We start from the raw sequence: 57,671 nt of genomic DNA, 5'->3' as shown, positions 1-57,671 counted from the left end.
CCGGACCCGCTCGGTGTCATCGCGTACGGCCTGCTGGTCGGCGCCCTCGTGCTGACCGTCGTGGCGCGTCCGTGGCGCATGGACTGGTCGGTGCTCACGGGCACCGCGCACATGAACGGCACGCCCGTCGCGGCCGGGCTGTTGCTGGGCTGGATCGTGCTGGTCGCCACGGTCGTCGCCTACGTCACCGGCATCCTCGCCGTGCGGCGGCTCTCGCCGCAGGTCGCCGGGGTCGTGGCGTGCCTGGAGGCGGTCATCGCGACCGTGCTGGCCTGGGTGCTGCTGGGCGAGCATCTTTCGGCTCCCCAGATCGCGGGGGGTGCGGTGGTGCTCGTGGGGGCGTTCATCGCACAGTCGTCGGCGCCCGCCAAGGGGTCGGCGAAGCCGGTCGCCCGAGGACCCGAAAAGGATGTGGCGGCCCGCCGTACCGCCGCCTAGGGTCGTGATCATGCACGCGCGCGCACTCGTCCTTCCGCCTCCGGCCGCCTGAGGCGGGCTCCCCGAAGAACATGCCCGACGTATCGCCGTCGGGCTGAACGGTGCTGCCCGCAGACGAAGCCAGAGGACCCCGTGGAGCCCTGAGAGTTCGGGTCCTTTCGTCAACTTCCGCGCGGCGGGCGGCCTTCGGCCGGTCTTCGCGCGTCTGCGGAGACTCTCGTGTCGAATGCCGTTTCCGGTCTGCCCATCGGGCGAGGCCTGCTGTTCCTGACCGTCGCCGGTGCCGCGTGGGGTACCGCGGGCGCCGTCGCCTCCCTTGTCTACCGGGTGAGCGACCTGGGCCCGGTCGCTCTCTCCTTCTGGCGCTGCGCGGGCGGCTTCGTGCTGCTGCTCCTCGCCGGGGCGCTGCGCCGCCGTCCGGACGTGAGGCCCGAACCGTGGCGACGAAAGGCCCTGCGGGCCGCTGTCACCGGGTTCCTGCTGGCCGTCTTCCAGACCGCGTACTTCGCGTCCGTCCAGGCCACCGGCCTCGCGGTCGCCACCGTCGTGACCCTCGGCGCGGGGCCCGTCCTCATCGCGCTGGGCGCCCGGTTTGCCCTGGGTGAACGGCTGGGGGCCGGCGGGACCGTCGCCGTCGCCGGGGCGCTCACCGGGCTCGCGGTGCTGGTGCTGGGCAGCGACGGTGCCCAGGTGCGGCCGTCGGGTGTCGCATGGGCGCTGGTGTCAGCCGCCGGCTACGCGGCGATGACCCTCCTCACCCGGTGGTGGGGGCGGGACGGCGGAACGGACGCGTTCGCCACGTCCGTCAGGGTCTTCGGCGTCACGACTCTCTGCCTGCTGCCGTTCGGGCTCGCCGAGGGGCTCCTGCCGCACACCGACGACGGCCTGCGGTTCGCCGGGCTTCTGGTGTACGTCGCCGCCGTGCCGACCGCGCTGGCGTACGGGCTGTACTTCGCCGGAGCGGCCGTCGTCCGGTCGGCGACCGTATCCGTGGTCATGCTCCTGGAGCCGGTGAGCGCGGCGGTTCTCGCCGTCACTCTGCTCGGTGAACAGCTGACGGCGGCGACGGTCGTGGGCACCCTGTTGATGCTGGGCGCGGTGGCCGGGCTCGCGGTGGCGGAGACGCGGAGCGCCGGTACGTCGGCGTGCTCGTCGACGTGATCGGGGAGGCCCGCTTCGCTACAGCCCCCGCCTGCGCCGCTGAACCCTCAGTGCGTCCGCGTCCCCTGGGCCGCCCCGCGCCGCGAGCCCGGCGGCGATACGGTCCTGGACCTCCGTCGGCTTCTTCTCGGCGTACTTGAACTTCGCCTGTACGTCCGTCACTTCGAGCCTGATGCCACGGATACCGGCGAGCATCCGCCCGAACGGGTCCTCGCCCACCGCCACTCGCGCCGAGCCGCCTTCCGGCTGGAAGTGGCCCAGCTGGCGGTTGAGCAGGGCGGCCTTCTCCGCCGGGTCGTCCACGACGTGGGCGGTGCAGCGGAGTTGCACCGCCGCGTAGAAGCTCGTCGGCGTCCCGTGCTCGGACGGACCGTCCGGCGCGGCCTGCCACGGTCCGGGGATGAACGTGTAGTCGTCGACCAAACTGAGCAGGACGACCGGGTTCCTCTCCAGCGCGGGCCAGAGAGGATTCGGGCGAGCCAGATGGGTGACGGCCTCGGCGCGCTCGGCGTCGTACGCGAAGTGCAGTGGCTGGACGTACGGCGCCTCGCCCGGAAGGCCGTTGACGGCGAGCTGGCCGAAGTCGTGCGCGGACAGCCACTGTTGCCATTCCGCGTCGTCGCGCGGTGCGTCCCAGGGGTGGACCAGCATCCGGATCAACCGGCCGTGAGGTAGGCCGGGAGCTGGATGCCGGGCGTCAACTCCGCGTCGTCGACCGGGGTTTCGTAGCCCTTGCGCAGGGGGACCACGCCGGCCCAGTGGGGGAGCGCGAGGTCCTCCGGCTCGTCGTTCACCCCGCCCGTGCGCACCTTCGCGGAGACCTCGTCGAGGTCGACGCGGATCACGGCGGTGGCGGCCAGTTCCTTGGTGTTGGCGGGGCGCGAGTCCGCGGAGCGGCCGGCCACGACGTGGTCGACCAGGGCGTCCAGGGCCATGCGCTTCTCGTCGGGGTCCGTCACCTGGTGGGCGATGCCATGGACCACCACCGAGCGGTAGTTGATCGAGTGGTGGAAGGCGGACCGGGCCAGGATCAGCGCGTCCACATGTGTGACCGTCAGGCACACCGGGAGGCCCGGGTCGGCCTGGCCCGTCATCCGCAACGGGCGCGAGCCCGTCGACCCGTGCACGTAGAGGCGCTCGCCCACCCGTCCGTACAGCGTCGGCAGGACGATCGGCGCGCCGTCCCGGACGAACCCGAGGTGGCAGACGTATCCCTCGTCGAGGATCGCGTGCACCGACTCCTTGTCGTACGAAGCCCGGCCGGGAGAGCGCGTGGGGACCGTGCGGTCGGTCGGGGCGTAGGTGTCGGCGGGTGGTTGGGGGGAGGGCTCGGCGACTCCCTGCGGTGCCGCTCCCTGTATGGCGTCCCGCGCGCCCTGCGTGTCCCGTGCGTCCTGTGTGGTCCCCGGCATCGTCGTCTCCTTGCGGGTTTGATTGCACTAGTGCATAATCTCTGTTGTGCTAGGAGAATATCCGATCAAAGGTCGAGGCGCAGCAGAGATTTCCGCGAGCGTCGAACGCGCGGTGGGTGCCGGCGAGCTGGAGCCCGGGCAACTGCTGCCACCCATGCGGGAGTTGGCGGAGCGGCTCGGCGTGAATCCGAACACCGTCGCCGCCGCCTATCGGACCCTGCGTGACCGGGGGGTCATCGAGACCCATGGGCGACGCGGCAGCCGGGTGCGCTCCAAGCCGGCCACCACCGGGCGCGAGTACATCCGGGTGGAGGTGCCGACGGGTGTGCGGGACGTGGCGCACGGGAACCCCGATCCCGCGCTGCTGCCGTCACTGGCGGCGGCGTTCGCGGCCGCGGGCGAGCAGGGCGACCGTGCGCCGGTGCTCTACGGAGACGCCATCGTCGAACCGGAGTTGGCCCGGATCGCCCGCGCCGACCTCGACGCCGACGGTGTGCCGGACGGGCCTCTCGCCGTCACCTCCAGCGCGCTGGACGGCATCGAACGCGTCATCGCCGTACACCTCAAACCCGGTGACACGGTGGCCGTCGAGGATCCCGGGTGGGGTGGGCTGCTGGACCTCGTGCCGGCACTCGGGCTGCGCATGGTCCCGGTGGGCGTCGACGACGAGGGTCCGATCGCCGAGGACGTACGGCAGGCGCTGGCGGCCGGGGCGCGGGCGCTGATCGTCACCGACCGGGCGCAGAATCCGACCGGGGCCGTGCTGAGTGCCACGCGCGCGCGTGCGCTGCGTTCCGTGCTCCGGGAGCACCCGGAGACGCTGCTCATCGAGGACGACCACGGCTACCGGATCGTCGAGCAGCCCCTCCACCCGCTGGCCGGGGCCACCCGGCACTGGGCGTTCGTCCGCTCGGTCGCGAAGGCCTACGGCCCTGATCTGCGCCTCGCCGTGCTCACCGGGGACGCCGTCACCGTGGACCGGGTCCTGGGGCGGCAGCGGCTCGGGCCGGGCTGGGTGAGCCGGCTGCTGCAACGGGCCGTCGTGCGACTGTGGGCCGACGGCGCGCTGGACGCGCGCGCGGTCGCCTCGGCCTACGGGCGGCGCCGGGACGCGCTGATCGACGCGCTGGCGCGGCGCGGGGTCGCGGCCCACGGGCGCAGTGGACTCAACGTGTGGATCCCCGTGCCGGACGAGACCGGCGCGGTCGCCCGGCTGCTGCATGCCGGCTGGGCCGTCGCCCCCGGCGCGCGCTTCCGGATGAACGCGCCTTCCGGGATCCGGGTGACGGTTGCGACACTGACCCCGCAGGAGACGGGTCCGCTGGCGGACGCCATCGCCGCCGCTGTGAGACCGGCGCAGGCACGGACCTACGCCTGATGCGGATCAGGCCAGGTCAGTGCTGTGCTGGGCGCGCCGACTCATGACTGAGGCTCGGCCCGGCGACGGCGGCGGCCGGGTGTGGCCTGGGTGAGCGCCGCTCCGGCCAGGACCACCACCGCGCCCACCGGTGTCGACCAGGCCAGGGTCTCGCCGAGCAAGGTGACGCCCGCGACCGTGGCGATGACCGGGATGAAGTACGTGACCATCTGGGCGGTCGTCGGCCCCGTCTCGGCGACCAGGCCGTACTGCAGCAGCATCGCGAACCCAGTGCCCAGCGAGCCGAGGGCGACGATCGCGAGCAGCGGCCCGACCGGGAGACGGTCGGGTATCTCGGTGAACAGCGGTGTCACCACGGCCAGCTGAAGGGTGGCCAGCAGCAGCTGGGCGCCGCTGAGCGACAGATGGGAGTGGGTCGACCCCGCCAGCGTGCGGCGGACGTAGATCCAGCCGACCGGATAGCTGAGCGAGGCGAGGAGCGCCAGTGCCGTGCCCGTCGCGTCCAGTCCGTGGAAGCCCTGCCAGGCGCCCAGCACGGTCAGTACGCCCAGGAAGCCCAGGCCGAGACCGGCCACCCGCACCCGCGTGGGCCGGTCCTCCGAGAGTGCGACCAGGGACAGGGCCATGCCCCACAGGGGCGAGGTCGCGTTGCAGATACCGGCCAGGGTGGACGGGATCGTCAGCTCCGCGTACGCGAACAGCGAGAACGGCAGCGCGTTCAGCAGGAACGCGGCCACCGCGAGATGCCCCCATGTGCGTGCGCCGCGCGGCAGCCGCTCCCGCTTCACCACCAACGCCGCCGCCAGGACCGCCGTACCGAACAGCAGCCGGCCGAAGGTGACCTGGAACGGCTCGAATCCCTGCGTACCGACCTTGATCAGCAGGAAGCTGAAGCCCCAGATCAGGGACAGCACGCCGAAGCGGACGCGCCAGTCGAGGGTGGAGCGGTGGTGGCCGCGGGTGGAGGCTGAGATGGAGGGGGCGGCGGAGGTGGACGTGTGCGTGGGTGAGGGGTCCGGCGGAGGTGCCGGTGTTGTGGGATCCGGAGTGGTGAGGCGGCTCATGCAGGACACGATCCCGGAGTCGATCTCGTAGCACAAGCGAGTATGTGTTCGCCTCATCTCGTAGAATCACTTACATGTTGAACCTGGAGCGCCTTCGTACCCTCGACGCCCTCGCCCGGCACGGCTCGGTCAGCGGGGCGGCCGAGGGGCTGCATGTGACGACGTCGGCCGTCTCGCAGCAGATGTCCAAGCTGGAGCGGGAAGTGGGGCAGCAGCTCCTCGCGAAGAACGGGCGAGGCGTGCGCCTCACCGACGCCGGACGCCTGCTCGCGGACCACGCCGCGCGCATCCTGTCCCAGGTCGAGCTGGCCCAGTCGGACCTGGAGGCACAGCGTGGGCAGGTGGTGGGTGAGTTGCGGCTCTCGGCGTTCCCGACCGCCGCGCGCGGACTGTTCCCGGCCGCGCTCGCGGCCCTGCGCGCGGAGCACCCCGGGTTGCGGCTGCGCTCGTGCGAGCTGGAACCGGAGGCCGGCGTCGCCGGGGTGGTGCGCGGGGACCTCGACCTGGCAATCGTGCTGGACTGGTACAACAAGCCGATGCCGCTGCCCGACGGTCTGGTGAAGGCGCCGATCCTCGACGACCCGGCGGACGTGGCGATGCCGGTGGGCCATCCGCTCGCCGGCCGCGGCGAGGTGGACCTGGAGGAGTTCGCCGAGGACGAGTGGATCACGTGGGGCGAGGGCGAGTTCTGCCACGAGTGGCTGATGTTCACGCTGCGGTCCAAGGGCGTCGAGCCGTGCGTCGGTCACCGGGCGGCGGAGACGCATACGCAGTTGGCGCTGGTCGCGGCGGGGCTCGGGGTGTGCATTGCGCCGTTGCTGGGCCGGCATCCCGTGCCGGCGGGAGTCGTCACCGTCCCGCTGCGGCAGCGTGTGCGTCGGCATGTGTATGTGGTGTGGCGTGCGGATGCGGATCGGCGGCCGTCGATCCGGGCGGCGGTGGGGGCGTTGCGGGTGGTCGGGCGGGCGGTGGAGTGTGCGTCGTAGCGGGGGCTTGCCCCCGCCGCTCTTGCCTGGCCCGGTCCTGGGGGCTGCGCCCCCAGACCCCCCTCCGGCCCTGAAGGGGCCTTGTCCTCAAGCGCCGGACGGGCTGGAAATGCGGGCCTGCGCTGGAGAAGTACCGCCAGCGCTGGAGAAGTGCCGCCGGTTCCGGAGGAGCACCGCCAATGTATGGAGAAGAGTTGCTACTGGCGAACATCCGTTACTGCGGGGGCAGTTTGCTGAAGTCCCAGGAGATTGTTTTTTCCGGGGTCAGGCGTATCCAGGCGTGTCGGCCGTCGTGGGGCATCTCGTCGAGGCGGAAGTTCTTGCGGGCGAACAGCGTTTCCGGGACGTCCAGTTCGGCGCGCAGTTCCCCGATGCGAGGCGACTCGCCGACGAACTCGACGGTGCCGGACAGTTCGACGCCGCGCAGTTCGTCGTACTCCTCGCCCGTGTCGACGACGATCGCGACCTTCGGATTCCGGGTCAGGTCGGTCCAGCGCTTGCTGCGGACCACCGAGTACAGCCACATCGAGACGCCGTCCCAGGCGAACCACAACGTGCTCACATGCGGTGCGCCGTCGGCCGACACGGTGGCGACCCGGCAGGTGCGCTGGGTCGTCAGGAACTCGTCCAGCTCGCCCGGCGTCATCATGATCTTCCGGCCTCGGCGCTGAGCCACGGTCATGTGATCCCCCTCTTGCTCTTGTTGTCTCGCGTCAGAAGAGTAAATCGGGCTGCCTTCCGCCCGCACGCGGTGGGCGTTACTCTCCCTCGGCCGTCCATATGGTCCGCGACCAGGGAGCGCCATGCCGTCGTACGAACAGCTCAGCGAACTCCTCGACCCCGCGACCACGGTCCTGCTCACCGTCGAGTGCCAGCAGGGCGTCGTCGGTCCGGACAGCGCCCTGCCCGAACTCGCCGCGGAGGCACGGTCGTCCGGGGCACTTGGCCAGGTTGCCAGACTGGTCGAGGCCGCCCACGACACCGGGGTCCAGGTCGTCCACGCCATCGCCGAACGGCGTCCGGACGGCCGAGGCGCCAACCGCAACGCCCGACTGTTCCGAGCCGCCGAACGGCTCCCCGTCCAGCAGCTCTCCGGCACCACCGCGGTACGCGTCGCACCGCCGATCGAGGTCGCCGACGAGGACTTCGTCGTACGGCGGCTGCACGGCCTGTCGCCGATCCAGGGCACCGACGTCGACGCCCTGCTGCGCAACCTGGGCTGCCGCACGCTGATCGTGACCGGTGTGTCGGCCAACGTCGCGATTCCCAACGCCGTGTTCGACGCCGTGAACCGTGGATACACCGTCGTCGTCCCCAGGGACGCCATCGCGGGGGTGCCCTCCGACTACACCCCCGCGATGATCCGCAACACCCTCGCGCTGGTCGCCACGGTCGCGACCACCGACGAGGTGCTGGCCTGTCTCAAGCGGCCTCGCCGCGCCCGGCGAGGGTGATGGTCAGGCGAGTGTGATGGAGTCCCCGGACACGGTGATCGACTCGGCGGCCAGTGCCTTGGTCGCCGGGCCCTTCTTCACGCTGCCGTCCGCGACCGAGAACTCGCTGTTGTGGCACGGGCAGGTGATGACGCCGTTGGTGATGCCCGTCACCGCGCAGCCCGCGTGCGTGCACTTCGACGAGAACGCCTTGTAGGTGCCCGCCGTCGGCTGGGTGACCACCACACCCTGGTCCTTGAAGATCTTGCCGCCGCCCTCCGGGATGTCGGAGGTCTTGGCGAGGGCGGTGCCGGCGGCAGCGCCCTGTTCGGTTGCCTTGTCGGACGAGTCGTCCTCCGAGCCGCACGCGGTGAGCGCGACGGCGAGCCCCGCCGCGCCGGCCGCCGCCATGACCGTACGACGACCCGGTCCCGATACGGGCTGAAGCGAGGCGCTGCTCATGCTGACATTCCTTTCGGAGGCGTTTGCTGATCCGTACGAAGATACGAACCCTGCGCGCGCGCCGTTCAGGCGGCCCCGGCATCAGGGCGTGAACGCGCCAGTACGTTCGTTGCCGACACAGCTCGTCGGCCATCACCCTTGGTTACTATGCTCCCTTCATGCCGGAGGTCGGAGGCCGGCCGCACGTCGGTCGAGACGCTCCGGAATTCAAGGTTGAAGAGTTGGGTGGCCTGGGAAAATGCTGAAAGAGGTCACCGCGACCCGCTTCATCACGCCTCTGCGTGAGGGCGGTTCGCTGCCGGGGCTCGTCGAGGGTGACGATCTCGGGACGTACGTCATGAAGTTCACCGGCGCGGGACAGGGCCGCAAGACACTCGTCGCCGAGGTCGTCTGTGGTGAACTGGCCCGCCGGCTGGGGCTGCGGGTGCCCGGGCTGGTGACGGTCGCCCTCGACCCGGTGCTGGGCCTCGGTGAACCCGACCAGGAGGTGCAGGGGCTGCTCAGGTCGAGCGGTGGCACCAACCTCGGCATGGACTTCCTGTCGGGGGCGCTCGGCTTTGACCCCCTCGCCTTCGAGGTGAGCGCCGAGGACGCCGGGCGGGTGGTGTGGTTCGACGCGCTCGTCAACAACGTCGACCGGTCCTGGCGCAACCCCAACCTGCTGATGTGGCATGGCGACCTGTGGCTCATCGACCACGGCGCCACGATGATCTGGCACCACAACTGGCCCGGCGTGCAGGCGTCCGCCGCCAAGCCGTACGACGTCTCCGAGCACGCGCTCGCCCGCTTCGGCCCTGACATCGCCTCGGCCGCCGCCGAACTTGCGCCGCTGGTCACCGCCGAACTGCTCGCCGAGGTGACCGCGGAGATCCCCGACGCGTGGCTCGCGGACGAACCCGGGTTCAACTCGCCGGACGCGCTCCGGCGGGCCTACGCGGAGCCGCTTCTCGCGCGCGCCGCCGTCATCCACGAGCGGCTCAAGGGCGTCAAGGGCGTCAAGGGCGTCACGGGCTTCGAGGGGGAGAAGTGAGCGAGCGGGACGTCTTCGAGTACGCGCTGCTGCGGGTCGTACCGCGGATCGAGCGCGGCGAGTGCTTCAACGCCGGCGTCCTGGTGTACTGCCGCGCCAGGTCCTTCGTCGCGGCGCGTACGCATCTGGACGAGGGCAAGCTGCGGGCGCTGGACCCCGCGGCCGACGTGGCCGGTGTGCGGGCCGCGCTGCATGCCGTGGAAGGGGTCTGTGCGGGCGGCGAAGCAGCAGGTCAGGCAGGGTTGGACGATGCCGGTCGGCGCTTTCGCTGGCTGATCGCGCCGCGCTCGACCGTGGTCCAGCCGGGGCCTGTGCACACGGGGCTCACGGCCGATCCGATGGCCGAGACGGAGCGACTGCTGGCTCTGCTGGTCAGGTAATGGCTCACACCGCAGTGACATGCCGTTGACACCGGGTGCCAGGACTTCTAGCGTCACGGGTACTGAAGGTACTAAGCGGTCGCTCACCTGAGGGCGTACCGTGGACCGCAGGCTTTTCAAGGGCGAGGAGAACCAGCAATGTCCACCACTGAGCAGCGGGTCGCCGTGGTCACCGGCGGTGCGCGAGGCATCGGCGCCGCGACCGCCGTACGACTGGCGGCGGAGGGCCGCGCCGTCGCGGTGATCGACCTCGACGAGGCCGCGTGCAAGGACACCGTCGAGAAGATCACCGCAGCCGGTGGCAAGGCGATCGCCGTCGGCTGTGACGTCTCCGACGAGGCGCAGGTCGCGGCCGCGGTCACGCGCATCGCCGAGGAACTGGGCGGACCGACGATCCTCGTCAACAACGCGGGTGTCCTGCGCGACAACCTGCTCTTCAAGATGAGCGTGTCCGACTGGGACACGGTCATGAACGTGCACCTGCGCGGCGCCTTCCTGATGTCGAGGGCCTGTCAGAAGTACATGGTGGACGCCAAGTTCGGCCGGATCGTCAACCTGTCCTCGTCCTCCGCCCAGGGCAACCGGGGCCAGGTCAACTACTCCGCCGCCAAGGCCGGTCTCCAGGGCTTCACCAAGACCCTCGCCCTCGAGCTCGGCAAGTTCGGCGTCACCGCGAACGCCGTCGCCCCCGGCTTCATCGCCACCGACATGACCGCCGCCACCGCCGAGCGCGTCGGTATGGGCTTCGAGGACTTCAAGGCCGCCGCCGCGACCCAGATCCCGGTGCAGCGCGTCGGCACCCCGGACGACATCTCCAACGCGATCGCCTTCTTCACCGACGATGCCGCCGGATTCGTCTCCGGCCAGGTGCTGTACGTCGCCGGCGGACCGCTCGACTAAAGGCCGGGGAACAGGAACATGACCACAGTGGAACTCTCGGGCAAGGTCGCCCTCATCACGGGCGCCAGCCGAGGCATCGGCTACGGCATCGCGGAAGCGCTCCTCGCGCGCGGTGACCGGGTCTGCATCACAGGACGCAACGAGGACGCGCTCAAGGAAGCCGTCGAGGCACTCGGTGCCGACCGGGTCATCGGCGTGGCCGGCAAGGCCCACGACGAGGCCCACCAGGCCGTCGCCGTCGAGCGCACCGTCGAGGCGTTCGGACGCGTCGACTTCCTCGTCAACAACGCCGGTACGAACCCGGTGTTCGGGCCGATCGCCGACCTCGACCTCAACGTGGCACGCAAGGTCTTCGAGACGAACGTCGTCTCGGCGCTGGGCTTCGCTCAGAGGACCTGGCACGCCTGGCAGAAGGACAACGGCGGGGCGATCGTCAACATCACGTCCGTCGCGGGCCTCTCAGCCTCGCCGTTCATCGGCGCGTACGGCATCAGCAAGGCCGCGATGGACAACCTGACCGTGCAACTGGCGTACGAGTACGCGCCCCGGGTGCGGGTCAACTCGATCGCGCCGGCCGTCGTGAAGACGAAGTTCGCGCAGTCGCTCTACGAGGGCCGCGAAGAGGAGGCGGCCGCCGCCTACCCGCTCGGCCGGCTCGGCGTACCCGCCGACATCGGGGGCGCCGCCGCGTTCCTGACCTCGTCCCAGGCCGACTGGATCACCGGTCAGACGCTCGTGGTCGACGGAGGCATCTTCCTCAAGGCCGGCAACAGCTGACGTAGCGGTACGGAGTGGGGCGGGCGCTCGTCGAAAGACGGGCGCTCGCCTTCGTAATCGGGGGGTGGTGGGGCAGCGGGTTTTGACGTCGGCTTTGCCATTTACCGGAAGATGCGTGGCGAAAAGCCTTTATGTCGACCACTGCAAACTTATGCGTGTCACCTGACAGAAAATGCTTCGGTGTCGACGCCCGAGGTCACGCGGCCCGAGGGCGGTGTCGTCCGATACCTGCTGATCAAGTGGCCTGCCGAGAAGCTGGACCACCCGGTGGGGCACTGCGGTATGGTCTGCCGACCGTTGGCTTGGTATGGCAGATCGAGGAGCGTGCACGTGTTCAACCGGAACCGGGGCCTGCGGCAGCTGGCGACAGCCGCGTCCATATCCATGGTCGCCGGATGCGGAGTCTTCTCCTCCGACTCCTCCAACGAGGGGAAGCCGATCGTCGTGGGGACGACCAGCGAGCCCAGCACACTGGATCCGGCCGCCTCCTGGGACAACTCGTGGGAGCTGTTCCGCAACGTGCACCAGACGCTGCTCAACTTCGACACCGGCGGGTCCGAGCCCAAGCCGGACGCCGCCAAGAGCTGCGAGTTCACCGACAGTTCGAGCACGGTGTACAGCTGTGAGCTGCGCGAGGGTCTGAAGTTCTCCGACGGACACGACCTGGACGCGCAGGCGGTCAAGTACTCCATCGACCGGATCAGGACGATCAACGTCAACGGCGGCCCCGCCGGACTGCTGACCAGCCTCGACCGGATCGAACTGAAGGGCGACCGTGGGATCGTCTTCCACCTGAACCAGGCCGACGCGACCTTCCCCTTCGTGCTCTCCACGCCCGCCATGTCGATCGTGGATCCCGAGGAGTACCCCGCGAAGGCCCTCCGCCAGGACGGCAAGGTCAGCGGCTCCGGGCCGTACACCCTGGAGTCCTACGACGAGGGCGACAAGGCCGTACTCGTCAAGAACGACCGCTACAAGGGCATCGCGTCCCCCAGAAACGACGCCGTCACCATCCGCTACTTCCAGAAGTCGTCCGCGTTGGCCGCCGCCCTCCGGGACAAGTCCATCGACGTCGTCTACCGAGGTCTCAGCGCCGACGACATCGTCGACATCGAGGACAACGAGAAGGAGGAGGGGCTCCAACTCGTCGAGAACGCCACCACCGAGATCAGTTACCTGGTGTTCAACCCCAAGGACCCCTGGTCCAACAAGCTCTCGGTCCGCAAGGCGATCGCCCAGATCGTCGACCGCCCGGCGCTCGCCCACAACATCTACAAGGACACCGTCGAGCCGCTGTACTCCATGATCCCCAAGGGTCTGGTCGGCCACACCACGGGCTTCTTCGACGACTTCGGCAATCCCAGTTCCTCCAAGGCGCGACAGATCCTCCTTGAGGACGGCATCACCGAACGGGTCCCGCTCACCCTCTGGTACACGAGCGACCGCTACGGTTCCCAGACCAAGCCGGCCTTCGAGGAGCTGAAGCGGCAGCTGGAGGCCTCCGGCCTGTTCACGGTCACGCTCGAGAGCCGCCCCTGGAAGACCTATGTGGACGGCTACCAGAAGGGCGAGTACCCGGTGTTCGGGCGCGGCTGGTTCCCCGACTTCCCCGACGCCGACAACTTCATCGCCCCCTTCGTGGGCGAGCAGAACGCGCTCGGTACGCCGTACAAGTCCCCGGAGATCACCGGCGTCCTGCTGCCCGAGTCACGCCGCGAGAGCGACCGCGGGGCCGTGGGCGACCAGTTCAAGGCGGCCCAGCAGATCCTCCTGGACGACGCCCGGCTGCTGCCGCTGTGGCAGGGCAAGCAGCATGTGGCGGCGAGCGAGGAGATCGGCGGCGCCGAGGTGTCCATCGACCCGGCGACGATGATGGTGATGTGGCAGCTGTACTGGAAGACCAGCTGGTAGCGGGGCCCGCGGCCGGAGCACGGCCGGCGCCCGCGTTCGTCGGCGGTGCCCCGTTGTCAGTGGGCGCCGGTAGGTTCTTCGATGAGTGGAACGCACCGCACATCGGAGGAAGTTCACGTGACCGACATCGCCATGCTGCCCGAGTCCTGGCGCGGCGTCCTGGGTGACGAGCTGCAGCAGCCCTACTTCAAGGAGCTGACCGAGTTCGTCGAGGAGGAGAGGGCGAAGGGCCCTGTCTATCCTCCGCGCGACGAGGTGTTCGCCGCGCTCGCCGCGACGCCGTACGACAAGGTGAAGGTCCTGATCCTCGGCCAGGACCCCTACCACGGCGAGGGGCAGGGCCACGGCCTGTGCTTCTCGGTCCGCCCCGGGGTGAAGACCCCGCCCTCTCTCCGCAACATCTACAAGGAGATGAAGGAGGAGCTGGGCACGCCCGTTCCCGACAACGGCTATCTGATGCCGTGGGCCGAGCAGGGCGTGCTGCTGCTCAACGCGGTGCTCACGGTCCGTTCCGGCGAGGCCAACTCGCACAAGGGGAAGGGCTGGGAGAGGTTCACGGACGCGGTGATCCGGGCCGTGGCCGACCGTCCCGACCCGGCGGTGTTCGTCCTGTGGGGCAACTACGCGCAGAAGAAGCTCCCGCTGATCGACGAGGAGCGGCACGTGGTGGTGAAGGGGGCGCACCCGTCGCCGCTGTCGGCGAAGAAGTTCTTCGGTTCGCGCCCGTTCACCCAGATCAACGAGGCGGTGGCCGGGCAGGGACACGAGCCGGTCGACTGGACGATTCCCGACCTGGGCTGAACCCGGAGCGGTGAGCCGTGTCGCCGGGCCGGTGCCGCACCGGCCCGCCTGACCGTGATTGTCAGCGCCTGGAGCTAGCGTCGGGAAGGACAACGGGCACAGCCGACGAGGGTGGAGGGTGCGGTGACGGAGCGGCGGGAACAGGTGGCACCGGATGCCATGATGACCAGGATCGGACAGGCCGTCATGTTGCATCACGGCGGTGACCGCGAGGAGGCCCGGGGGCGTCTCCTGGGGCTGTGGGCGGAGATCGGCGCGGCCGGCGACCCGTTGCACCGCTGCACACTGGCGCACTACATGGCCGACACGCAGGACGACGCCTCGGACGAACTGGCGTGGGATCTCCGGGCGTTGTCGGCGGCGCAGGAGCTGTCGGACGAACGGATCGCGGAGGTCGTCCAGCACGACGTCGTCCAGCACGAGGGCGCCCTCGCGGTGCGCGCCCTGTACCCGTCGCTGCATCTGAACCTCGCCGCCGACTACGTGAAGCTGGACCGCCCCGACGCCGCCCGGACCCACATCCGCCGCGCCCGGGGCGCGGCCGACGCCCTGGGCGACGACAGCTACGGCGACGGGGTCAGGGCGGCCATCGGTCGGCTGGAGTTGCGGCTGGGGGAGGGGGACTCCGCCGGGGGACCGGAAGGGGATTCCTGGGGGCCGCCGCGACAGCGGCCCTGAGGGAGGGGGCCCGGACGGCTCCGGGAAGTGTCTTCCCGTGAGCGGTCCTGCCCGGGCCAGCGGTCCTGCCCGGACCAGCAGTTCCGCCCGGGCCGCTCGACTGAGCTCCGGGCAGGCCCCTGCGCGCTCAACGCCCGTACGCCTCCCTGCAGATGACCGTCTGGGGGCTGTCCTTGCCCCAGCCGCCGTACTTCCTGCCGAGGGCGCACACGTCCGTGTTCTCGCGTACCGGGCGGGACAACTCGGGGAGTTCGACACGGGGCTGGGTGTGGCGGCGCTGCGGCTTCGGCGGGCGCTTCTTCGGCTTGGTCCGGCGGGGCGGCGGCGCCGGAGCGGCAGCCGGTGGCGGCGCGGGCGCCGCTCCGGCCGGGCGGTATGGCTCGTCCACGGCCCGCGGTGTCCGCGGGGCCTGAGGCGGCTTGCGGTCGGGGCCGATGAGCTCCAGTGCCTCCCGCGCGGGGGCCTGCACGATCTGGGGTTCGGCCCGGCCGTCCGGACGGGGCACCGACGGCTGGGACGGCGCCGGGAACGGGCCGGGAGCGGTCGGGTGCTGGATCGTGACGCAGCCGGAGAGGGCCGTGACAGCCACAGTTACCAGGAGCGTTGCGGTGGTCGTCGTTCGATGCACCCGCGCAACTCTGCTGTGTCCGGCCCGATTCGGAACCGTGGACGACCGGAGGATGCCCCACACGGGTGATCTCCGGCCCCTTACGGAGGGGGCGAGGGGGTCCCGGCTGACGGCCGTGGGCACCAGCTGACGCGCGCCTCTCCGCCGGACGGCCTCAGTCGCCGGTCGTTCCGTCGACCCGCTCGCGGAGCAGGTCGGCGTGGCCGTTGTGGCGGGCGTACTCCTCGATCATGTGCGTGTAGATCCAACGCAGGTTGAACGGTTCGTCACCGCGCCGGTTCCTGCCTTTCGAGAAGTCGTCGAGACCGAATCCGGCGGCGTTCTTCCGGGCGATCCCGATCTCGGCCTGCCAGGTGGCGTACGCCTCCTCCCAGGTGTCCGCCTCGGTCAGGTGGAACTCGCCGTCCGGGTCCTCCTCGCTGTAGTAGATCGGGCCTGCGGCCTCGGCCACGAGGACCTTGCGGAACCAGCCGCGCTCGACCTCCGCCATGTGTCGTACCAGGCCCATCAGGGAGAGCTCGGAGGGTTCGACCGATGCCGTCCTGAGCTGGGCGTCGGTCAGCCCTTCGCACTTCCACGCCAGGGTCTGCCGGTGGTAGTCCAGCCAGCCCTCCAGCATGGTGCGTTCGTCGGCGTTCAGGGCGGGCTCGCTGCGCGGGACCTGTGTCGTCATGCAGGCATGATCGCTCACCGAGACCGCCTCCACCATGTGTTTTCCGCCGGGATCGGCCTGCCTGCGAAGCCTCCGGCGGCCGTATGCTTCCGGGATGACCCCGGCAGGGCAACCACTGAAGGAGACCCCCGTGAAGGTCGGCTGCATCGGACTCGGTGACATCGCGCGGAAAGCCTATCTGCCGGTGCTGGGCGCGCTGCCCGAGGTCGAACTGCATCTGCACACACGGACACCCACGACACTCGCCCGCGTCGCCGACGGCCTGCGTCTGCCGGCCGGGCAGCGGCACACCGGCCTCGACGAGCTGATCGCCCAGGGCCTCGACGCGGCCTTCGTGCACGCGCCCACCGTCGTGCACGCGGAGATCGTGACCAGGCTGCTGGAGGCTGGCGTGCCGACCTATGTCGACAAGCCGCTCGCGTACGAACTCGCCGAGTCGGAGCGGCTGGTGAGGCTGGCGGAGGAGCGCGGCGTCTCGCTCGCCGTCGGGTTCAACCGGCGCTTCGCACCCGGGTACACCCAGTGCGCCGACCACCCGCGTGAGCTGATCCTGATGCAGAAGAACCGCATCGGACTGCCCGAGGAACCCCGCGCGATGATCCTCGACGACTTCATCCATGTCGTGGACACGCTGCGGTTCCTGGTGCCGGGCCCGATCGACGACGTGACCGTGCGCGCCCGCACCGAGGGCGGCCTGCTGCACCATGTGGTGCTCCAGCTCGCCGGGGACGGCTTCACCGCGCTCGGCGTGATGAACCGGCTCAGTGGCTCGGCCGAGGAGATCCTCGAGGTGTCCGGGCAGGACACCAAGCGCCAGGTGATCAACCTCGCCGAGGTGATCGACCACAAGGGGCAGCCGACCGTACGGCGGCGCGGCGACTGGGTGCCGGTGGCGCGGCAGCGCGGAATCGAACAGGCGGTGCTCGCCTTCCTCGACGCGGTGCGCGCGGGCAAGGTGCTCAGCGCCCGGGACGCACTGGCGACTCATGAGCTGTGCGAACGGGTGGTACGAGCGGTGGGGGAGCGGACCGACGCCGCCTGAGCAGGCCCAGGCCCTCGACGGCACCCAGGACAACGAGGACGAGGACAGCCGCGTGCACCGCCCAGTCACCGAAGCGGACGTACGGTGTGACACCCCGGGCCAGCGGTACGTCGTACACCGCCGAGGTGCTCGCGTCGGTGCCGAGCCAGGAGCCGACGCGTTCGCCGCTCGGACCGTAGACGGCGGAGACTCCGGTCAGCGTGGCGTGGACCATGGGCCGACCGGTCTCGGCGGCACGCAGGGCCGCGATCGACGCGTGCTGCTCGGGGGCCCAGCTGTGCTGGAACGACGAGGTCGACGACTGTGCGACGAGCAACTCGGCGCCGTCCTGGGCGAGATGGCGGCTCATGTCCGGGAACGCGGACTCGAAGCAGACCATGGGCCCGATACGCAGCCCGTGCCCGACGTTCATCACCACCTGCTCGGTGCCGCGTTTGCGGTCCTCGCCCGCCGCCTTGCCGACAGAGGTGGCCCAGCCCAGCAGCGAACGCGCCGGAATGTACTCACCGAAGGGCACGAGCCGCATCTTGTCGTACCGGTCGCCGGTGGGGCCGTCCGGTCCGACGAGCACCGAACTCTTGTAGATGCCGGGCCGGTCGGAGCGCCTGGCGTCCACGTTGACGAGAATGTCGGTGCCGGTCGCGCGCGAGAGCGACGCGAGCCGTTTCGCCAGGTCGGGGCGGTCGGCGAGGTCGTAGCCGACGCTGCTCTCGCCCCAGACGACCAGATCCACGTCCTGCCCGGCCAGCTTGCGGGTGAGTGCCTCTTCGAGCGCGAAACGTTTCCCGGCGCTGTCCGCACCGTCGACGATGCCCGGCTGTACGACGGCGATCCGTACCCGGCCGTCCGCCTCCGGACGCGGTGACCACATCCAGGCCGCGGAGGTCACGGCGGCGGTGGCGACGAGCCCGGCCACGGCCGGAACCCGGGACGCGCGCACCGCGACCAGCACGGCGACCGCCACGTTCACGGTCACCACCAGGAAGCTGAGCAGCCACACCCCGCCGACCGAGGCCAGCCGCAGCGCGGGCTCCACCTGCCACTGGCTGGATCCGATCATGCCCCAGGGGCCGCCCAGCCCCTGCCACGAGCGGACCAGCTCGACCATGAGCCACGCCGACGGCAGGACGACGAGCCCGGCGGCGATCCGCCCGGCCGAGGGTCGGCCCGCCAGGAACCGGTGGACGAGCAGGCCCCAGGGTGCCCACAGCACGCCGAGCAGCGCCGCGAGGACGAAGATGAACACGGTCAGGCTCGGCAGCAGCCAGTGGTGCACCGCCACCATGAACCCGAGCCCGCCGAACCAGCCGTCGTACGCCGCGCGTTTGCCGGTGGGCGCGGACCGGACGAGCAGGATCCAGGGCACGAGCGCGACGTACGCGAACCACCACAGGGCCGGCGCCGGGAACGCGAGCATCGGCAGGGCACCGGCAAGTGCGGCGACGACGGAACGCCGCCACGGGGAGGCGAGCCAGTGGCCGGGCAGTTTCATACGGCGCCTCCTACCAGTCGGTTCCCCGGTCTCACCGGGTCAACTACCCGGTCGATCACCCCTTACGTGTGTCCAGTGTGCGCGGTGCGGACGATCTCGGACCAGCAGGACTCCGGCCAGGAACGGTGGATTCCTCGTACGGCGTACGGCGGCTGGTCCGGGCGCGGGGTGCGGTGATCAGTCGGGGACGGGTTCGCCGGCGCGTTCGGTGGCCGGTTCCTGGTGCGGCGTCGGCATGCGGCGCCACTTCTCCCGCACGACCACCTCGCGCAACCGCCAGCCGTCTCCCGTACGGATCAGCCCGAAGTCGTAGCGGCCCCCGCACACGAAGTCGGGTGCGGTGGAGCCGCCTTGGCCGTCGTGGTCCGCGAGGCGCATGGGATTGACGTAGTCCGCCTGGACGCGGGCCGTGTCGCCGGTGTCCTGCTCCAGGATGCCGAAGCCGACCCGGCGGTTGACGATCAGATGCTGCCGCATCGGAAACAGTTCCATGCTCTTCCTGAGCCACCCGGCGATCTGCCGGGCGTCGCCCTCGATGCCGCCGGCCGAACGGTAGTCGGCCCGTCCGTCCGACGCGAACAGTTCCACGTACGTCTCCCAGTCGCCGTCGTCCACCGCCACCGCGTACGCGGTGACGAGTCCGTCGAGGGAGAGCCGGTCCATCACGGTCGCGAGCTCCACACGCTGCGTCATCGGCTCAGTGTTGGGCACGGGGCGGGCGCAGCCAAGGGAGACGCGGATATTCGGTGGCCGGCGGGCGTGTCCGGCCCCGAAGCTGGTCGCGTGAACGATCAGACAATCGGCCTTTCGGGCCTCCCGCACACCCAGGAACCCAAGTTCCGCGTACGCCCCCGGCACGCGACTCGCAGGTTCCTGAGCGGGTCGGACTACTGAATCGACTGGTCATGGTCGCCGACTACTCAAGGCCCATCGATTCCGGCAACGAGGCCATGGCGCTGTGGTTCGGCAGCGACAGTGATCATCCCGAGCGTGAGCAGTGCAGGGCCGTGTTCGCGCAACATGCGAATGTGGTGGCGATGCTGCCGGAGGGCCTGATCAGCCCGGACGACCGCGCAAAGCTTCGGCAGGTCGCCGGACTTCTGTGAACGAATCGGTGATGGGAACACCAGTCGGCGTACTTCGCTCTCCGTCACACGATCACGGACGGTCGGGTCCTGCGTTCAGGCGACCCGGTCGGAGTCGAGCAGGAGGTGTGGGCGCTGCTCGCCCTCTACCAGGCGCTTCGGACCGTAATGGTGGAGGCCGCCGAGTCCCGGCCGGGCATCGCCCCGGACCGTTGCGGCTTCACCACAGCCATCCAAACTGCCCGTGCCCTCGTGGTCCAGGCCGCCGACGTCATCACGCCCGGCGCCCCGGGCGTCGACACCACCGGCGTCATCGGAAACCGGGTCCTGGCCAGGCTCCTCCCGCACCGGCGCCCCTGTATCAGCACCCGGGCGGCTGCTGACCCTTCCTCGTGCACGGATCAACAGCAGGACAACTACCCACATTTCAGGGCCACTTTGTTGGGAGTTCCAGGTCTTACGTTCCGTTTGTGAGCGTCAAGCTGTTTGCCGGGTGCGGGATCCGAAGGGCGTTAGCGTGAAACTGCCACTGTTCATGTGTGTGCACCACGCGCACGAGGGGGGACATTTCACATGGGGAAGATACGCGTGCCCAGAGTGCTGGGCCACCTGGCTCTCGCGTTGTTCGCGGGGGCCGTTCTCGTCCTGGCCGGGCCAGGCGCCGCCCAGGCCACGACCAGCGTCGAGATCCCGGCGCCGAGCGCCGGAGGTATATCGGCGACCGTGAATTTCTACGGGGCCAAGGTGCCACAGCCCTACAATCCGGATCCCACCGCCTACTTCGGCGACCGCAAGTGCCTGCTCACTTACCACGACTACGATCCGACACCTGGCTGCGGCGGCTTCAGCCTGGGCGTCACCCTGCACAACGTGCGGAGCCAGCCCGGCTATCTGGCGGGACTGGACAGCGTCGGCGGCTACTTCACGGCGTACGCGGACACCGCACGCACCTTCGGCTGCCTGCGGGCCGACGGCACATTCGACCACGGCACGAGCTTCGTGGTGAGCACCGAGCAGACTCCGCTGTCGCCGGTGTACTACGAGACGGACGCCAGGTGGGTCGTCTCCCAGTTCCGAAGTTACTCCGACCGGGACTTCGGGCCGTACTTCTTCCTCAACTATCCGGCTGTAGAGGTGAACTGCCCCGACGGGATGACCGCGACCCAGTACGGGCTCAAGGTCACCAACGTCAACGTCACCATCGACGACGCGAACGTCTTCGGGACGTCGACCTGGAGCGCTCCGGGCCCGTTCTACGCCTAGGAGCGGCGCCAAGCGCGTACGGGGGTCCGGCCGGTCCGGCCCTCGTACGTCTGTCAGGAGGCCAGGGAGACACGGATCCGGGCCTTGACCCAAGGTCGGGTAGTTAACGTATTTCCGCTGGCGGGGCCGGTCTTGGTGACGAGTCCGTGTGCGGCCCATCTGTCGAGTTGTCGGTACCTCGTGCTGAGGGTGAGCTCTTTCAGCGTGGCCACCGATTCCCCATCAGGTTGTCTACAGACTCCTGTCGTTTTCGAGACGCTTCGGGCCGGCAGCGGCAGTTGCCTCCTCAGAGGTCTTCCGAGCGGGCGCCCAGTCGGGTTCCCAGGATCGACCGAAGTTCGGCGGCCGCCTGCCGCACCGCTTCGGGGATGTCGGGACGAGGGGCAGGTGCCCGTGGCCCAGCGAGATCCCGACCGTTGAGCGACCTGGCAGGGACGGCGGTCCAGTCGGGGCGGTTCACAACGGCCACGTGTCCCTCCTCGTGTGCCGTTTCGTCCTGCCAGTCGTCGGGCGGCGCCATGAGGACACGGAGCGACTGTTCGTCGAGCCACTCCAGGCCCAGCACTTGACGGCCGAAATCGTCCTCGATGAGAGAAGCGACCATCCCGGTCTTCAAGTGCAGAAGCAGCAGCTCGCCCTCGAAAAAATAGCCACCGTCGTACTGTCCGGTGCCGACCGCGAGGATGGGGAGCCTGGGGTGGAAAGCCATCGCGTGTACGGGGAAGCGTGAGCGCATGAGTGTGCGACGGGCGAAGGGCGTGATGCTGTAGACCGCGACGGGCGTGGGTCTGCCGTGTATGTGCGTGCCCGCTATGGCGAAGAGATCGCGCCGCTCGCCGCGGACTACCAAGCATGGTTCGCTGATCTCAGGGAACGGCCAGCCAGCGCGGGCGTGTTCGTTGGATGGCGCCATGTCCTGATCTTCTCAACTGCCCCAACCCGCACGGTAGTCGTATCCGCACATTCAGGGAGACAGCCTGGATGACCTTTGAGCGGCGCGCTGAGTGACAGGTGCGACGGTCGCCCGTTGGAAGAGCCTGTGAACGAGGCTTGACATGGATAAACCGTCTTTCTTTCACCTGGATGATGTAACGCTGCGGATGGGGCACCAAGGAAGGGCAGGAGACCGTGCCGGCGGTCGAGATCAGCCGGGAGGGCTTCCTCTGGGCGCTGCGGAACGCGTGTCTGTCGCACACGTTCCCGAGCTGCACGAGGACCAGGGCGCCTGGAAGCGGCAGCTGAGGCGGGCGCCGACGCGGGTGCAGTGGGAACCCGAGCGTGACCTCCGGCTCTCCCACTTGCCCTACCGGTCCCTGCAGTTGGGGCTCTCGGGTGAGGCGGCGGCGCGATACGCCGACGAGTGGGTCGTCGGGATCGAGGACGACACGCCGCTCGCCGCCGAGGTTCACGGGCTCGTGCGGGCGGGTGAACTGGGCGGCGCGGCCGGGCTGTTGCCGGTGGAGCTGCCGTATCCCCTCGACGAGGACGTGCTCGCCCACCTGCGACCGTAGAGGACGTGGAGGACGTAGAGGACCTGGTGCGGAGCACGCGATACGGAGGTACGTCCATGAGCGGGTCGTCGGTCACGGTGGTCACCGGGGGCGGTCGGGGGATCGGTGCCGCGGTCTGTCTGCGGCTCGCGGCGCACGGGCATGACGTCGCGGTGGGGTATGTGCGGGACGCCCGGGCCGCCGAGTCGGTCGTGGCGGGGGTGCGGGAGGCCGGAGCGCGGGGTGTGGCCGTCCAGGTCGACACCTCGGTCGAGGCGGACGTGGACCGGCTGTTCGGCACGGTGGAGGAGCGGCTCGGGACGGTCACGGGGCTGGTGAACAACGCCGGTGTGACCGGGCCGCTGGGACGGCTCGCCGACACGGACCCCGCCGATCTGCGGCGCGTGGTCGAGGTCAACCTGCTGGGGACGCTGCTGTGTTCGCGCCGGGCTGCGCTCTCCATGACGGCGCGGGGAACGGGCGTCATCGTGAACGTGTCCTCCGCGGCTGCCACTCTCGGCAGCCCTGGCGACTATGTGCACTACGCGGCGACCAAGGCGGCGATCGACGCGCTCACCATGGGCCTCGCGAAGGAACTCGGCCCGGACGGCATCCGCGTCAACGCGGTGGCCCCGGGCATCATCGACACCGAGATGCACGCGACGATGGGCGACCCGGGCCGGGCGCAGCGAGCGGCCCCGGCGATTCCGCTCCGCCGGCCGGGGCTGGCCGGGGAAGTCGCGGCTGCCATCGCCTGGTTGATGTCCCCGGAGGCCTCGTACACGACGGGAGCGGTGCTGCGGGTGTCGGGTGGACGATGACGTACGGTGACGCTGCGTGGCAGGGAGGGGCGGGGGAGGAGACGTAGGGGAACAGTTGTGCGGGGCGCCGGTGAGCGCCCTGCTCTCCCCCGTGGACCTCGTGGTCAGGCGGCCTCGATGATCTCGCCGCGTATCGCAGCGGCCCACTTGACCACCAACAGCTCGTACTCCTCGCGCTCTTGGGCCGACAGGGTTCCGCCCGCACGGAGCCAGAGCGCACGGATCTGCTCGTTCAGCACAGCGGCAGACCGCACGGAACCAGGGGCCAGGGAATCGGGGGACATGCGCACCAGCGTAGGGGCAAGGACTGACACTGCGCTACCAAGTGGCTACTCGTCCGGTATGCGGTTGGTCACGGTCGGATGATCATCCGCCGCGGCCGCGGGTCGCCGGTGCTCGCCGTGTCAGCTTGACGACTCGGCCGCGTGCGGGCTGAGGGCGCCCGTCGCCACCAGGGCGATGATCACGATGCCGAGGGCTACGCGGTAGTAGACGAACGGCATGAATGACCTGGTGGAAATGAATTTCATGAACCAGGCCAAGTGTCGAGGTCCTGAGCGGCTTTGACCTGCTGTTTTCCACCGCTTTTCAAGATCGAGTGCGAGAGTGGTGGGAGATGGCACTTTCCAATGCTCTCCCTCGCCGGCCACGAAGCGCAGCCACCTGGTTTGCAGCGAATCGGCAATCTCCTGCTCCACGGTCAGGGTAACGGTGCGAGTAGAGACCTTCCACGCCGGCGGCCTCGTGGCCATGTGGGTGGCGTTGACGGTGAGGCGGACGTCGCCTTCTGGGATGCGGTCGAGCGCGAGGACTCGGCGGTTGTGGCAGAGGAGTTGGGGTTTAGACGCAGAGGCTCTGCACACGGTGTTGACGGCCTTGTCGTCGTGGCGGCGGCGTGAGCGGCAGCGTCGGAAGGTACAGCGCTGGCGTTACCGGAAGGGGAGTGAAGAAGACCGGTGCAGCCTCCTTCTCGCCCGGCGGAATACCCGCCGTCCGTTCCAGACGAGGACCGTGTCGGCGCCGTCCGCTCAGACTCCGCGCTGACAAGGGCTACTTCTCCGCCGCGCACCTGGCCGCCCGCCGGCACTGTCACCGCCGCTGCCACCGAGGGGCTTGCCTCGCCCTGCGGACTCGTCATCTTTGCGCCGCAGTGCCGCAGCGTGCCGTAGCGCCCTACTGCCGCACCGAAGCCGCACACCCTGACGCCCGACCGCCACGAGTACGCAGGGAGCAACACGCCAGGCTGCCGAGCCCGTGACGCCCCTCGGCGTCTCACACCCTCCGTGGAGGCCGGAATCGAATCGGTTCCACGCAAGCGCTTCGACGGGATGCTACGACCGGCGGAACATGGGGTCAATGGCGTGCCGCACAGCGAAGGCGGTGCCCGCGCACGGGTGAAGGATCAGCGCATCAGCCGATTCGGTGCGTGCTGACCCCTCGTCAGCCATATTCGACGGCCACGTTCCTGCTCAGCGGCGTTGCAGGGGTGCGTCCGAGCGAGCGGAGCCCGGCCGTCGATCGGACCCCCGCGATCCGCCGCGTCGCCCCGACGACAGCGCGCACCACCGCTCGTCCACCCTCACGCCGGACCTGTCTGAGAGGCCCGGTGGAAGGGAATCCGGGAAGATCGGCGATCGAACCGATTCCGCGCAGGAGTCGGACGGAGGATGTCCGGACCCTTGACAGCCCTGCGGAATCGGGAGCACCGTCTCCCCCCGAAACCTCTCTGCAATCCCACTGCAAGAACGGCACCTTCAGCGCTGCCGCATGGCTCAGCGCTCCCAGCACAGAACCCGACTGGTTCCGCCGGCACGGTAGGGAGATCGGATGGGAACGACAGGTACCACAGGGACCGAACGGCACGTGCTGTTCGGGCGCGGTGGCGTCCAACGACTGCTCGCTGCGATACGGCGCCGCGGAAGGCCGGGAAATGGGCCGGACCAGGCATCTGTCCATTCGTGGGAGCGCTCCCGCACCTCTGGGCCGAAAACATTCGCCCGAGCGGCGGCTGCGGCCGTGCTTGCCGTCGGCGCGCTGACGGGTGCGACGACCGGGACGGCCCGGGCCGCCACCTCCGGACCGTGTGATCTCTACGCGGCAGGGGGAACGCCCTGTGTGGCGGCCCACAGCACGACCCGCGCCCTCTACGCCTCGTACAACGGGCCGCTCTACCAGGTCAGGCGCGCCTCGGACAACACCACCCGCGACGTCGGCGTCCTGAGTGCGGGCGGGTACGCCGACGCCGCCGCGCAGGACTCGTTCTGCTCGGGGATGACCTGTCTGATCTCGATCATCTACGACCAGTCCGGTCGCGGGAACAACCTCACCCAGGCGCCTGGCGGCGGTGCCGCGGGTGGTCCCGACAACCTCGCGAACGCGACGGCCGCGCCCACCACGGTGGGCGGTCACAAGGCCTACGGCGTCTTCGTGGCACCCGGTACGGGATACCGCAACAACCACACCAACGGCATCGCGACCGGGGACAACCCCGAGGGCATGTACGCGATCTTCGACGGCACGCACTACAACGGCGGTTGCTGCTTCGACTACGGCAATGCCGAGACGGACAGCAACGACGACGGCAACGGCACCATGGAGGCCATCTACTTCGGCAACATCAAGGTCTGGGGCTACGGTGCGGGCAACGGTCCCTGGATCATGGCCGACCTGGAGAACGGCCTGTTCTCCGGGGTGAACCAGCACTACAACGCGAACGACCCGACCATCAGCTACCGGTACACGACCGCCATCGTCAAAGGCGGCCCGAACCACTGGGCGATCCGCGGTGGCAACGCGCAGTCGGGCAGCCTGTCCACGTTCTACGACGGCGTGCGCCCCAACGTCGCGGGCTACAACCCGATGCGGAAGCAGGGCGCCATCATCCTGGGCATCGGTGGTGACAACAGCAAGGGCGCCCAAGGCACCTTCTACGAGGGCGTGATGACCTCCGGCTACCCGTCGGACGCCACCGAGAACGCGGTTCAGGCCAACATCACCGCGGCCGGATACAGCAACGCGACCGGCGGCACGGGTACCGGCGCGCTGCACGCGGTGGGCGCGGGCAAGTGCCTGGACGTCCCGAACTCGTCCACCACGGCCGGCACGCAGCTGCAGATCTGGGACTGCAGCGGTGGCGCCAACCAGAGCTGGACCCGCACCTCCTCCAACCAGCTGACCGTATACAGCGGCAGCAGCCAGCTGTGTCTGGACGCGTACAACAACCAGACCACCGCCGGCACCAAGGTGGTGACCTGGCCGTGCAGCGGCGGCGCCAACCAGCAGTGGCAGCTGAACTCCGACGGCACCGTCACCGGCATCCAGTCCGGACTCTGTCTCGACGTCACCGGCGCCTCCACGGCCAACGGCGCCCTGGCCGAACTGTGGACATGCAACGGCGGTTCCAACCAGCGATGGAACCTCAGCTGAGGGGAACGGCTCAAGCCCGTGGCCGGGTTCACCGCCGGCCACGGGCCTTCACCGACCCGACGACGTCCATGACCGGCTCCCCTCGCCCCGCCCGGAGGGTGCAGGTCCTGCAGACGGACCCGGCTGCTCCGGCGGCCGAAGAACCACTGGGCCCCACACCAGGCACCACCGCCCCCACTGGAGGATGACGATGTCCGGAGCCAGAGCGCTCCGCGGCCTCTGGGCCGCCCCTGTAGCTCTGTTCGCCTTACTCGCCGGGAGCCTGCCCATGGCCGGCGCCGCGTTCGCCGTACCGGCCGAGCGCCAGGCAGCGGCCGCCGACCTGTACGTGGCCCCGGATGCGGCTCCCGGCGGGAACGGCACCGTCGAGCAGCCGTTCGCGACGATCGACCAGGCGCGGCAGCCCGCGCACCGGCTCTCGGCTGATTCTGACGTCGTGGTCCACCTGGCCGGTGGTACCTACCGGCAGGCCAAGCCGCTGACCTTCGGCTCCGGCGACGGCGGCCAGAACGGCCACACGATCACCTACCAGGCCATGCCCGGGCAGCAGCCGGTCGTGAGCGGCGCCCAGCAAATATCTGGTTGGCAGGTGCATGATCAGAGCAGCAGTCTCTGGTCGGTCCACGTCGGCACCGGCGTGAACACGCGGCAGTTGTACGTGAACGGCAAGCAGGCACCGCGCGCGGCGATCCAGGTGCCCCGCTCCGGCTTCACCTTCACCCAGACCGGGCTGACCTTCACCGACTCCTCCCTCGACTACCTGGCCGGTCTCTCGGACCAGAGCCACATGGAAGTCGAGAGCCTCAACTCCTTCACCGACCGCTACGCACCGGTCCAGTCGATCAGCGGCAGAACCATCACCATGCAGCAGCCCGCCTGGAACAACAATTCCTGGGGCTACGACACCATCAACGCGCCGTTCGCCGGCGGGACCATGTACCTGGAGAACAACTACGCGTTCCTCAAGCAGGCCGGACAGTGGTACCTCGACTCGTCCACCGGCGACCTCTACTACCGGGCGCAGGCGGGGCAGAACCCGAACAGCCTCGACGTCGAACTGCCCAGGCTGCAGAGCCTGTTGGGCATCAGCGGCAGCTACGGCTCACCCGCGACCGGCCTCGGCTTCGCCGGCATCCGGTTCACCGGGACCTCCTGGCTCGGCCCGAGCGGACCCGACGGGTACGCGGACCAGCAGAGCGGCGCACACATCACCGAGGCCTACGCGATGCCCGCCAACTGGCTGAGCACCTGCAAGTCGGGGTGCACGCAGTTCGAGGCCACGCGGAACCACTGGGTGCAGATGCCCGCGGCCGTCCAGGTCTCCGCCGCCACCGGCATCACTTTCTCGGGTGACACGTTCTCCGAACTCGGGCAGGCCGGACTGGGCGTGGGCAACGACGGCGTCGCCACGGCCTCCGGTATCGGACTCGGCGCGAACGGTGTGACCATCACCGGCAACACGTTCACCGACATCGCCGGCAGCGGCATCCAGGTCGGCGGGATCCAGCCGGACGCGCACCACCCCACCAACCCGCAGATGACCAACCAGAACATCACCATCAGCAACAACAAGGTCAGCGGGGTGGGCACCGACTACAAGGAGACCGCTGGAATCCTGTCCACGTACGTCACCAACGCGACGATCACCCACAACCAGTGCGACCATCTGCCCTACGACGGGATCGACATCGGCTGGGGCTGGGGGATGAACGACCCGGGCGGCAGCCAGGACTACGTCAACCGGGGCACGTACAACTACCAGCCGGTCTACAGCACTCCCACGACGCTGAAGAACAACACCGTCTCCCACAACCTGGTCTTCGACACCAAGAACGCGATGTTCGACGGCGGCAGCATCTACAGCCTCTCCGCGGCCCCCGGCTCGGTGATCTCCGACAACTACATGTACGACAACAACCGCACCACCGCGCTGTACCTCGACGAGGGCTCCCGGTATCTGAAGGTGTCCACCAACGTGGTGCAGGACGCGGGCAACTGGGCGCTCACCAACGCCAACGCGAACAACCACACCGACGACAGCACGTTCTCCGGCAACTGGTACAACGGCGGCAACACGTACGTGGCCACCGGCCCTCCGCACAACAACGTCCTCACCGGCAACGTCCTGGTCAGCGGCACCAACTGGCCTCAGGGCGCCAGAGACGTCATCCAGCAGGCGGGTGTCCCTTCCTCGGGCGGCGGCGGCTTCCCCACGGGCTCCCACCAGCTGGTGATCGGCAGCAACAGCCTGTGCCTGGACGTGTACGGCAACTCCACCAGCGCGGGCGCCGCGATCGACCAGTGGACCTGCAACGGGCAGGGCAACCAGCAGTTCGAGTTCGTGCCGGTCTCGGGCGGCTACGGGCAACTGCGCGCGCAGAACTCCGGACAGGTCGTTGCGGTGGCCGGCGGCTCCACGACCGCCGGTACGCCGAACATTGTGCAGCAGGCCGCGGGCGGAGCGGCCGGCGCTCTGTGGCTGCCGGTACAGCAGTCCGACGGCTCGTACTCCTTCAAGAACCAGAACAGCGGTCTGTGCCTGGACGTCTACGGCGGCGGCAGCAACCTGGGCCAGCAACTGGACCAGTGGCAGTGCAAGAACGCACCCGGCACCAACCAGGACTTCACCCCCCGCTGACCTGCTCGCGCCTCCAAAGCACCTGCACGGACCGGCGATTCGTTCACCCCCACCCACTGTCCCGCACCCAGTGAGGAACGCTGATGAAGAAGTACTGGGCACCCTTGGCCGCGGCGCTGGCGGCCACCCTCGGAATGGGCGCCGCGTGGCCCGCCGCGGCCACCGCCGCCGAGGCGCCGCACTCCGCAACACAGGCCGCCGCGCCCACGTCCCTGCGCGTGATGCCGTTGGGTGACTCGATCACCTGGGGCGTCGGCAGCTCCTCCGGGAACAGCTACCGGAGCTTTCTGGCGAACAAGCTGACGGCCGAGGGGCACACCCTGGACTTCGTCGGCTCGGGGCGCAACGGCACCATGTCCGACCCGGACAACGAGGGCCACTCCGGCTGGCGGATCGACCAGATCGCCGGCATCGCGGACTCCGTGCTGGCCCGTTACCGCCCCAACGTGGTCACTCTGGAGATCGGCACCAACGACCTCAACGGCAACTACCAGATCCCGACCGCGGCCGACCGGCTCCGCGCCCTCATCGACCAGATCACCAGAGCCACACCCGACGCGACCGTGCTCGTCGGCACCGTGATCATCTCCACCAGCGGTAGCGAGGAGGCCAACCGGCCTGCGTTCAACGCCAAGTTGCCCGGGATCGTCCAGGCCGAGCAGGCTGCCGGCAAGCACGTCCGGCTGGTGGACATGAGCGCCCTGACCACCGCGGACCTGTCCGACGCCCTGCACCCCAACGACAGCGGCTTCGGCAAGATGGCGGACGCCTTCGACGCGGGGATCCAGGCCGCGGACGCGGCAGGCTGGATCAAGCCGCCGGATTCCGCGGCCGGGCAGGTGCGTTCCGGGATCGCGGGGAAGTGCCTGGGGGTGGGCGGCGGCAACAGCGCCAACGGGACCGCCGCGGAGATCCGGTCCTGTGACGGCTCCGCCGCGCAAACGTGGTCCGCGCGCTCCGACGGCACCCTGCGGGCACTCGGGAAGTGCCTCGACGTCACCGGCCGCGGTACCGCCAACGGCACCAAGATCGAGATCTGGGACTGCAACGGCGGCACCAACCAGCAATGGCAGACGTACAACGGCGGCTACCGCAACCCGGTCTCCGGCCGTTGCCTCGACGACCCGGGCGCGTCCACCACCGACGGTACGCAACTGGTCCTGTGGGACTGCAACGGCGGCGCCCACCAGCAGTGGACCGCTCTGCCGGTGTCCTGATCCACCTCGTGACCCCACTCTCACGCACCCCACAAGGAAGGTGATCCCTCATGTCCTGGCTCAACGACGAGCCGCTGCTCCGCAGGGCCCTGGTCTCGGCCACCGGTCTGCTGGCCGGCACGGCACTGGCGCTGACCGGACCGGCGGGCCTCGCGGCACACGCGGCTTCCGGCACGCTGGGCGCGGCGGCGGCCGACAGCGGACGCTATTTCGGTACCGCCGTGGCTGCGGGAAAACTCGGCAACTCGACGTACTCGACGATCCTCGACCGGGAATTCAACATGATCACCCCGGAGAACGAGATGAAGTGGGACACCACCGAACCGTCCCGCGGCAACTTCAACTTCGGGCCGGCCGACCAGATCGTCAGCCATGCCACCGCGCACGGGCAGCGGATGCGCGGCCACACCCTGGTGTGGCACTCGCAGTTGCCCGGGTGGGTCAGCTCCATCGGTGACGCCAACACTCTGCGCAGCGTGATGAACAACCACATCACCACCGAGATGAACCACTTCAAGGGCAAGATCTACGCCTGGGACGTGGTCAACGAGGCGTTCGCCGACGGCGGCAGCGGTCAGCACCGCAGCTCGGTCTTCCAGAACGTGCTCGGCAACGGCTTCATCGAGGAGGCCTTCCGCACCGCCCGGGCCGCCGACCCCTCGGCCAAGCTCTGCTACAACGACTACAACATCGAGAACTGGTCCGACGCCAAGACGCAGGGCGTCTACAACATGGTCAGGGACTTCAAGGCGCGCGGTGTGCCCATCGACTGTGTCGGCCTCCAGAGCCACTTCGGCGCGGGCGGCCCACCGTCGAGCTTCCAGACCACGCTGTCCAGCTTCGCCGCCCTCGGCGTCGACGTCCAGATCACCGAACTCGACATCGCCCAGGCCTCGGCGACCGCGTACGGGAACACGGTCCGGGCGTGCATGAGTGTCGCCCGCTGCACCGGCATCACGGTGTGGGGGATCAGGGACAGCGACTCGTGGCGGACGGGGGAGAACCCGCTGCTGTTCGACAACAACGGCAACAAGAAGCCTGCCTACGACGCGGCCCTTTCCGCGCTCGGCGGAGGTACGGGGAATCCAGGCGGAGGCATCGTCTCGGGCCAGGTGTACTCACTGACCGACGTGGCCGCGGGCCGGGTGCTGGACGTGCCGTCCGGACAGACGGCGAACGGCACGCCCGTGCAGGTCTGGGACGCCAACGGCAGTGCTGCGAACCAGCAGTGGCGGGCGAGTCAGAACGGCGACGGCTCCTACACGCTGACGAACATCGCCAGCGGGCGGGTCCTGGACGAGCCCGGCGGCCAGACGGGCAACGGCACCCGGATGGCGATCTGGGACGCCAACGGCGGTGCGAACCAGCACTGGCGGGCGAGCGTCAACGGCGACGGTTCGTACACCCTGATCAACGTCGCCTCGGGCCGGGCGCTGGAGATCCCCAGTGGGCAGACCGGCAACGGGGCCCCGGTCCAGATCTGGGACTCCAACGGCGGCGCCAACCAGCACTGGAACTTCAGGTGAGGTGACCCGGAACGAACACCCCGCGTCCGGCACGGCGGGCCGTCGCCGGACGCGGGTTCCGGCATGCCCTCATAACGGCCTGACCAGGGACGATACATGGGATGAATCGGCATCCGATTGGGGGTGCCGAGCGTATTGACTCGATGATGGACCTGTGAAATCACTATGACATGGGATGTCTGAGTGCTTCCTGTGGGTGCTCTCGATTGCCCCCAACCATCCCGTTCGGCCAGGCACAGGACTCTCTGTCACCTTCCCCCCCCACATCCCCGAGGAACAGAATGCGGCCTTCATCCTTTTCCCGTCGGAGTCCTACGGCTCACAGATCACGCTTACTCGCGTTCGTCGCCGTAGCCGTGATGGCGCTGCTGGCCATGATGTCGGCGACCGCGCAGACGTGGTCGGCGCCGGTACCTGATCCGGCATCGACACCGGCGCCCTTGGTGAGTTCGGCGTCGGGGCGGTGTCTGGACGTCAAGGGCAATGTCGACACGCCGGGAACGGCGCTCGACATCCAGGACTGCGACAATCAGCCGAACCAGGCGTTCGAGTTCACCTCGGCGGGCGAGCTGAGGGCGATGAACGGCACCCGATGCGTGGACGCCTACGACAACCGGACCGCGCCGGGAACCCCGGTGGTCATCTGGTCGTGCAACGGTCAGTCGAACCAGGCGTGGCGACAGAACTCCGACGGATCCGTCACCGGCGTCCAGTCCGGCCTGTGCCTGGACGTCAACGGGGCGGGCACGGCCAACGGCACCGCGGTCATCCTGTGGACCTGCAACGGCCAGAGCAACCAGAAGTGGAGCACGTCGACACCTCCGCCCGCGCCCGGCGGGTCGGGCCCGTGCGACCTGTACTCCGCGGGCGGCACTCCGTGCGTGGCCGCGCACAGCACCGTGCGGGCGCTCTACGGGTCGTACAGCGGCAGCCTGTACCAGGTCAGGCGCGCCTCGGACAACACGACCAGGAACATCGGCGTACGGGCGGTCGGCGGCTTCGCCGACGCGGCGGCGCAGGACTCGTTCTGCGCGGGCACCTCCTGTGTGATCACGGTCGTCTACGACCAGTCCGGACGCGGCAACGACCTGTGGTATCAGGGATCGGCCCAGGTACCGGGGTCGAGTCAGAGCAGTCCCGCGAAGGCGACCTCGGAGTCACTGACCGCCGGGGGCACCAAGGCGTACTCGCTGTACATCAATCCCGGGAACAGCTACTGGCGGGACGGTCATCTGACGGGCGTGCCGACCGGTAGCGCCCCCGAAGGGGCGTACATGGTGACCAGCGGCACCCACGTCAACAGCGGCTGCTGCTTCGACTACGGCAACAGCGAGACGACCCGGAAGGCCGACGCGGCCGGGGCGATGGACGCGATCAACTTCGGCACCCAGTGCTGGTTCGGCGGCTGCTCGGGAAGCGGTCCCTGGGTCCAGGCCGACCTCGAATGGGGCCTGTACTCCGGCGGCAGCCAGTCCTGGAACACCAACCAGCGCGCCTTCCCCGTCAAGTTCGTCACCGCGATGCTGAAGAACAACGGGACGTCGAGGTTCGCCCTGAAGGGCGGCAACGCGCAGTCCGGCAGTCTGACCACCCTGTGGGACGGCGGACTTCCCGGCGGATACAGCCCGATGAAGAAGCAGGGCGCCATCGTCCTCGGCAGCGGCGGTGACTGCTGCAAACCCGGTGGTGGCGCCAACCTGAGCGCCGGCACCTTCTACGAGGGCGCCATCGTCGCCGGCTACCCCTCCGACGTGACCGACAACGCGGTGCAGGCGAACATCACCGCGGCCGGATACCGCTGAGTCCTTCTGTCCCACGGCGTGTTCTGCCGCAACCCGGCCCAGGAGTCAATGACATGCACATGATTATCCGGACGTTGGCGTTCGCCTTCTCCGTCGCGCTGTTCTGTGTGGGCGTTCCCCTCGTCTCCCTCGGTACGGCGCAGCCCGCCGCCGCGCTGGGCAACGGGCTGGCCCTGACCCCGCAGATGGGCTTCAACGACTGGAACGCGTACGGCTGCAACGTCTCCGAGTCGCTGATCAAGTCCACCGCGCAGGCGATGCACACCAACGGCATGCAGGCAGCGGGCTACTCCTACGTCAACATCGACGACTGCTGGATGACCCACAACCGCGATTCCGGCGGCCGTCTGGTGCCGGACCCGGCCAAGTTCCCCGACGGCATCAAGGGCACTGCCGACTACGTGCACTCGCTGGGGCTGAAACTGGGGATCTACGAGGACGCGGGCACCGCGACCTGCGCCGGGTATCCGGGCAGCCTGGGGCACGAGAGCACGGACGCCCAGTCGTTCGCGTCGTGGGGCGTGGACTACCTGAAGTACGACAACTGCAACAACAACGGGGTGGCCGCGCAGAGCCGGTACACCGCGATGCGGGATGCCCTGGCGGCCACCGGCCGGCCCATCCTGTACAGCCTGTGCAACTGGGGCCAGGACAACGTGTGGACCTGGGGCGCGGGCGTGGGCAACAGCTGGCGCACCACTGGGGACATCAGCGCCAACTTCGCCAGCATGCTGTCCATCTTCCACAGCAACGTGGGACTCGCCTCCTACGCGGGACCGGGCCACTGGAACGACCCGGACATGCTGGAGGTCGGCAACGGCTCGATGACGACCACCGAGAGCCGCAGCGAGTTCAGCCTGTGGGCGGAGATGGCCGCACCGCTGATCGCGGGCACCAACATCCCCTCGGCCAGTGCGGAGACCCTGTCCACGCTGACCAACTCCCGGGTGATCGCGGTCGACCAGGACCCCCTCGGCAAGCAGGGCACCATGGTCTCCTCCTCGGGCGGCCGGGACGTGCTGGCCAAGCCTTTGGCCAACGGGGACGTGTCGGTGGCGCTGTTCAACGAGACGGGCTCGACAGCGACCATCTCCACCACCGCGGCCGCGATCGGCAAGACCGGAGCGTCCGCCTACACCCTGACCGACCTGTGGTCAGGGGCGTCCTCCACCACCTCGGGCACGATCAGCGCCTCGGTCCCGGCGCACGGCACCGTGATGTACCGGGTCGCGGGCGGCACCAGCGGCGGCGGCACCAGCGTGACCGGCGCGGTGCACGCGGTGGGATCCGGCAAGTGCCTGGACGTACCCAACTCGACCACGACCGCTGGTACCCAGGTGGAGATCTGGAGCTGCAGCGGCGGCGCCAACCAGACATGGACGCACTCCGCGTCCGACCAGTTCACCGTCTACTCCGGCAGCGCCCAGATGTGCCTGGACGCCTACAACAACCAGACCACTCCGGGCACGAAGGTGGAGATCTGGTCGTGCAACGGCCAGAGCAACCAGCAGTGGACCCTGAACGCCAACGGCACCATCACCGGCGTCCAGTCGGGCCTGTGCCTGGACGTCGCCGGAGGGGCCACCGCCGACGGAACCCTCGCCGAACTGCGGACCTGCAACGGCGGCAGCAGCCAGCGGTGGACGTTGGGATGACTCCGCATGCGAACTCAGGAGGAGGTCTCCATGCTCGAACCGTCCGGTGATCGCCGAAGCAGGCGATGGAAAGCCGCGCTCCTTGTCGCCCTGGCGATGGCCGTGGCCGCGTTCGGCGCACCGGCGTTCGCCACATCGCCGCGGGCCGGTACGGCGGCCGTCGCCCATCCGGCGGCCCACAGCGCGGCGGACGCGTCCCTCCCGTGCGACCTCTACGCCGCGGGTGGTACGCCGTGCGTGACGGCACACGCCACGACCAGGGCGCTCTTCGCCTCGTACAACGGGCCGCTGTACCAGATCCAGCGGGCCTCCGACCACAGCTACCGCGACATCGGAGTGCTCAGTGCGGGCGGATACGCGGACGGCGCGTCCCAGGTGTCGTTCTGTTCGGGCACGTCCTGCACGATCACGAAGATCTACGACCAGACCGCCCGGCACAACGACATGCCGATCTCCTGGGGCGGCTACTGGAAGGGGCCCGGACCCAATGGGTCCGACGTCGGCGCGGACGCCATGGCCCTGCCGGTGACCGCCGCCGGCCACCAGGTGTTCGGCGTCAAGGTCACCCCCGGCGTCGGCTACCGGATCGACCACGCCGCCGGGGTGCCCACCGGGGCCCAGCCCGAAGGCATCTACATGGTGACCTCGTCGGACTACACCAGCCAGTGGTGCTGCTTCGACTACGGCAGCGGTGAGAACTCCCACACCGACACCGGCAACGCCACCATGAACGCCATCTACTGGGGCACCGCCTGCTGGTTCGGCGGCTGCACCGGCAGCGGCCCGTGGGTCGAGGCCGACCTGGAGAACGGCATGTTCCACACCAACACCGGTTCCAACAAGGACCCGAACAACCAGGGCGTGCACTACCCGTTCGTCAGCGCGTGGCTGAAGAACAACGGCACCAGCAACTTCACTCTGAAATACGGCAACGGCGCGAGCGGCGCCCTGACCACCACCTACTCCGGCCCCCTGCCGAACGGCTACTCACCGATGAAGGTCGACAGTTCGGTCCTGCTCGGCACCGGGGGCGACAACAGCCCCAACGGCGTCGGCGAGTTCTTCGAGGGCGCGATCACGGCGGGCTATCCCTCCGACGCCACCGAGAACGCCGTCCAGGCCGCCATCACCACGGCCGGCTACGGCGCAGGGGGCGGTGGCGGTACGTCGACCGCGCTGCACGCGATCGGTGCGGGCAAGTGCCTTGAGGTGCCGGGCGCGTCCACGACGCCGGGCACGCAGACGCAGATCCGCGACTGCACCGGAGCGGCGAACCAGACCTGGTCCCGGACCGACTCCCGCCAGCTCACCGTGTACTCCGGCAGCAGCCGACTGTGCCTGGACGCCTCCGACCAGGGCACCAGCCCCGGCACCAAGGTCATCACCTGGACCTGCAACGGCCAGGCCAACCAGCAGTGGAACGTCAACGCCAACGGCACCGTCACCAGCGCCCAGTCCGGCCTGTGCCTGGACGTGACCGGCGCCGCCACCGCCAACGGCACCCCCGTCGAACTGTGGACCTGCAACGGCGGATCCAACCAGCAGTGGTCACTGAACTGACCCCGTGACACGTGACGCAGGAGGACCGAATGAGGACGAGAGCGAGACCCGGCCGTCTGGTACTGGCCGTCGGCATCGTCTTGGCGTTCGTGCTGCAGTTGTCGGCGACGGCCGAGAGCCGGGCCGTCTCGGGCGAGGCGCTGAGCGTGAACCTGGCGTCGACGCGGGGCCCGTCGACCGGCGTGGGTGAGGGATTCCTCTACGGTTTCACGCAGGACGGCAGCCAGCCGGCGGACCAGTTCATCAAGCCGCTGGGGATCAACGCGTTCCGCGGCGGCGGCTGGTTCTCCGGCGGCTGGATCAGGGACAACTACCAGTACGGATCGGCCACCCGGGCCGACCTCGACTCGATCGTCGCGCAGGCGAAACGGCTCACCCAGCCGCCGTACCACGCGCAGTACCAGGTACTGGTCAGCGACATCTACGGCGCCAACGGCGGGCAGCCGTCCAACACGAGGTACCCGTGCGACAACGGCGACTGCTCCAACTGGATCAGCTTCATCGACTCCACGGTGGGGGCACTGCAGGCATCGGGGCTGAAGTTCGCCTACGACATCTGGAACGAGCCGGACATCTCCGCCTTCTGGACCCGGGGTGTGAACAGCGCCCAGTACTTCCAGATGTGGGACACCGCCTACCGGGAGATCCGGCGCATCGCCCCCTCGGCGCAGATCGTGGGACCGTCGCTCGCCTTCACCCCGCAGAGCAACCCGGGTGAGTGGCGGACCTGGCTCGCGCACGTGAAGGCGGCCGGGACGGTACCCGACATGATCACCAACCACGACGAAGGGGATGTCGATGACCCGGTCACCGTCTCCCAGTCCCTCAACAGCGCCCTGACAACGGCGGGCATCGGCCCGCTGCCGCTGTCCGCGAACGAGTACCAGCCCGCCGACCGGCAGACCGCCGGGGTGACGGCCTGGTACCTGGCGCGGTTCGCGCAGTCCGGATACACCAACGCGATGCGCGGCAACTGGGTCTGCTGCGTCACCCCCAACCTGACAGGAGTCCTCACCCAGAGCGGCGGCACCTGGCAGCCGACCGGCAACTGGTGGGCGCTCCGCGACTACGCCGACATGACCGGCACCCTCGTCGACACCTCCGCCCAGGTCGGCTCGACCGCGATCTCGGCCTCCGAGGACCCCACCAACAAGCGCGCGGTCGCGATCATCGGCGACGCGAACGGCAACTCCGGTACCGCGTCCGTCACCTTCAACGGCCTGTCGTCCGTCCCCTGGCTGACCAACGCCGGCAGCGTGCACGTCACCGTGCACCGCATCCCGGACCAGGCACCGCTCGCCGCGCCACAGACCGTCTACGACCAGAACCTGAGCGCCTCGGGCGGCTCGATCACCGTCCCGTTGACGTACCAGGGCGCGCACGACGCGTTCGCCGTCTATCTCACCCCGGCCTCCTCCGGCGGCGAGAGCTTCCCGGCCGGCTACCACCAACTCGTCGTCGCCAACAACAACTTGTGCCTGGACGTGTACGGCGCTTCAAGCAGTGCGGGCGCCGCGATCGACCAGTGGACCTGCAACGGGCAGAGCAACCAGCAGTTCCAGTTCGTGCCGGCCTCGGGCGGCTACGGCGAACTGCGCGCCCAGAACTCCGGCCAGGACGTGGCGGTCGCCGGCAGTTCCACGACGGCAGGCACCCCGGACATCGTCCAACAGAGCCCCGGCACAGCGGCCAACGGACTCTGGCTGCCCGTGCGCCAGTCCGACGGCTCCTACGCCTTCCAGAACCGCAACAGCGGTCTGTGCCTGGACGTCTACGGCGCCGGCAGCACCGCGGGCCAGCAACTCGACCAGTGGCAGTGCAAGAACACACCCGGCACCAACCAGGACTTCTTCCTCCGCTGAACCGTCCGCCGACGGCACCGGCCGTGGACATCCCCCCACCTGCGAAAGGAACCCACCGTGTCAGCAATCGCACGGCTGTTACGGCGCCTGCGTGTCCCGACGGCCGTGGTCGCGGGCCTCGTCCTGGCCGCCGGCGGCGTCGTGGGCACAGCCGCCGCTCCGGCCCGGGCGGCCACCTCCATCGCCCTCAACGGCGCGTCCGGCGGACGGACCTTCGACGGCGTCGGCGCGATCAGCGGCGGAGGCGGCAACAGCAGACTCCTGATCGACTATCCCGAGCCGCAACGCGGCCAGGTCCTCGACTACCTCTTCCGGCCCGGCTACGGGGCCTCCCTGCAGATACTCAAGGCCGAGATCGGCGGGGACACCAACTCCACCTCGGGAGCCGAGCCCAGCCACCAGCACACCCGCTCCGACCTGAACTGCGACCGGGGCTACGAATGGTGGCTGATGGAGCAGGCCAAGGCCCGCAACCCGAACATCAAGCTGTACGGGCTCGCCTGGGGTGCCCCGGGCTGGATCGGCAACGGGAACTTCTGGTCCACCGACATGGTCAACTACCTGGTCTCGTGGCTGGGCTGTGCCAAGCAGCACGGGCTGAGCATCGACTACCTCGGCGGATGGAACGAGCGAGGCTACAACGTCTCCTGGTACCAGCAGCTGCGGGGCGCGCTCAACAGCAACGGCTACGGCAGCGTCAAGATCATCGCGGCCGACTCGGACTGGTCCGTCGCGAACGACGTCAACTCCAACCCGGCGTTCGCCTCCTCGGTGAGCGCCATCGGCACGCACTACCCCTGCGGCTACCGGTCGTCCCAGTCCACCTGCTCGGTGCCGGCGGCCGCCATGTCGTCCGGCAAGCCGCTGTGGGCGAGCGAGAACGGCTCGGACGACTACAACGGGGGAGCGCAGGCCATGGCCCGCGGCATCAACCGCGGATACATCGACGGACGGATGACCGCGTACCTCAACTGGCCGGTGGTCGCCGCCCTCACCCCCAACCTGCCGTATCCCACCATGGGTATGGCCCTGGCCGCGCAGCCGTGGTCCGGCTCGTACTCGATCGGCAAGAACACCTGGGTGATGGCGCACACCAGCCAGTTCACCAGCCCGGGATGGCACTATCTCGACGCCTCCAGCGGCTACATCGGCGGCAACCGCGCAGGCGGAAGCTATGTCTCGCTCAAGTCCACGAACAACTCCGACTACTCCACGGTCATCGAGACCATGGACGCAGGCAGCGCGCAGACGCTGAACTTCAACGTCACCGGCGGACTGTCCACCGGAACCGTCCACGTCTGGTCCACCGATGTCGGTTCCACCAACCCGGCCGACCACTTCGTGCACACCACGGACCTCACCCCGTCCGGCGGCGGTTTCAGCCTGACCGTCCAGCCCGGCCACCTGTACACCCTGACCACCACGACCGGACAGGGCAAGGGCACCGCCAGCGGTCCCGCCCGGAGCGCGCTGAAGCTGCCGTACAGCGACTCCTTCGACGGCTACACCACCGGCACCGAGGCGAAGTACCTCATGGACTGGCAGGGCGCCTTCGAGACGGTGGGCTGCGGCGGTGGTCGCAGCGGAAAGTGTGTGCGCCAGATGAGCCCGCAGAAGCCGATCACCTGGGACTCGCTGACCGATCCGCACGCCCTGCTCGGTGAGGTGGGCTGGGGCAACTACACCGTCTCGTCCGATGTGCTGCTGGAACAGGCCGGATACGCCGAGCTGATCGGCCGTGCGGGCGGGCACGACTACGACCGCACCGGCGGACAGAACGCCTACCGGCTGCGGGTGAGCGACACCGGGGCCTGGTCGATCCTCAACTCGAACACCAACGGCACCGTCTCCACCCTGGCCCGCGGCACGACCACGGCGCTCGGCACCGACCGGTGGCACAGCCTTGCCCTCACCTTCAACGGCACCACGATCACCGCCGCCATCGACGGCGCCACGGTCGGTTCCGTGAACGACGGCACCTGGGCCGCCGGGCAGATCGGCTACGGGACCAGCCAGGGCGAGACGGCACAGTTCGACAACCTGTCCATCACGCCCGGCAGCGGCGGGAACGACGGCGGCACGGCCGGCGCGATCGTCGGGGCCGGCTCCGGCCGGTGCGTGGACGTACCGAACCAGTCGCAGACGGCCGGCACCCAGGTGGCGCTGTGGGACTGCAACGGCGGCAGCAACCAGCAGTGGACGAACACCTCGGCCGGTGAGCTGCGGGTCTACGGCAGCGACTGCCTGGACGCCGCGGGCCAGGGCACCAGCCCCGGCACCAAGGTGGACATCTGGGGCTGCACCGGCGGTGCCAACCAGAAGTGGACGCTCCACGCCGACGGCACGATCACCGGTGACCAGTCCGGCCTGTGCCTGGACGCCGCCGGCGCCGGAACGGCCAACGGCACCCTGCTGCAGCTGTGGACCTGCAACGGCAGCAGCAACCAGAAATGGACGCGCGACTGATCCCGTGACCGGCTGACGATCAGTGACCGTAGGCACCACCTCCGTCAATTCCCCCGAGAGGCCCCCCACATGTCCTCCTCCTCCCTGCCGCTCGGCCGGCGCCGACTACTGGCGGCGGCTGGCGCGTCGACGGCCGTCGGCCTGCTGCGGTTCGCCCCCGAGGCCGCCGCGACCGACGGCCCCGGGAGCTACACCGCGAGCTGGTCCTCCGTGGACCAGCACCCCCCGGCCCCGGCCTGGTTCCAGGACGCCAAGTTCGGCATCTACTACCACTGGGGCGTTTTCAGCGTCCCCGCGTTCGGCAACGAGTGGTATCCGCGCAACATGTACATCGGCGGCTCGTCCGAGAACAACCACCACAAGGCCACCTACGGCGACCCCTCGGCCTGGCCGTACAACAACTTCATCGACGGTGCCCGTGACAAGGCGGGCAACTTCGTTCAGTTCGCCCCCAAACTGGTCTCCCAGGGCGGCAAGTGGGACCCGGACGCCTGGGCCCGGCTGTTCAAGGCCGCGGGCGCCCGGTTCGCCGGCCCGGTCGCCGAGCACCACGACGGCTTCTCCATGTGGAACAGCCGCGCCAACCCGTGGAACTCGGTCCAACGCGGTCCCCGACTCGACCTGGTAGGGCTGCACGCGCAGGCCATCCGCGGGCAGGGACTGAAGTTCATGGCCTCGCTGCACCACGCCTACCACTTCAACGGCTTCTACGACCACGTGCCGAACCAGTCGGACCCCACGCTGCGCATCCTCTACGGCCAGCAGGGCTCGGCCGCGGAGAACAAGCTCTGGCACGACAAGCTGGTCGAGGTCATCGACGGCTACCAACCGGACCTGGTCTGGCAGGACTTCGACCTGAACCTCGTGCAGGAGTCCTACCGGCTCCAGTTCCTCGCGCACTACTACAACCAGGCGGTCGCGTGGAACAAGGACGTGGTCGCGACCTACAAGGACGGCCTCAACAACAAGGGTGAGGTCTTCGACTTCGAGCGCGGCGGCCCGGCCGGTCTGCTCACCCCCTACTGGCTGACCGACGACAGCATCTCCTCCTCCAGCTGGTGCTACACGGTGGGCATCGGCTACTACTCGACGCAGGCCATGCTCCACTCGCTGCTCGACCGGGTCAGCAAGGGCGGCAACATGCTGCTCAACATCGCCCCGATGGCCGACGGCACCATCCCCTCCGGGCAGCAGTCCATCCTGCTCGCCATGGGGGACTGGCTCGGCCGCTTCGGAGAGGCGGTCTACTCCACCCGCTCCTGGTCCAGTTACGGCGAGGGCCCCACCAAGATGGGCGGAGGCTCGTTCAGCGGACCGGTGGCCGGCAAACCGCAGGACGTCCGCTTCACCCGCAGCCGGGACAACAAGGTGCTCTACGCCACCGCCCTGGGCTGGCAGGGCGGCACCATGACCATCACGACGCTGAACTCGAACCAGATCAACCTCAGCAGCCTGACGGGCGCCCAACAGCTCGACAACACCGCCGGCACCTACATCAACCTGCCCGCACCGACCCAGGACGCCTCCGGCCTGCACCTCACCATGCCCTCGTCCAACCCGCCGTTCAGCGCCCTGGCGTACACGGTCAAGCTCACCTTCTCCGGCGAGATCCCCGTCCTGGGCGCGCCGGGCGGCTCCACGACCTGGGTCAGGATCGCCAACGTGACCAGCGGACTGGTGCTCGACAGCGGGGGCAACGTCGCCTCCGGCTCCAACCTCAAGCAGTGGAACTACGACGGCAGCACCAACCTGCAATGGCAGCTGATCGACCTCGGCAACGGCTACTACCGCCTCATGAACCGCACCAACGGCATGGCCGCCGACAGCTGGGGCAACGCAGCCAACGGCGCTCCCGCCCGCCAGGAGACCTGGAACGGCGGCAACAACCAGCAGTGGTCACTGGGCAGCCTCGGCGACAACCGCTACCAGATCGTCAACCGGGACACCGGCACCGCCCTCGACGGCAGCGGCAGCACCACGGCCGGCTCCACCACGGTGCTGTGGATGCCGAACTCCAGCACCAACAACGCGTGGACCATCACCGCCGTGTGAACCGGCACTACCCGTACGACGGAAGAACTCGACGACGGAAGAACTCGACGACGGAAGAAGGAGAGCATGGAACGCAAACCGCTCTTATTGTCCATCGCGGCCGCACTGCTCCTCATCCTGACCACCGCGGGCACCTCGTTCAGCAGCGCCCTCGGCGCACCCGCGCCGGCCACGAGGTCCGCCGCCGCGGCGAGCGCGGGCTGCGGCAAGGCCCCGACGCTGACCAGCGGCAACCACACGATTCAGAGCGGCGGCCAGAACCGCAGTTACATCCTGCGGGTCCCGGCCGGCTACGACAGCAACCACCCCTACCGGCTGGTCTTCGGCTTCCACTGGCGGGGCGGCACGGCGAACGACGTCGACTCGGGCGGAACGGACGGCTACAACTGGTCCTACTACGGCCTCAGGCGCCTGGCCGACAACGCGAACAACAGCACGATCTTCGTCGCGCCCCAGGGCAACGGCAACGGCTGGGCCAACCCCGGCGGCCAGGACGTGGCCTTCGTCGACGCCATGGTCAACCAGATCGAATCAGGCCTGTGCGTCGACACCACCCAGCTGTTCTCCGCCGGCTTCAGCTACGGCGCCGCGATGTCGTACGCCCTCGCCTGCTCCCGGGCGACGGTCTTCCGCGCGGTCGCGGTCTACTCCGGCGCGAACCTCAGCGGCTGCAACGGCGGCAACCAGCCCATCGCCTACATGGGACTGCACGGCCTCAGGGACAACGTGCTGCCCATCCAGTCGGGACGAGACCTGCGCGACACCTTCGTCCGGACGAACGGCTGCACCCCGCAGAACCCGCCCGAGCCGGCCAACGGAAGTCTGACGCACATCATCACCACCTACTCCGGATGCAGGTCCGGATACCCCGTCGTCTGGGCCGCGTTCGACGGAGCGGGCCACGACCCGGGTCCCATCGACGGCTCCACCGGTGACGGCTGGCGCACCTGGACGTCGGCGGCGGTGTGGCAGTTCTTCACCCAGTTCGGCTCGAACCAGCCGCCGCCTCCGCAGTCCGGCAACCAGGAGATCGTCGGCCAGCAGTCGGGGCGCTGCCTCGACATCAACAACTCGACCACGGCCAACGGCACGCAGGCCCAGCTGTGGGACTGTAACGGCGGCTCCAACCAGCGGTGGACCTACTCCGCCGGAAAGCAGCTGGTCGTCTACGGCAACAAGTGCCTGGGTGTCGGCCAGGGAGCGGGCAACGGCACCCCGGCGGCCATCTGGGACTGCAGTGGACAGGCCGACCAGCAATGGAACGTCAACGCCGACGGCACGATCACAGCAGCCCAGTCGGGGCTCTGCCTGGACGCCAGCGGCCAGGCGACCGCCAACGGGACGAAAGTCCAGCTGTGGAGCTGCTCGGGCGGCGCCAACCAGCACTGGAGCCTGCAGAACTGAACGATTGACGTCCTGAGTTAACGACGATAAGTTAACGTCGTTAACTCAGGACGGGAGCAGCTCGTGGTCACACTGGAAGCCGAAGAGGTCTACGCGCTCGCGCCGTACGCCAAGACGCTCGGCGTCGAGTTCGAGGAGATCGCGGCGTCCGGCGTCCGGGCCAGGCTGGCGCACGATCTCTCCCTTTCCACGGTGGGTGGCGGCCTCCACGGAGGGGCGTTGATGGGGCTCGCCGATGTGTGTGCCGCCGTGTGCGCCGCCCTCAACGGTCCAGTCGGCGCCGCACCGGCCACCGTGGAGTCGAGCACGCATTTTCTTCGGCCCGCACGCACGAGCGTCGTCGCGACAGCCCGTCCCCTGCGCCTGGGGCGCAACACCGTCATCGAGGTCGACGTCCACGACGAGAAGGGCGAACTGTGTGCCCGGGTGACCCAAGTGGTCACCGCCGTCGTGCCGAAGGCACCCTGATACATGTCTGCGACCGTTTCCCGGATGCGCGCCGCCAAGGGCCAGGGCGGGCTGCTCCGAGACCAGCTCCTCGACGTCGCCGATCAACTGCTGGAGGACGGGGGCGCCGAGGCGCTGACGATTCGCGCCGTGGCAACACGTGCGGGAGTCAGCCCGCCGGCCGTCTACCTCCACTTCGCCTCGAAGCGGGACCTCGTCCATGCGACGTGCCTGCGGGTATGGAGCTCCCTGTTCAGCGAGTTGGAAGCAGTGTCCCGGGACATCCCGGCTCCCGTGACGGCGCTGTACGAGATCTGCGTCGCCTACATCGCGTTCGGACTTCGTCATCCTTCCCAGTACCGGCTCGTGATGACAGGGGAGGCCACCGAGGCCAGCCGCCGGAACGAGGACGAGTGCTTCCGCTATTTCCGGGACAAGGTCGCAGCATGTGCTGATGCCGGGGTTCCGGTGACGAGCAGGACCGAGACCGCCAGAGTGTTGTGTGCCGGCGTGCACGGGGCGGTTTCCCTGCTGATCCACCAAGAGCGTGATGTCTGGCCTCCGGACCACGATCGCTACGTCAGACGGGCGGCGTCCTCAGCAGTCCACGGCGCGCTTCTCACCGCATCCCACACGTCCGGACCCTCGCTGGTCGACGTGACGCAGTCGGGCTGACCCCGGGTGCCTGGACAGCACCTGGGGCGGTTGGGTCAGACGACGGTGCCGGTCACCGCGCGGGCGTTCTTGGTCACGTGGTAGGTCACGGTGGCGCCGCTCCAGAAGTGGAAGACGAGCCTGGCCTGCGTGTGGTCCCGGAGCGCGTTGAGGAAGTCGGAGGTGAGCAGGAGCCCGTTGCCGGAGTAGTCCGGGCTGAAGGACACGTTGAGCTCCTGGTAGGGACTCCAATGGACGGGCCCGGCGTTGGAGCCGTCGGCGTAGGTGGCCTCCATGGTCGCCAGTTGGTCACCCCGGTACTGGGTGGGGAGGGTGAGACCGCTGGTGGAGCCGGTCGCGTCGGAGAGCACAGGGCTGTCGTACGTGGTCACGTAGATCTGCCAGGGCAGTTCGCCGGAGTACCGGGCCTCGATGGTCGCGTTGGTCCCGTAGGCGCGGCTGCCCACGAGTCTGGTGAGGGCGGCGGCCGTGAGGGTGAGCTGGTTGTCGGAGACGGTATAGCCCTGGCCCTGGGCGAGCCGGGTGCTGCCTGCCAAAGCCCCTGGATGTCAGTAAGTTCTGGTGGCCCCGCATCGAATGTTTCGGGATTCCCGGCGAATCATGCGAGAAGTATTGACGCCGTTCTGAGGTTCCCTATCATCCAGATTGCTCGATAGTTCGACTGTTGTTCGGTATGACGAACAAGAGGGCCGCTCCACTCGCACAGCAGGGCGTCACCGCACACGTCTGCCGCAACGCTGAGCCGCAAGGGGTATGCCGCACGATGTATATGTCATGGGCTTGTCAGCCCTGTTCTCGCCGTCTCGCGCTGACGGCGACCACCGGCCCTTCGCCGCCGCGGACCGCTACGCACCGCACCACCTCGACCGTCCGGTCGGCCTCCGCGCGGGGCAGCCGGAACCGCTCACCCAAGGACAACGAGGTCCCCATGCGTAGACGTAGTTTCGACCGCGGACGTGTGTCCGTGGTGCTCGCCGCTGCGATCGCGGCCCTGGTCGCGTTGGCGGCGATGCTCGTCGCCAACCCGGCTCAGGCGGCCACCAGCGGCGCCTTACGTGGTGTCGCCGCCGGCCGATGTCTCGATGTGCCGAACTCCAGCCAGACCGACGGCACGTACCTGCAGATCTGGGACTGCTCGGGCGGGACCAGCCAGCAGTGGACGGCGACGGACAGCAGCCAGCTGACCGTGTACGGCAACAAGTGCCTCGATGTTCCGGGCCACGCCACCACGGCCGGTACGCGCGTGCAGATCTGGACCTGCAGCGGGGGTGCGAACCAGCAGTGGCGAGTGAACTCCGACGGCACGATCGTCGGCGTGGAGTCCGGACTGTGCCTGGACGTCACGGGCTCCGGTACGGCCAACGGCACGGCGGTGGAGATCTGGACGTGCAACGGCGCCGGCAACCAGAAGTGGACCGGCCTGTCCGGGACGACCCCGCCGGGCGGCGGCAACTGTGCTCTGTCGTCCTCGTACCGGTGGACGTCGACGGGAGCGTTGGCACAGCCGGCGAACGGGTGGGTCTCGCTGAAGGACTTCACCAACGTGACGTACAACGGCAAGCACCTGGTCTACGCGTCGAACGTGTCGGGATCGTCGTACGGCTCGATGCGGTTCGCGCCCTTCACGAACTGGTCCGACATGGCGTCGGCCGGCCAGACCGGCATGAGCCAGGCCGCGGTGGCGCCCACGCTGTTCTACTTCGCGCCCAAGAACATCTGGGTGCTGGCGTACCAGTGGGGTGCGTGGCCCTTCATCTACCGCACGTCGAGCGACCCCACCAACCCCAACGGCTGGTCCGCACCGCAACCCCTGTTCACCGGCAGCATCTCCGGGGCCGCCCCGATCGACCAGACCCTGATCGCCGACGACCAGAACATGTACCTGTTCTTCGCCGGTGACAACGGCAAGATCTACCGGGCGAGCATGCCGATCGGGAACTTCCCGGGCAACTTCGGCTCGTCGTACACGACGGTCATGAGCGACACGGTGAAGAACCTGTTCGAAGCACCGGAGGTGTACAAGGTCCAGGGCCAGAACCAGTACCTGATGATTGTCGAGGCTCGGGGTGCGAGCGAGCAGCGCTTCTTCCGCTCGTTCACGGCCTCCAGCCTGAACGGTTCGTGGACCCCGCAGGCCGCCACCGAGTCCAACCCCTTCGCGGGCAAGGCCAACAGCGGCGCCACCTGGACCAACGACATCAGCCACGGCGACCTGGTCCGCAACAACCCCGACCAGACCAAGACCATCGACCCCTGCAACCTGCAGCTCCTCTACCAGGGCAAGTCCCCCAGCGCGAGCGGCCCCTACGACCAACTGCCGTGGCGGCCGGGCGTCCTCACCCTGCAACGCTGACCGTCGACCGATACTCATCGCGTCGAGGAACCCCAGCCGCGCGTCGGCTGGGGTTCCTCCGCACGGCCGCTGATTGCGCCTCGCGCATGGCCGAAGTCAGGGGGCGCCCTGACGTGCAGGGCAGGCAAGCGCCCACGGCGTGGACCTCAACCAGCGCTACGCCTCCGCCGCGATCGTCCCGGACGGCACACCGGACCCCGGCTTCGCACGCGACCCCGAGCTGCACTTCCAGCCCAGCACCCGCCCCGGCGTCAAGCTCCCGCACGCCTGGATCAGGCTGCCCCCAGCTTCATCACCCTGCTGCGACAGGGATGACGGCGACGGTCTCTCACCTCCGCACGAGTTCACAGCGCTTCACGGCGCACTGACACCACCCCCCCAGGTCATCGACTTCGACAGGGGGCAAAAGTCATGCCGGGCCCGGAGGCCGGCGGCCCCATTGCAGGACCGCGAAAAACATAACTCGGGGAGTGCGTCCCGCCTCCCAGGTGGGAGACGAGTGGGAGATGATCATGGCGTGGTGATGCAGTCAGGCGCTGGGAAATGCTGGATGGTGCTATATGTGTGGCCCGGGATCAGGACCCGGACTCCGCCGCGTGCGGGCTCAGCGCACCCGTCGTGACCAGCGCGATGATGACGATGCCGAGTGCGATGCGGTAGTAGACGAACGGCATGAAGCTCTTGTGCGAGATGAACCTCATGAACCACGCGATCACCGCGTAGCCGACACCGAAGGCGATGACCGTCGCGAGGGCCGTCGGGCCCCAGGAGACATGGCCGCCCTCCGATGCGTCCTTGAGTTCGAACACGCCCGAGGCGAGCACGGCCGGCATGGCCAGCAGGAAGGAGTAACGGGCCGCCGCCTCACGCGTGTAGCCCATGAACAGACCGCCACTGATGGTCGCGCCGGACCGGGAGACACCGGGGACCAGCGCCATCGCCTGGCACAGGCCGTAGATCAGACCGTCCCGTACGCCCAGGTCCTTCAGGCCCTTGCGTTCCTTGGCCGCCCGGTGCTTGCCGCCGGTCTCGTCGCGTGCCGCGAGCCGGTCGGCGACGCCGATGACGATGCCCATCACGATCAGCATCGTCGCGGTGATCCGCAGATCCCGGAACGGTCCCTCGATCTGGTCCTTGAGCGTGACCCCGAGAACGCCGATCGGAATCGAGCCGACGATCACCAGCCAGCCCATCACCGCGTCGTGGTCGCTGCGCATCGCCTTGTTGGTGAGCGAGCGGAACCATGCCGAAAGGATCCGCCCGACGTCCTTGCGGAAGTAGATCAGCACCGCGGCTTCCGTACCCAGCTGGGTGATCGCCGTGAAGGCGGCACCCGGGTCCTCCCAGCTGGAGAACGCGGCCGTCAGGCGCAGATGCGCACTGGAGGAGACGGGGAGGAACTCGGTCAGCCCCTGGACGAGTCCGAGGATGATGGATTCAAACCAAGACATGAAGTTACGTGGTCCAAGCGCTGATCGTGGAAGGGCCGACGGACACCCGGCGCCGCGCACAAACGCTCGAAGAGCGGCGGAGATCAGGTGTGTTGGGGGCAGCCTAGCGGCCTCCGGCGACAGGCTGAGCACAGGGGGCGGAGTCAAGGGGCGGTAAAGGGCGGGGTTCGCCCGCTGGCCCTCTCCGCACCATCCACCCCGTGGACACTCCCGACGCGGTGTTGACCGGCCGCTCGGACGGAACATACGTTGCCAGCGAAGAGTAAGCGCTTGCTGCCCCCGGAGGTCCCGGAGTCATCACGCGTTGACCCACGTCAGGCATCGCGTCCGATGGAGCGTTGATCACGCACATGACCACACCCGCAACCCGTTCCGGCACCTCTGCCGCCGCCTCTCCCGCAGGCCGCGTGCCGCAGGCCTCATCCGCTCCGCTCCCGCCGCTCACCGGCCGTCGTATCCGGGCCGCCGTCATCGGGGCGGGCGCCATCGGACGGGGGTCGCATCTGCCGGCGCTCGCCCAGCTGGCCGACGAGGGCGAGACGGAGGTCGTCGCCGCCGTCGACATCAATGCCGACGCGGTCAAGGCGTTCTGCGCGGAGAGCGGGATTCCGCACGCGTACACCGACCTGGAGCAGATGCTCCGGGAACAGCGGCCCGACCTGGTCACCATCTGTACGCCGCCCACCCTGCACCGCGAGCAGACCGTGGCCGCGCTGCGCGCCGGGGCATGGGTCTGGTGCGAGAAGCCGCCGGTGCCCACGCTCGCCGACTTCGACGCGATCGAGGCGGAGGAGGGGCTCGGGGGCGGACCGTACGCCTCGATCGTCTTCCAGCACCGCTTCGGCTCCGCCTCCACGCATGTGCGGCGGCTGCTCGCCGAGGGAGTGCTGGGCCGGCCGCTCGTGGCGCACTGCCAGACCACCTGGTACCGCGACACCGCCTACTACGCCGTCCCCTGGCGCGGACGCTGGCAGACCGAGGGCGGCGGGCCCGCCATGGGCCACGGCATCCACCAGATGGATCTGCTGCTCGATCTGCTCGGGCCGTGGAGCGAGGTGCGGGGGATGGCCGGACGGCTCGTCCACGACGTCGAGACCGAGGACGTGTCCACCGCGCTCGTCCGGTTCGCGAACGGCGCGCTGGGGACCGTCGTCAACAGTGTGCTCAGCCCCGACGAGGTCAGCCGCATCCGCATCGACTGCGAGCGCGCGACCGTCGAACTCACCCATCTGTACGGGCACTCCAACGCCGACTGGACCATCACCCCGGCGCCGGACGTGCCGGAGGCGGAGATCGCCGCGTGGCGCGACTTCGGGGCGGACGTGCCCAGTTCGCACCTCGCGCAGCTGCGCGAACTGGTCGCCAGCATGCGCGCCGGCGAACGGCCGCGCAGCAGCGGGGCGGACGGACGGACCAGCCTGGAACTGATCACCGCGCTGTACAAGTCCGCCTTCACGGACACGACCGTCAAGGCGGGCGACATCGGGCCCGGCGACCCCTACTACACCGCGCTGCACGGCGGTGCGCCCGGCTGGGCGCCCGCAAGCGGCGACGATGGTGCCCTGTCCGGTTCCGCTACCGAGGAGGCGTCCGCGTGACCACGTCCGAGGACCTGCGCGTCGTCCACGCGCACGGTGACCGCATCACCGTGACCGAACCCGTCACCGGGGTCGAGCTGTTCAGTTACGTGTACGGGGCGGAGGCGGCCTGGGAGGCGCCGAAGCCGTATCTGCACCCGATCCGGACGCTCGCCGGAAACGTTGTCACCGACTACCGGCCCAACGACCACCGCTGGCACAAGGGCCTCCAGCTGACGGCCTCGCATCTGTCGGGGTCGAACCTCTGGGGCGGCAACTCGTACGTGCACGGCGAGGGATATCTCGCCCTCCCCGAGCGCGTCGGCTCGATGGCCCACGTCGGCTTCGACGAGGTCGCCTCGGAGGCGGGCCGGGTCGTCATCGCGGAGCGGCTCACCTGGCACCCGTACAGCGGGGAGCTGTGGGCGGACGAGTCGCGTCGGGTCGAGGTGCACGACGTCGACCCGACCGCGGGTTCCTGGGCGCTGACCTGGACGAGCGCGATCACCAACCGGCGTGACGAGCCGCTGCTCTTCGGCAGCCCGACCACCGCCGGGCGCGAGGCGGCGGGCTACACCGGCCTGTTCTGGCGCGGCCCCCGCGCTTTCCGGGACGGGCGCGTGCTCGGCCCCGACGCCGAGGGACCCGAGCTGATGGGCACGCAGGCGCCGTGGCTGGCGTACTCCGGCGAGTTCGACGGCGCAGACGGCCACGCCACGCTGGTCTTCGCACACGCGCCCGAGAACGACCATCTGGGGACCGAGGGCGCCCATCCCGCCCACTGGTTCGTGCGCAACGAGCCGTTCGCCGCCGTCGCCCCCTCCTGGGCCTTCTACGACGAACTGGAGCTCGCGCCCGGCGACACGCTCACCCGCCGCTACCGGGTCGTCGTCGCCGACGGGGAGTGGGAGCGCGAAGGCGTCGCCAAGTACCTGGCGGAGCACCCGTGGTGAGCGCGGCACCCGGCACGGCATCCGGCATGGCGGCCTTTGCCGGGCTGCCCGGCGGCGTCGCCGTCTCGCACCTGTCCGTCTACGACTGGCCGGCCGACGACGGGGTGTGCGGCGGAACTCCCCATATGCACCTGACCTGTTCGGAGGCGTACGTCATCACGGGCGGGCGGGGAGCGGTGCAGACGCTCACGACGTCCGGGTACGAGGTGACGCCGCTCGCGCCCGGGACGGTCGCCTGGTTCACGCCGGGCACCATCCACCGGCTGGTCAACGAGGACGAACTGCGCATCACCGTCCTCATGCAGAACAGCGGGCTGCCGGAGGCGGGCGACGCCGTGCTGACGCTGCCGCCCCGGTATCTGACCGACCCGGAGACGTACGCCGCCGCGACCGTGATCCCGGCCGACGCGCCCGTCGCCGAGCAGGAGCGGGTCGCCCGGGCCCGGCGCGACCTCGCCCTTGAGGGGTACCGGGCGCTTCGGGAGGCGGAGGGGCCACAGGCGCTGGCCGCCTTCCATGAGGCGGCGGCAGCTCTCGTGCGGCCCCGGCTCGCCGACTGGCGTGAGCGCTGGCGGCGCGGCGCCGAGGCGGCGGCCACGGCGACGGGCGCCCAGCTCGACCGTCTGGAACGGGGCGACACGTCCCACCTCGCGCAGGCCGTCGTACGGGCCGAACAGCCTTCGGCGCACGGGAAGTTCGGGATGTGCGGGCGGCTGGACGTGTACAAGGGCCCCTCGTAGGCAGAGGGGTGCCCCTTGCGCCTTCCGGGTCCGGATTCAGTGCCCGCGCAGGTGGTGTCGCTTGCGCCAGGCCACCACGGCGCCCACCACGGCCGGTACGGCGATGAAGGCCATCGCGATCAGGAAGGCGGGGGAGGTCGGCGACGAGGCGCGGGCCCCCGCGACGACGTACGCGGCGGTGTTCGGAACGGATCCGAGTGCCGTCGCGAGCAGGAACGGCAGCCAGCCCATGCGGGAGACGGCGGCGCAGTAGTTGGCGGCCCAGAAGGGCACCCCGGGAAACAGTCTCGCCGCCATCATGGAGCGGAAGCCGTGCCGGCTGAGCTGGCCGTCCGCCGCCTGGAGCCAGCGGGCGCGCAGCAGTGGGCGCAGTGCGTCCTGGCCGAGGACGCGGCCCAGGCCGAAGGCGAGCCCGGCACCCAGGACCGTCCCCGCGAGGGCGGCGGCGAGGCCCAGCTGGGAACCGAACAGCGCGCCCGCCGCGAGGTTCAGCAGCGGACGCGGCACGAACGCCACGGTGCACAGTCCGTACGCCGCCCCGAAGAGCACCGCCGCCGCGGCCCCGCCGACCTGGGGCGGCCAGCCGTCGGCGAGCAGCCGCTGGGGCTCGAAGAGCAGGACGCACGACGCCGCGGCGCCGAGCAGAAGTACAAGGAGCGACAGCCGCGACCATGGCGAGAGCAGTGCTCTCGTGCAGCGCGCGGCGAGGCCGCCGGGCGGGGCCACGACGATCACGGCAGGCGAGAGCGGAGAGAGCTCCGAAGCGATGGCCGGGGGAGTGGCCGTGGCGGTGCCCCCAGAGCGGGTGGTGGCATCGAGCATTCGGCGACACTAACCGACGGATATGTGTGATCGCCGTATGGTTCGTCTCAACGGGGGAACAACCGGGGACACGACCGGCGCGCCCGGTGACACGTGACTCCCTACCCTGCGGAAACACCACGCCGTGACATGCGCCACTGCTGCGGGCCTTCCCGCGCTCGCGAAGCCCTTGTCGCCGGAAAACCATTCGACGTGCGGTGACGCGTCGGCGATGATCGGCCTCATGTTCCGGTATGCCTTCCCTCTCGCAGCGTCCGCAGTCGCGGATGCTCCGAAGGCTGCCGTCCCGATCCTCTTGGCCGCAGCCGACGGCGCTCGAAGCTGACCCTTCCCGGATCGTCCGGCGGACCCCGTAGGGGGAGGGTCGGCGAACTTCCTCGGGGTCCCCGTCCCGGCCGCGTTCTCCGCGCCGGGACCTTCACTCAGTACCGCTGAAGAGGCTTCGAGGTACCGCCATGTCCAAGACGGCTTACATCCGCACGAAACCGCATCTCAACATCGGCACGATGGGTCACGTCGACCACGGGAAGACCACCCTGACCGCCGCCATCACCAAGGTGCTCGCCGAGCGCGGCTCCGGCACGTTCGTCCCGTTCGACCGGATCGACCGCGCCCCGGAGGAGGCCGCGCGGGGCATCACCATCAACATCGCGCACGTGGAGTACGAGACCGACACCCGGCACTACGCGCACGTGGACATGCCCGGCCACGCCGACTACGTCAAGAACATGGTCACCGGGGCCGCGCAGCTCGACGGGGCGATCCTCGTTGTCTCCGCGCTCGACGGGATCATGCCGCAGACCGCCGAACACGTCCTGCTGGCCCGGCAGGTGGGCGTCGACCACATCGTGGTCGCCATCAACAAGGCCGACGCGGGTGACGAGGAGCTGACGGACCTCGTGGAGCTGGAGGTCCGCGAACTCCTCAGTGCCCAGGGCTACGGCGGCGACGCCGTACCCGTGGTGCGGGTGTCCGCCCTCAAGGCTCTTGAGGGCGACCCCCGTTGGACGGCGTCGATCGACGCGCTGCTCGACGCCGTGGACACTTATGTGCCCGTCCCCGAGCGGTATCTGGACGCGCCGTTCCTGCTGCCGGTGGAGAACGTGCTCACCATCACCGGCCGGGGAACGGTGGTCACGGGCGCGGTCGAGCGCGGCACCGTCCGGGTGGGTGACCGGATCGAGGTGCTCGGCGCGGACGTCGAGACCGTGGTCACCGGCGTGGAGACCTTCGGCAAGCCGATGGAGGAGGCGCAGGCGGGGGACAGCGTGGCGTTGCTGCTGCGCGGAGTGCCACGGGACGCGGTCCGACGCGGGCACATCGTCGCGGCGCCGGGCAGCGTCGTACCGAGCCGGCGGTTCTCCGCACAGGTGTATGTGCTGTCGGGGCGCGAGGGCGGGCGTACGACGCCGGTCTCGACGGGGTATCGGCCCCAGTTCTACATCCGGACCGCGGATGTGGTGGGGGACGTGGACCTTGGTGAGGTGGCTGTCGCGCGGCCCGGGGAGACGGTGACGATGACCGTCGAGCTGGGGCGTGAGGTGCCGTTGGAGCCGGGGCTCGGGTTCGCCATCCGTGAGGGTGGGCGGACTGTGGGGGCGGGGACCGTGACCGCCGTGGAGTGAGGTGGCTGGTGTGCGTGGGGGACTGCGGGGCCGTTGTGGCTGGTCGCGCAGTCCCCCACGCCCCTTGGGGCACGCTGAAGCCAGGCACAATGAAAGGGTGAACGAGGAGTCGATACCCGTTGCCCGTGCCGTCGATCATGGGTTCGCCAAGCTCATGCCCGACGTCGACCGTGAGCGTGCCTGGCTGCTCACGGTCGACGGGGCGCCCCAGTCGTACGTCGACCTGGACGAGCCGACGTATCTGGAGTTCGAGTACGCGCGTCGGCTCGGGCACGTCCTGGACACCGTCGCGGAGCCGGGGCGGGCGCTGGACGTGCTGCACCTCGGTGGTGGCGCGCTCACCCTGCCCCGGTACGTCGCCGCGACCCGGCCCGGTTCCCGGCAGGACGTCGTCGAGGCCGATCGCGGGCTGCTTGACCTGGTCGTCGAACACCTTCCGCTCCCCGTCGACGCGGGCATCGCCCTGCACGCGGCCGACGCCCGCGCATGGCTCGAAGTCGCCCCCGACGACTCCGCGGACGTGCTTGTCGCCGACGTGTTCGGCGGGTCACGCGTTCCGGCTCACCTGACCTCCCTGACGTACGCCGAAGAGGCCCGGCGGGTGCTGCGCGGTGACGGCGTCTACCTCGCCAACCTGGCCGACGCCGCGCCCTTCGCCTTTCTGCGCTCCCAGCTCGCCACGTTCTCAGTGGTGTTCGAGGAGCTGGCGCTGATCGCCGAGCCGGGTGTTCTACGGGGCCGGCGCTTCGGCAACGCGGTGATCGTCGCCGCGCACCGCCCCCTCGATCCGGCCGCCCTGGCCCGCCGGGTCGCCTCCGACGCCTTCCCGGCCCGCCTTGAACACGGGCCCGCGCTAAGGGAGTTCATCGGAGGCGCCGCACCTGTCCGGGACGAGGAGGCGGTGCCGTCACCAGTGCCGCCGCAGGGGGCCTTCGGGATCGGGTGAGGCTCGGTGGGCGAGGCCGGCGTAGGGGAACGCGGGGGGCGTCAGCCGTCGGTGCTCTCCAACTCGCCCTTCACCGGCGCCTCCTGGGCCGAATCACGGGTGGTCTTCTTCGTGCGCCGGGTGAGGTTCCGTACGTCGCGTACGGACAGGGCCGCCGCCGTCACCACCACGATCAGGGCCGCGCAGCCCCACAGGGCCGGAGTGCGGCCGAAGGCGTGTTCCGCCGGGCCCGCGAGTGCCGTGGCGAGAGGGAGCAGCGCGACCGAGCCGAACCAGTCGTACGCGGAGACGCGGGAGAGCTTGTCCTCGGGGATCTCCTGATGCAGCGCGGTCATCCAGCTCACGCCGAACACCTCCTGCGTCACGCCGGTCGTGAACATCACCGCGCAGAGCACGGCCATCGGCGCCGGTACGGCGAGCGCGGCGGCGGGCAGGGCGAGGGGGAACACGCAGAGGGTGCCGGCGAGCAGCAGCCGGCGTGGCTTCCAACGCGTCATCAGCAGGGCACCGGCGACCGTGCCGGCCCCGAAGGTGGCCAGCGCCAGTCCCCAGGGGCCGGCTCCGCCGAGGCTGTCGCGGGCCACGAGCGGGCCGTACACCGACTGGGCGGCGCCGATGACCGCGTTGGCGACGGCGAACTGGACGACGATCACCCACAGCCAGGACCGTCCGGCGAACTCCCGCCAGCCCTCTCGCAGATCGGAGAGCATGCCGCTGCCCGGCTCGCGCGCCGGGATGTGACTCACGTCGAGGAACGAGCGCAGTGCCCCGGCGACGGCGAACGCCACCGCGTCCACGGCGAGGACCCAACCCGGGCCGAGCACGGCGACCATCGCGCCGCCGAGGGCCGCGCCGCCCATCGAGGCGCTCTGCATCGCCATCCGGAACACCGCGAAGGCGCGGGCGGCCTGGTCACCCTTGACCGAGGACAGCAGCATGCCCTCGGCCGCCGGGCTGAAGAACGCCTGCCCGGTGCCGCCGAGGGCGGTCAGCAGCATCATCTGCCACAGCTGTGGCTCCCCGGCCAGGACCAGCACCGCGAACGCCGCCTGGGAGAGGCAGTTGAGGGCGTTGGCGGCGACCATCACATGATGCCGGGGGAGCCGGTCGGCGACCGCGCCGCCGATCAGCAGGAACAGCACCAGCGGCAACGTCCGTGCTGCCGCGAC

At 69.4% G+C, this 57,671-nt stretch carries 49 protein-coding genes and 4 pseudogenes (2 of these 53 only partly in view); 37 read left to right on the top strand and 16 right to left on the bottom strand.

The annotated features are described in order from the left end of the window. On the top strand, window positions 1-438 hold the final stretch of the coding sequence (locus OG241_RS10075; RefSeq protein WP_405826114.1) for an EamA family transporter. 564 nt of this gene lie to the left of the window's left edge; 438 of the gene's 1,002 nt are visible here — the last part of the coding sequence; its start codon lies beyond the left edge, outside the window; the stop codon is at window positions 436-438. Between the two features lie 219 nt (window positions 439-657). Then, window positions 658-1,599: a DMT family transporter gene (locus OG241_RS10070; RefSeq protein ID WP_405814858.1), complete on the top strand. Its 942-nt coding sequence runs from the start codon at window positions 658-660 to the stop codon at window positions 1,597-1,599. 18 nt (window positions 1,600-1,617) lie between these two features. On the opposite strand, the gene OG241_RS10065 is transcribed toward OG241_RS10070, so the two are convergent. Then, complete coding sequence (locus OG241_RS10065; RefSeq protein WP_405814856.1) at window positions 1,618-2,250, bottom strand: FMN-binding negative transcriptional regulator; 633 nt, start codon at window positions 2,248-2,250, stop codon at window positions 1,618-1,620. A 5-nt stretch (window positions 2,251-2,255) separates the two neighbouring features. After that, window positions 2,256-3,011, bottom strand: coding sequence for a pyridoxamine 5'-phosphate oxidase family protein (locus tag OG241_RS10060; RefSeq protein ID WP_405814855.1), 756 nt, complete (start codon window positions 3,009-3,011; stop codon window positions 2,256-2,258). A gap of 46 nt (window positions 3,012-3,057) precedes the next feature. Between OG241_RS10060 and OG241_RS10055 the strand changes: the two genes are divergently transcribed. Then, window positions 3,058-4,389, top strand: a complete 1,332-nt coding sequence (locus OG241_RS10055) for an aminotransferase class I/II-fold pyridoxal phosphate-dependent enzyme (RefSeq protein WP_405814853.1) — start codon at window positions 3,058-3,060, stop codon at window positions 4,387-4,389. Between the two features lie 41 nt (window positions 4,390-4,430). Here OG241_RS10055 and OG241_RS10050 read toward each other — a convergent pair whose 3' ends face one another. After that, window positions 4,431-5,453: a DMT family transporter gene (locus OG241_RS10050; protein ID WP_405814852.1), complete on the bottom strand. Its 1,023-nt coding sequence runs from the start codon at window positions 5,451-5,453 to the stop codon at window positions 4,431-4,433. A gap of 74 nt (window positions 5,454-5,527) precedes the next feature. Here OG241_RS10050 and OG241_RS10045 point away from each other — a divergent pair, with 74 nt between their 5' ends. Then, complete coding sequence (locus OG241_RS10045; RefSeq protein WP_405814851.1) at window positions 5,528-6,439, top strand: LysR family transcriptional regulator; 912 nt, start codon at window positions 5,528-5,530, stop codon at window positions 6,437-6,439. Between the two features lie 214 nt (window positions 6,440-6,653). Here the strand turns inward: OG241_RS10045 and OG241_RS10040 are convergent, their stop codons facing one another. Next, window positions 6,654-7,121 (bottom strand): pyridoxamine 5'-phosphate oxidase family protein, encoded by a 468-nt coding sequence (locus OG241_RS10040; protein ID WP_405814850.1) that lies wholly within the window; start codon window positions 7,119-7,121, stop codon window positions 6,654-6,656. A gap of 121 nt (window positions 7,122-7,242) precedes the next feature. On the opposite strand from OG241_RS10040, the gene OG241_RS10035 reads away from it, so the two are divergent. Continuing rightward, window positions 7,243-7,893, top strand: a complete 651-nt coding sequence (locus OG241_RS10035) for a cysteine hydrolase (RefSeq protein ID WP_405814849.1) — start codon at window positions 7,243-7,245, stop codon at window positions 7,891-7,893. Window positions 7,894-7,896: 3 nt separating this feature from the next. On the opposite strand, the gene OG241_RS10030 is transcribed toward OG241_RS10035, so the two are convergent. Continuing rightward, window positions 7,897-8,334, bottom strand: a complete 438-nt coding sequence (locus OG241_RS10030) for a Rieske (2Fe-2S) protein (protein WP_405814848.1) — start codon at window positions 8,332-8,334, stop codon at window positions 7,897-7,899. Between the two features lie 238 nt (window positions 8,335-8,572). Between OG241_RS10030 and OG241_RS10025 the strand changes: the two genes are divergently transcribed. The 7 genes from OG241_RS10025 (at window position 8,573) to OG241_RS09995 (ending at window position 14,811) form a co-directional block, all read left to right on the top strand. Next, the gene (locus OG241_RS10025; RefSeq protein ID WP_405814846.1) at window positions 8,573-9,364 is read left to right on the top strand and encodes a HipA family kinase; all 792 of its coding nucleotides are present in this window, start codon (window positions 8,573-8,575) and stop codon (window positions 9,362-9,364) included. After that, complete coding sequence (locus OG241_RS10020; RefSeq protein WP_319294465.1) at window positions 9,361-9,744, top strand: DUF3037 domain-containing protein; 384 nt, start codon at window positions 9,361-9,363, stop codon at window positions 9,742-9,744. The genes OG241_RS10025 and OG241_RS10020 overlap by 4 nt, the downstream gene beginning before the upstream one ends. A gap of 138 nt (window positions 9,745-9,882) precedes the next feature. Then, window positions 9,883-10,644, top strand: a complete 762-nt coding sequence (gene fabG, locus OG241_RS10015) for a 3-oxoacyl-ACP reductase FabG (RefSeq protein WP_405814845.1) — start codon at window positions 9,883-9,885, stop codon at window positions 10,642-10,644. 18 nt (window positions 10,645-10,662) lie between these two features. After that, window positions 10,663-11,421, top strand: coding sequence for an SDR family oxidoreductase (locus tag OG241_RS10010; protein WP_405814843.1), 759 nt, complete (start codon window positions 10,663-10,665; stop codon window positions 11,419-11,421). Between the two features lie 330 nt (window positions 11,422-11,751). Further along, window positions 11,752-13,332 carry an ABC transporter substrate-binding protein gene (locus tag OG241_RS10005; protein WP_405814842.1) on the top strand — a complete coding sequence of 527 codons (1,581 nt, stop codon included), beginning with the start codon at window positions 11,752-11,754 and terminating at the stop codon, window positions 13,330-13,332. Window positions 13,333-13,449: 117 nt separating this feature from the next. Then, complete coding sequence (gene ung, locus OG241_RS10000; RefSeq protein ID WP_334591947.1) at window positions 13,450-14,133, top strand: uracil-DNA glycosylase; 684 nt, start codon at window positions 13,450-13,452, stop codon at window positions 14,131-14,133. Between the two features lie 123 nt (window positions 14,134-14,256). After that, the gene (locus OG241_RS09995) at window positions 14,257-14,811 is read left to right on the top strand and encodes a hypothetical protein (RefSeq protein WP_405814840.1); all 555 of its coding nucleotides are present in this window, start codon (window positions 14,257-14,259) and stop codon (window positions 14,809-14,811) included. Window positions 14,812-14,938: 127 nt separating this feature from the next. Here the strand turns inward: OG241_RS09995 and OG241_RS09990 are convergent, their stop codons facing one another. Beyond that, window positions 14,939-15,400, bottom strand: a complete 462-nt coding sequence (locus OG241_RS09990; RefSeq protein WP_405814839.1) for a hypothetical protein — start codon at window positions 15,398-15,400, stop codon at window positions 14,939-14,941. Window positions 15,401-15,593: 193 nt separating this feature from the next. After that, window positions 15,594-16,112 (bottom strand): DinB family protein, encoded by a 519-nt coding sequence (locus tag OG241_RS09985; protein WP_405814837.1) that lies wholly within the window; start codon window positions 16,110-16,112, stop codon window positions 15,594-15,596. A 130-nt stretch (window positions 16,113-16,242) separates the two neighbouring features. Between OG241_RS09985 and OG241_RS09980 the strand changes: the two genes are divergently transcribed. After that, the gene (locus OG241_RS09980) at window positions 16,243-17,154 is read left to right on the top strand and encodes a Gfo/Idh/MocA family protein (RefSeq protein ID WP_405826113.1); all 912 of its coding nucleotides are present in this window, start codon (window positions 16,243-16,245) and stop codon (window positions 17,152-17,154) included. On the opposite strand, the gene lnt is transcribed toward OG241_RS09980, so the two are convergent. Both lnt and OG241_RS09970 read right to left on the bottom strand, forming a co-directional pair. Beyond that, window positions 17,072-18,646, bottom strand: coding sequence for an apolipoprotein N-acyltransferase (gene lnt, locus OG241_RS09975; RefSeq protein WP_405814836.1), 1,575 nt, complete (start codon window positions 18,644-18,646; stop codon window positions 17,072-17,074). The genes OG241_RS09980 and lnt overlap by 83 nt on opposite strands. 177 nt (window positions 18,647-18,823) lie before the next feature. Next, entirely contained in the window at window positions 18,824-19,339 is a 516-nt protein-coding gene (locus tag OG241_RS09970) for a nuclear transport factor 2 family protein (RefSeq protein WP_405814834.1), read from the bottom strand. 212 nt (window positions 19,340-19,551) lie between these two features. Between OG241_RS09970 and OG241_RS09965 the strand changes: the two genes are divergently transcribed. Continuing rightward, the gene (locus OG241_RS09965; protein ID WP_405814833.1) at window positions 19,552-19,752 is read left to right on the top strand and encodes a hypothetical protein; all 201 of its coding nucleotides are present in this window, start codon (window positions 19,552-19,554) and stop codon (window positions 19,750-19,752) included. 567 nt (window positions 19,753-20,319) lie between these two features. Next, window positions 20,320-20,994: a hypothetical protein gene (locus tag OG241_RS09960; protein ID WP_405814832.1), complete on the top strand. Its 675-nt coding sequence runs from the start codon at window positions 20,320-20,322 to the stop codon at window positions 20,992-20,994. A gap of 286 nt (window positions 20,995-21,280) precedes the next feature. Here the strand turns inward: OG241_RS09960 and OG241_RS09955 are convergent, their stop codons facing one another. After that, window positions 21,281-21,703, bottom strand: coding sequence for a hypothetical protein (locus tag OG241_RS09955; RefSeq protein WP_405814831.1), 423 nt, complete (start codon window positions 21,701-21,703; stop codon window positions 21,281-21,283). 419 nt (window positions 21,704-22,122) lie between these two features. Between OG241_RS09955 and OG241_RS09950 the strand changes: the two are divergent. Beyond that, a pseudogene (locus OG241_RS09950) lies at window positions 22,123-22,505 on the top strand (DUF4291 family protein). 56 nt (window positions 22,506-22,561) lie between these two features. Continuing rightward, the gene (locus tag OG241_RS09945) at window positions 22,562-23,305 is read left to right on the top strand and encodes an SDR family NAD(P)-dependent oxidoreductase (protein ID WP_405814830.1); all 744 of its coding nucleotides are present in this window, start codon (window positions 22,562-22,564) and stop codon (window positions 23,303-23,305) included. 104 nt (window positions 23,306-23,409) lie between these two features. Here OG241_RS09945 and OG241_RS09940 read toward each other — a convergent pair whose 3' ends face one another. Beyond that, window positions 23,410-23,589 (bottom strand): hypothetical protein, encoded by a 180-nt coding sequence (locus tag OG241_RS09940; protein WP_044472873.1) that lies wholly within the window; start codon window positions 23,587-23,589, stop codon window positions 23,410-23,412. 120 nt (window positions 23,590-23,709) lie between these two features. Continuing rightward, window positions 23,710-23,847, bottom strand: a pseudogene (locus tag OG241_RS09935) (UDP pyrophosphate phosphatase); the annotation flags it as partial. A gap of 1,474 nt (window positions 23,848-25,321) precedes the next feature. Here OG241_RS09935 and OG241_RS09930 point away from each other — a divergent pair. The 13 genes and pseudogenes from OG241_RS09930 to OG241_RS09870 all read left to right on the top strand — a co-directional run bounded on the left by OG241_RS09930 (window position 25,322) and on the right by OG241_RS09870 (window position 46,035). Then, window positions 25,322-26,731 carry an arabinofuranosidase catalytic domain-containing protein gene (locus OG241_RS09930; protein WP_405814828.1) on the top strand — a complete coding sequence of 470 codons (1,410 nt, stop codon included), beginning with the start codon at window positions 25,322-25,324 and terminating at the stop codon, window positions 26,729-26,731. A gap of 190 nt (window positions 26,732-26,921) precedes the next feature. Continuing rightward, on the top strand, window positions 26,922-29,369 hold the full coding sequence (locus tag OG241_RS09925) for an RICIN domain-containing protein (protein WP_405814827.1): 2,448 nt from the start codon (window positions 26,922-26,924) through the stop codon (window positions 29,367-29,369). Between the two features lie 83 nt (window positions 29,370-29,452). After that, window positions 29,453-30,586: a ricin-type beta-trefoil lectin domain protein gene (locus OG241_RS09920; protein ID WP_405814825.1), complete on the top strand. Its 1,134-nt coding sequence runs from the start codon at window positions 29,453-29,455 to the stop codon at window positions 30,584-30,586. A gap of 50 nt (window positions 30,587-30,636) precedes the next feature. Beyond that, a pseudogene (locus OG241_RS09915) lies at window positions 30,637-32,109 on the top strand (endo-1,4-beta-xylanase); the annotation flags it as partial. 362 nt (window positions 32,110-32,471) lie between these two features. Further along, a complete protein-coding gene (locus OG241_RS09910; RefSeq protein WP_405814824.1) occupies window positions 32,472-33,914 on the top strand; it encodes an arabinofuranosidase catalytic domain-containing protein in 1,443 nt (480 codons plus the stop codon). A gap of 53 nt (window positions 33,915-33,967) precedes the next feature. Further along, window positions 33,968-35,569 (top strand): glycoside hydrolase family 27 protein, encoded by a 1,602-nt coding sequence (locus tag OG241_RS09905; RefSeq protein ID WP_405814823.1) that lies wholly within the window; start codon window positions 33,968-33,970, stop codon window positions 35,567-35,569. A 30-nt stretch (window positions 35,570-35,599) separates the two neighbouring features. Continuing rightward, on the top strand, window positions 35,600-37,129 hold the full coding sequence (locus tag OG241_RS09900) for an arabinofuranosidase catalytic domain-containing protein (protein WP_405814822.1): 1,530 nt from the start codon (window positions 35,600-35,602) through the stop codon (window positions 37,127-37,129). 29 nt (window positions 37,130-37,158) lie between these two features. Continuing rightward, complete coding sequence (locus tag OG241_RS09895; protein ID WP_405814821.1) at window positions 37,159-38,991, top strand: RICIN domain-containing protein; 1,833 nt, start codon at window positions 37,159-37,161, stop codon at window positions 38,989-38,991. Window positions 38,992-39,048: 57 nt separating this feature from the next. Continuing rightward, complete coding sequence (locus OG241_RS09890; protein ID WP_405814820.1) at window positions 39,049-41,457, top strand: ricin-type beta-trefoil lectin domain protein; 2,409 nt, start codon at window positions 39,049-39,051, stop codon at window positions 41,455-41,457. 69 nt (window positions 41,458-41,526) lie between these two features. Continuing rightward, complete coding sequence (locus OG241_RS09885) at window positions 41,527-43,509, top strand: alpha-L-fucosidase (RefSeq protein WP_405814819.1); 1,983 nt, start codon at window positions 41,527-41,529, stop codon at window positions 43,507-43,509. Window positions 43,510-43,575: 66 nt separating this feature from the next. Next, window positions 43,576-44,913, top strand: coding sequence for a ricin-type beta-trefoil lectin domain protein (locus tag OG241_RS09880; RefSeq protein ID WP_405814818.1), 1,338 nt, complete (start codon window positions 43,576-43,578; stop codon window positions 44,911-44,913). Between the two features lie 63 nt (window positions 44,914-44,976). Further along, window positions 44,977-45,381 carry a PaaI family thioesterase gene (locus tag OG241_RS09875; protein ID WP_405814817.1) on the top strand — a complete coding sequence of 135 codons (405 nt, stop codon included), beginning with the start codon at window positions 44,977-44,979 and terminating at the stop codon, window positions 45,379-45,381. A 3-nt stretch (window positions 45,382-45,384) separates the two neighbouring features. Further along, window positions 45,385-46,035, top strand: a complete 651-nt coding sequence (locus tag OG241_RS09870) for a TetR/AcrR family transcriptional regulator (protein ID WP_405814815.1) — start codon at window positions 45,385-45,387, stop codon at window positions 46,033-46,035. A 35-nt stretch (window positions 46,036-46,070) separates the two neighbouring features. On the opposite strand, the gene OG241_RS09865 is transcribed toward OG241_RS09870, so the two are convergent. Next, window positions 46,071-46,571: a hypothetical protein gene (locus OG241_RS09865; RefSeq protein ID WP_405814814.1), complete on the bottom strand. Its 501-nt coding sequence runs from the start codon at window positions 46,569-46,571 to the stop codon at window positions 46,071-46,073. Between the two features lie 392 nt (window positions 46,572-46,963). Between OG241_RS09865 and OG241_RS09860 the strand changes: the two genes are divergently transcribed. After that, window positions 46,964-48,388: a non-reducing end alpha-L-arabinofuranosidase family hydrolase gene (locus OG241_RS09860; protein WP_405814813.1), complete on the top strand. Its 1,425-nt coding sequence runs from the start codon at window positions 46,964-46,966 to the stop codon at window positions 48,386-48,388. A gap of 127 nt (window positions 48,389-48,515) precedes the next feature. Then, window positions 48,516-48,662: pseudogene (locus OG241_RS09855) on the top strand (2,4-dichlorophenol 6-monooxygenase); the annotation flags it as partial. Window positions 48,663-48,963: 301 nt separating this feature from the next. Here OG241_RS09855 and OG241_RS09850 read toward each other — a convergent pair. Continuing rightward, entirely contained in the window at window positions 48,964-49,839 is an 876-nt protein-coding gene (locus tag OG241_RS09850) for an undecaprenyl-diphosphate phosphatase (protein ID WP_405814812.1), read from the bottom strand. Between the two features lie 350 nt (window positions 49,840-50,189). Between OG241_RS09850 and OG241_RS09845 the strand changes: the two genes are divergently transcribed. The 3 genes from OG241_RS09845 to OG241_RS09835 are packed head-to-tail and all read left to right on the top strand — an operon-like array spanning window position 50,190 to window position 53,109. Continuing rightward, window positions 50,190-51,437 carry a Gfo/Idh/MocA family protein gene (locus OG241_RS09845; RefSeq protein WP_405814810.1) on the top strand — a complete coding sequence of 416 codons (1,248 nt, stop codon included), beginning with the start codon at window positions 50,190-50,192 and terminating at the stop codon, window positions 51,435-51,437. Continuing rightward, entirely contained in the window at window positions 51,434-52,369 is a 936-nt protein-coding gene (locus OG241_RS09840; protein WP_405814809.1) for a PmoA family protein, read from the top strand. The genes OG241_RS09845 and OG241_RS09840 overlap by 4 nt, the downstream gene beginning before the upstream one ends. Window positions 52,370-52,395: 26 nt before the next feature. Next, complete coding sequence (locus OG241_RS09835; protein WP_405826111.1) at window positions 52,396-53,109, top strand: cupin domain-containing protein; 714 nt, start codon at window positions 52,396-52,398, stop codon at window positions 53,107-53,109. 36 nt (window positions 53,110-53,145) lie between these two features. Here the strand turns inward: OG241_RS09835 and OG241_RS09830 are convergent, their stop codons facing one another. Then, window positions 53,146-53,931: a TVP38/TMEM64 family protein gene (locus tag OG241_RS09830; protein WP_405814808.1), complete on the bottom strand. Its 786-nt coding sequence runs from the start codon at window positions 53,929-53,931 to the stop codon at window positions 53,146-53,148. A gap of 455 nt (window positions 53,932-54,386) precedes the next feature. Here OG241_RS09830 and tuf point away from each other — a divergent pair, with 455 nt between their 5' ends. Further along, complete coding sequence (gene tuf / locus OG241_RS09825; protein ID WP_405814807.1) at window positions 54,387-55,556, top strand: elongation factor Tu; 1,170 nt, start codon at window positions 54,387-54,389, stop codon at window positions 55,554-55,556. A 154-nt stretch (window positions 55,557-55,710) separates the two neighbouring features. Further along, the gene (locus tag OG241_RS09820; protein WP_405826109.1) at window positions 55,711-56,502 is read left to right on the top strand and encodes a spermidine synthase; all 792 of its coding nucleotides are present in this window, start codon (window positions 55,711-55,713) and stop codon (window positions 56,500-56,502) included. A 41-nt stretch (window positions 56,503-56,543) separates the two neighbouring features. Here OG241_RS09820 and OG241_RS09815 read toward each other — a convergent pair whose 3' ends face one another. Then, window positions 56,544-57,671, bottom strand: the 3' portion of a protein-coding gene (locus tag OG241_RS09815; RefSeq protein ID WP_405814806.1) for an MFS transporter. 174 nt of this gene lie beyond the right edge of the window; the window shows 1,128 of its 1,302 coding nt (coding positions 175-1,302); the start codon falls outside the window, past its right edge; it ends in the stop codon at window positions 56,544-56,546.

The organism is Streptomyces sp. NBC_01390 (assembly GCF_045040105.1).
Taxonomy (GTDB): domain Bacteria; phylum Actinomycetota; class Actinomycetes; order Streptomycetales; family Streptomycetaceae; genus Streptomyces.
Note: the sequence above shows the minus strand (reverse complement) of the source record. Positions and strands in the feature narration are given on the sequence as shown.

Coding starts and splice junctions, on each gene's coding strand:
- OG241_RS10065 (WP_405814856.1), bottom strand. CDS start 2,250: ATGCTGGTCCACCCCTGGGACGCACCGCGCGACGACGCGGAATGGCAA.
- OG241_RS10060 (WP_405814855.1), bottom strand. CDS start 3,011: ATGCCGGGGACCACACAGGACGCACGGGACACGCAGGGCGCGCGGGAC.
- OG241_RS10050 (WP_405814852.1), bottom strand. CDS start 5,453: ATGAGCCGCCTCACCACTCCGGATCCCACAACACCGGCACCTCCGCCG.
- OG241_RS10045 (WP_405814851.1), top strand. CDS start 5,528: ATGTTGAACCTGGAGCGCCTTCGTACCCTCGACGCCCTCGCCCGGCAC.
- OG241_RS10040 (WP_405814850.1), bottom strand. CDS start 7,121: ATGACCGTGGCTCAGCGCCGAGGCCGGAAGATCATGATGACGCCGGGC.
- OG241_RS10035 (WP_405814849.1), top strand. CDS start 7,243: ATGCCGTCGTACGAACAGCTCAGCGAACTCCTCGACCCCGCGACCACG.
- OG241_RS10030 (WP_405814848.1), bottom strand. CDS start 8,334: ATGAGCAGCGCCTCGCTTCAGCCCGTATCGGGACCGGGTCGTCGTACG.
- OG241_RS10025 (WP_405814846.1), top strand. CDS start 8,573: ATGCTGAAAGAGGTCACCGCGACCCGCTTCATCACGCCTCTGCGTGAG.
- fabG (WP_405814845.1), top strand. CDS start 9,883: ATGTCCACCACTGAGCAGCGGGTCGCCGTGGTCACCGGCGGTGCGCGA.
- OG241_RS10010 (WP_405814843.1), top strand. CDS start 10,663: ATGACCACAGTGGAACTCTCGGGCAAGGTCGCCCTCATCACGGGCGCC.
- OG241_RS09985 (WP_405814837.1), bottom strand. CDS start 16,112: ATGACGACACAGGTCCCGCGCAGCGAGCCCGCCCTGAACGCCGACGAA.
- lnt (WP_405814836.1), bottom strand. CDS start 18,646: ATGAAACTGCCCGGCCACTGGCTCGCCTCCCCGTGGCGGCGTTCCGTC.
- OG241_RS09970 (WP_405814834.1), bottom strand. CDS start 19,339: ATGACGCAGCGTGTGGAGCTCGCGACCGTGATGGACCGGCTCTCCCTC.
- OG241_RS09965 (WP_405814833.1), top strand. CDS start 19,552: ATGGTCGCCGACTACTCAAGGCCCATCGATTCCGGCAACGAGGCCATG.
- OG241_RS09955 (WP_405814831.1), bottom strand. CDS start 21,703: ATGGCTTTCCACCCCAGGCTCCCCATCCTCGCGGTCGGCACCGGACAG.
- OG241_RS09945 (WP_405814830.1), top strand. CDS start 22,562: ATGAGCGGGTCGTCGGTCACGGTGGTCACCGGGGGCGGTCGGGGGATC.
- OG241_RS09940 (WP_044472873.1), bottom strand. CDS start 23,589: ATGTCCCCCGATTCCCTGGCCCCTGGTTCCGTGCGGTCTGCCGCTGTG.
- OG241_RS09925 (WP_405814827.1), top strand. CDS start 26,922: ATGTCCGGAGCCAGAGCGCTCCGCGGCCTCTGGGCCGCCCCTGTAGCT.
- OG241_RS09920 (WP_405814825.1), top strand. CDS start 29,453: ATGAAGAAGTACTGGGCACCCTTGGCCGCGGCGCTGGCGGCCACCCTC.
- OG241_RS09910 (WP_405814824.1), top strand. CDS start 32,472: ATGGCGCTGCTGGCCATGATGTCGGCGACCGCGCAGACGTGGTCGGCG.
- OG241_RS09905 (WP_405814823.1), top strand. CDS start 33,968: ATGCACATGATTATCCGGACGTTGGCGTTCGCCTTCTCCGTCGCGCTG.
- OG241_RS09900 (WP_405814822.1), top strand. CDS start 35,600: ATGCTCGAACCGTCCGGTGATCGCCGAAGCAGGCGATGGAAAGCCGCG.
- OG241_RS09895 (WP_405814821.1), top strand. CDS start 37,159: ATGAGGACGAGAGCGAGACCCGGCCGTCTGGTACTGGCCGTCGGCATC.
- OG241_RS09885 (WP_405814819.1), top strand. CDS start 41,527: ATGTCCTCCTCCTCCCTGCCGCTCGGCCGGCGCCGACTACTGGCGGCG.
- OG241_RS09880 (WP_405814818.1), top strand. CDS start 43,576: ATGGAACGCAAACCGCTCTTATTGTCCATCGCGGCCGCACTGCTCCTC.
- OG241_RS09870 (WP_405814815.1), top strand. CDS start 45,385: ATGTCTGCGACCGTTTCCCGGATGCGCGCCGCCAAGGGCCAGGGCGGG.
- OG241_RS09860 (WP_405814813.1), top strand. CDS start 46,964: ATGCGTAGACGTAGTTTCGACCGCGGACGTGTGTCCGTGGTGCTCGCC.
- OG241_RS09850 (WP_405814812.1), bottom strand. CDS start 49,839: ATGTCTTGGTTTGAATCCATCATCCTCGGACTCGTCCAGGGGCTGACC.
- OG241_RS09845 (WP_405814810.1), top strand. CDS start 50,190: ATGACCACACCCGCAACCCGTTCCGGCACCTCTGCCGCCGCCTCTCCC.
- OG241_RS09835 (WP_405826111.1), top strand. CDS start 52,396: ATGGCGGCCTTTGCCGGGCTGCCCGGCGGCGTCGCCGTCTCGCACCTG.
- OG241_RS09830 (WP_405814808.1), bottom strand. CDS start 53,931: ATGCTCGATGCCACCACCCGCTCTGGGGGCACCGCCACGGCCACTCCC.
- tuf (WP_405814807.1), top strand. CDS start 54,387: ATGTCCAAGACGGCTTACATCCGCACGAAACCGCATCTCAACATCGGC.
- OG241_RS09820 (WP_405826109.1), top strand. CDS start 55,711: ATGCCCGACGTCGACCGTGAGCGTGCCTGGCTGCTCACGGTCGACGGG.